The sequence below is a fragment of the Burkholderia sp. BCC1047 genome, from assembly GCF_902833155.1.
Classification (GTDB): domain Bacteria; phylum Pseudomonadota; class Gammaproteobacteria; order Burkholderiales; family Burkholderiaceae; genus Burkholderia; species Burkholderia sola.
Genome location: NZ_CADFEH010000014.1, coordinates 111,524 through 167,338, shown reverse-complemented (window position 1 = coordinate 167,338; position 55,815 = coordinate 111,524). Strand labels below are relative to the sequence as shown.

The following is a 55,815-nucleotide window of genomic DNA, read 5'->3' as shown; positions in this document are numbered from 1 at the left end:
GTCGCGCATGCGTACAAGGGCCAGCGCAAGATCCACTGGATGGAGATCTTCGCGGGCGAGAAGGCGACCAAGGTGTACGGTCCGGACGTGTGGCTGCCGGACGAAACGCTGCAGGTGCTGAAGGAATACGTGGTGTCGATCAAGGGGCCGCTCACGACCCCGGTCGGCGGCGGCATCCGTTCGCTGAACGTCGCGCTGCGCCAGGAGCTCGACCTGTACGTGTGCCTGCGCCCGGTCCAGTACTTCAAGGGCGTGCCGTCGCCGGTGCGCGAACCGCAGAAGATCGACATGGTGATCTTCCGCGAGAATTCGGAAGACATCTACGCGGGCATCGAATGGGCCGCGGGCTCCGAGCAGGCGAAGAAGGTGATCAAGTTCCTGCAGGACGAGATGGGCGTGAAGAAGATCCGCTTCCCGGAAACGTCCGGGATCGGCGTCAAGCCCGTGTCGACCGAAGGCACCGAGCGCCTCGTGCGCAAGGCGATCCAGTATGCGATCGACAACGATCGCAAGTCGGTCACGCTGGTGCACAAGGGCAACATCATGAAGTTCACGGAAGGCCTGTTCCGTGACGCCGGCTACGCGCTCGCGCAGAAGGAATTCGGCGGCGAGCTGATCGACGGCGGCCCGTGGATGCGCGTGAAGAACCCGAAGACGGGCAACGAGATCGTGATCAAGGATTCGATCGCCGACGCGTTCCTGCAGCAGATCCTGCTGCGCCCGGCCGAATACGACGTGATCGCGACGCTGAACCTGAACGGCGACTACATCTCCGACGCGCTGGCCGCGCAGGTCGGCGGCATCGGGATCGCGCCGGGCGCGAACCTGTCGGATTCGGTCGCGATGTTCGAGGCGACGCACGGCACGGCGCCGAAGTACGCAGGCAAGGATTACGTGAACCCGGGTTCCGAGATCCTGTCGGCGGAAATGATGCTGCGCCACCTCGGCTGGACGGAAGCAGCCGACACGATCATCGCCGCGATGGAGAAGTCGATCCTGCAGAAGCGCGTCACGTACGACTTCGCGCGCCTGATGGAAGGCGCGACGCAGGTGTCGTGCTCCGGCTTCGGCGAAGTGCTGATCGAGAACATGTAAGACCCCTTCCGGGGTGGGCCGGCAGGTTGCCGGCCGCCCCGGCGCTGACTGCCGGCGCCGGAGCGTTTCGTGGATGGCAGGTTTGTTGGCAGGGTGGCCCGGCATGCGGGCCGCGGCGCCGCGAAGCGGCCCGCAAGCCCTGCAAGGTAGAACATGACGGCCCTCGCAACACCACCGCCCGGCTGAGCCGGCGCGCCCCTTTCGCGATCGACCCGGTCGCTTCCCGCCGGTTACCGCCGGCGCTCCTCAGTCCCATCATCACGTAGCAATGCTTTGACCACCATGTCCACTTCGCCCAAGATCATCTACACCCTCACCGACGAAGCGCCGGCGCTCGCGACCTATTCGCTGCTGCCGATCGTCAAGGCCTTCACGCGTTCGTCCGGCGTCGCCGTCGAAACGCGCGACATCTCGCTCGCCGGCCGCATCATCGCGGCATTCGCAGACGTCCTGCCGTCGGAGCAGAAGGGTTCCGACGATCTGGCCGAGCTGGGTCAGCTCACGCTGAAGCCGGAAGCGAACATCATCAAGCTGCCGAACATCAGCGCATCGGTGCCGCAGCTGAAGGCCGCGATCGCCGAACTGCAGGCGCAGGGCTACGCGCTGCCGGCCTATCCGGAAGATCCGTCGACGGACGAAGAGAAGGCCGTCAAGGCGCGCTACGACAAGATCAAGGGCAGCGCGGTGAACCCGGTGCTGCGCGAAGGCAACTCCGACCGCCGCGCGCCGCTGTCGGTCAAGAACTACGCACGCAAGCATCCGCACAAGATGGGCGCGTGGAAGGCCACGTCGAAGGCCCACGTCGCGCACATGACCGAAGGCGACTTCTACGGCAGCGAGAAGTCGGCGCTGATCGCCGATGCCGGCAGCGTGAAGATCGAACTGACGACGACCGACGGCGCGAAGAAGGTGCTGAAGGAAAAGACGGCCGTGAAGGGCGGTGAAGTGATCGACGCGTCGGTGATGAGCCGCAACGCGCTGCGCCGCTTCATCGAAGCGCAGATCGCCGACGCGAAGGCGCAGGACGTGCTGTTCTCGGTGCACCTGAAGGCGACCATGATGAAGGTCTCGGACCCGATCCTGTTCGGTCACTTCGTGTCGGTGTTCTACCGCGACGCGCTCGCGAAGCACGCGGACGTGCTGGCGAAGGTCGGCTTCAACCCGAACAACGGGATCGGCGACCTGTACGCGCGCCTGAAGGATCTGCCGGCCGACACGCGCGAAGCGATCGAAGCCGACGTCAAGGCCGAGTACGCGGTGCGCCCGCGTCTCGCGATGGTCAACTCGGACAAGGGCATCACGAACCTGCACGTGCCGAGCGACGTGATCGTCGACGCATCGATGCCGGCGATGATCCGCGACTCGGGCGGCATGTGGGGCCCGGACGGCCAGCTGTACGACGCGAAGGCCGTGATTCCGGACCGCTGCTACGCGGGCGTGTACCAGGCCGTGATCGAGGACTGCAAGCAGCACGGCGCGTTCGATCCGGTCACGATGGGCAGCGTGCCGAACGTCGGCCTGATGGCGCAGGCGGCCGAGGAATACGGTTCGCACGACAAGACGTTCCAGATCCCGGCGGACGGCGTCGTGCGCGTCACCGACGAAGCCGGCAACGTGCTGCTCGAGCACGCGGTCGAGGCGGGCGACATCTGGCGCATGTGCCAGACGAAGGACGCACCGGTGCAGGACTGGGTCAAGCTCGCGGTCAACCGCGCCCGCGCGACCGGCGCGCCGGCCGTGTTCTGGCTCGATCCGGCGCGTGCGCACGACGCGCAGATCATCGCGAAGGTCGAACGCTACCTGAAGGATCACGACACGAACGGTCTCGACATCCGCATCATGACGCCGGAAGACGCGACCCGCTTCTCGCTCGAGCGCATCCGCGCGGGCAAGGACACGATCTCGGTCACCGGCAACGTGCTGCGCGACTACCTGACCGACCTGTTCCCGATCATGGAGCTCGGCACCAGCGCGAAGATGCTGTCGATCGTGCCGCTGATGGCCGGCGGCGGGATGTTCGAAACGGGTGCGGGCGGCTCCGCGCCGAAGCACGTGCAGCAGTTCGTCGAGGAAGGCTTCCTGCGCTGGGACTCGCTCGGCGAATTCCTCGCACTGGCGGCGTCGCTCGAACATCTCGGCAACGCGTACCAGAACCCGAAGGCGCTCGTGCTCGCGAAGACGCTCGACCAGGCGACCGGCAAGTTCCTGGACGAGAACAAGTCGCCGGCGCGCAAGGTCGGCGGCCTCGACAACCGCGGCAGCCACTTCTACCTGTGCCTGTACTGGGCGCAGGCGCTGGCCGAACAGGGCGACGACGCCGCGCTGAAGGCGCAGTTCGAAGGCGTCGCGAAGGCGTTGTCCGACAACGAAGCGCGCATCCTGGAAGAACTGGCGGCCGCGCAAGGCAAGCCGCAGGCGATCGGCGGCTACTACCGTCCGAACGTCGACCTGACGAGCCAGGCCATGCGCCCGAGCGCGACACTGAACGGCATCGTCGACGCGGTCGCCTGACGCCGGCCGCGCGATCGCGCGAGCCCGTGCACGTGCCGGCGCGGCGGAATCAACCGTTCGCCGCCCGGCACACAAGAAAAACGCCCCGGTCGCCCGGGGCGTTTGTCGTTGCAGGCGTGCCATTCAGACGTGAACGATTTCCCATTCGGCGATTTCGTCCGGCACTTCGAGCGTGGCCGTGTCCAGTTCGGAAAGCTGCGCGCAGTCGCCGCGGGAGATGCGGTCGGCCGCGACTTCCGGGCACGAGAACGCGCCGAGCGAGGCATTGCCGAACGTCGCTTCCCAGCCGCCGTTTGCCGGCAGGATGTAGAACGACCCGAGCGCTGAACCAAAGCGAAATCCCTTCATTTCCGTTCTCCCTTTCTGATCACGAGCGATTCTGTTGTGCCGCCTGCCGGCTCGGCCGGCTGTGGCCCGACTGGCTGCTTGCGCCGAGGTCCGTGTCGAACGTCGTGGCGAAGCGTCAGTGCATGGAACCAAGTCTACGTCCGCGACCCGCTCGGATGGTGCATGTAGAACGGCTTCTCAAAACAAAAATTCCCGTTTAAAAACAATTCGTTACTTTGACCGTTTTGTATTGCGGAACGATTTTCGGCATCGCGAAACGGGAAATTTGTGCCCTGCACCACGAATTTTTATAACGCAGTGACTTGTTCCGCATCGTGAAAAATTGACGGGTTTGCGGAGCGTCGATGCATCGAGCGGAATCGCGGCGGGCGGGCACGAAAGCGCTAAGGGACGGCAGATGCGCAGCGATGATTGCCGAAGCGCCGCTCGGCGATGCCATGCGTGGCGCCGCGGCCGGTGCGATCGCGATGCTCGCTGCGGCGTATCGCCGCCCGCCAAGTGACGGCGTTTTTCGATCCGGCCCTGCGGTTATGATGACGCGACCGCCGCGTCTGTCGCGCGCGCTGCATGAATAACGAGGATCGATTGATGAGACGGAGAACCTTCCTGTCGCGCGCCATCGGTGTCGCGACCGCGTCGCTGTTCGCGCGCGCTGCGTGGGCGCAGCATGCCGGCCATGCGGGCATGGCCGGCATGGATTCGATGGACGACATGCCGGGCATGTCGGGTATGTCAGGGATGTCGGCGCACGCGCAGCACGGCAAGTCCGCGCCGGCCGCGCTCGCCGCCGCCGACGGGCTGCCGGCCGGCGCGCCGCTCGCGACGTTGCGCACGCTGGTCAACGACAGTCGCGAGCCCGGCACGTTCCGGGCGACGCTGGTCGCTCAACCGGTGGCGCGACCGCTGCTGCACGGCGCGCGGCCGACGACGTTCTGGCAGTTCGGCGCGGGCACGCAAGGCCCCGTCGTCGGCCCGCTGATCGACGTGCGCGAGGGCGATACGGTCGAGATCCGGTTCGTGAACAAGCTGCCGCAGCCGTCGACGATCCACTGGCACGGCCTGCCCGTGCCGCCCGACCAGGACGGCAACCCGTCCGATCCGGTCGCGCCCGGCGCGTCGCGCGTGTATCGCTTCACGCTGCCGAAGGGCAGCGCCGGCACTTACTGGTACCACCCGCATCCGCACATGATGACGGCCGAGCAGGTATTCCGCGGGCTGGCCGGCCCGTTCGTCGTGCGCGCCGCGGACGATCCGCTGGCCGGCTGGCCCGAGCGCCATCTGTTCGTGTCGGACCTGAAGCTTGCACGCGACGGCACGATTGCGCCGAACGACCTGATGGACTGGATGAACGGCCGCGAAGGCCAATTCGTGCTGGTCAACGGCGCGCGCCGGCCGCGCATCGACGTCGCGGGCGACGAACGCTGGCGTGTCTGGAACGCGTGCAGCGCACGCTACCTGCGCATCGCGTTCGACGACGGCCGCGCGTTCGAGCACGCGGGCACCGACGGCGGCTTGTTCGACGCGCCGCGGCGCGTGACGTCGCTGCTGATTGCGCCGGGCGAGCGCGCGGAGCTGCTGGTCCGCGCCGGCGACCGTGCGTCGCGCGCGGTGCTGCAGGCGGCCGAGTACGACCGCCGCAAGATGGCGATGTCGCACGACGACGGTCACGGCAGCCTGCCGCCCGACCCGGCGCTGGCGCTGGCCGACGTCGCGTTCGCGCCCGCCGCGGCCCGCGCGCTGCCCGCCACGCTGCGCGCGGTGCGGCCGCTGGGCGAACCGGTCGCGCACAAGACGGTTGCGTTCGGCGAGGAAATGGACATGGACGCGATGATGAAGGGCGGCGCGCACGGCCGCCCGGCGGGCATGCGCTTCACGATCAACGGCGACACCTACGCGCCGCACCGCGCGACGCTGACGAGCCGCCGCGGCGACGTCGAGCGCTGGGAGATCCGCAATACGACGGACATGGATCACCCGTTCCATTTGCACGGCACGCAGTTCCAGGTGATCGAGCGGGCGTCGGGTGGTTCACGCACGAGCGAGCCGTTCCGCGCATGGCGCGATACGGTGAACGTGCGCAGCGGCGAAACCGTGTCGATTCTCGTCACGCAAGACATGCCGGGCGAGCGCATGTTTCACTGCCATATTCTCGAACACGAGGATCTCGGCATGATGGGCACGCTGAAGGTCGTGTAACTAAGCCGCGAATGTGTTTCACGCGCGGATTCGTTATCCGATCTGCATGCGCGACGAGACAATATGCGTTCAACGGTCGGGATTGAACGAAAAGGCCGGCCAATCGATTATCGACGGGCCGGCCTCAAAAAAAGAAACCCGGCGCAATGCGCCGGGTTTCTTCGTCAGATATCCGATGCCTTATACGGCCTGGATGTTCGACGCTTGCTTGCCCTTCGGCCCTTGGACGACGTCAAAGCTCACCTTCTGGCCTTCCTTCAGCGTCTTGAAGCCATTCATGGTGATAGCCGAGAAGTGCGCAAACAGATCCTCACCGCCCTCGTCGGGAGTGATGAAACCGAAGCCCTTCGCGTCGTTGAACCATTTAACGATACCAGTTGCCATTTCCTACTTCCCCTGTCACACAGTCGCTGCTACTTACCACGAGCACGCTCGAAAAGCTAAACGACCGGAAAATGCAGCCGTTCCCCCCTCACAAGCTCACCTCGGCCCCTTTCGTTTCGCCAACCGGCGAATTGAAAAAAGTGCCAGCTTGATTGTTGGCGCTCTTTATTGGAGTGTCAAGTGGAATTTTTAGACGTTTAGAGGGTCGTTGTAAAGAACCCATTTTCAGGGTTTTTCCGGCTTTGCTTGGTTGCATGCGGCCAAGCGCGAGGGCTTGAAAAGCCGCATAATCGGCTCATATACCAGGCTCGAGTGACACGCGTTCGAGTCGTCCCGGCTTGTGGGATACTGGATGCGGACACGACGTTCCGGTGCGATTCCCCCTGACGGTTCGTGTTCCGCGCCACGCGTGAAAGCCGGCACCGCAGCCGGCTTTCGTATGGCGCGAAGGCGATCGCGTGTTCCGGGATACCGGGGAGGGCGCCGGCCGGTCGGTCGGGTAATGGCAGGATTGCGGGCCTGTCCGAGTTGTTTAGAATGGGTGTATGGCGATTATCCCGGACAAGCAGGACAGTACCGTCCTGGAACGCAAGCAGCAGAAGCTGAAGCCGCCTTCGATGTACAAGGTGGTGCTGCTGAACGACGACTTCACCCCGATGGAGTTCGTCGTGATGGTGGTCCAGGAGTATTTCAAGAAGGATCGCGAGACGGCCACGCAGATCATGCTGAAGGTCCATCGCGAAGGACGAGGGGTATGTGGGGTCTATACGCGGGACATCGCGTCGACCAAGGTTGAGCAAGTCGTTACCCATGCGCGGCAGGCAGGGCATCCGCTGCAGTGCGTGATGGAGGAAGCATGATTGCCCAGGAATTGGAAGTCAGCCTGCACATGGCGTTCATGGAAGCACGCCAGGCGCGCCATGAGTTCATTACGGTCGAGCATCTGCTGCTGGCCCTGCTGGATAATCCGACGGCGGCCGAGGTGTTGCGCGCGTGCGCGGCAAACATCGAGGACCTGCGTCAGAACCTGCGCAATTTCATCCACGACAACACACCTACCGTCCCGGGTACCGACGATGTCGATACCCAGCCGACGCTCGGTTTCCAGCGCGTGATCCAGCGCGCGATCATGCACGTCCAGTCGACGTCGAACGGCAAGAAGGAAGTGACGGGCGCGAACGTGCTGGTCGCGATCTTCGGCGAGAAGGATTCGCACGCCGTGTACTACCTGCAGCAGCAGGGCGTCACGCGCCTCGACGTGGTGAACTTCATTTCGCACGGCATTGCGAAGACGAACAGCGGCGAAGCCGCGAAGTCGACCGACGCGAACGCGGAAAGCGAAGACGCGAACGCGCAGAAGGAAACGCCGCTCGCGCAGTTCACGCAGAACCTGAACCAGATGGCGAAGGACGGCCGCATCGATCCGCTGATCGGCCGCGAGCCCGAGGTCGAGCGCGTCGTGCAGGTGCTGTGCCGCCGCCGCAAGAACAATCCGCTGCTCGTCGGCGAAGCCGGCGTCGGCAAGACCGCGATCGCCGAAGGGCTCGCGTATCGGATCACGCGCGGCGAAGTGCCGGACATCCTCGCGAACGCCCAGGTGTACTCGCTCGACATGGGCGCGCTGCTGGCGGGCACCAAGTACCGCGGCGATTTCGAGCAGCGTCTGAAGACGGTGCTGAAGGAGCTCAAGGAGCGTCCGCACGCGATCCTGTTCATCGACGAAATCCATACGCTGATCGGCGCGGGCGCCGCGTCGGGCGGCACGCTCGATGCGTCGAACCTGCTGAAGCCGGCGTTGTCGTCGGGCACGCTCAAGTGCATCGGCGCAACCACGTTCACCGAGTATCGCGGCATCTTCGAGAAGGATGCGGCGCTGTCGCGGCGCTTCCAGAAGGTCGACGTGACGGAGCCGAGCGTCGAGCAGACGGTCGCGATCCTGCGCGGGCTGAAGTCGCGCTTCGAGGAGCACCACGGCGTCAAGTATTCGTCGGGCGCGCTGTCGGCCGCGGCCGAACTGTCGGCGCGCTTCATCACCGACCGTCATCTGCCGGACAAGGCGATCGACGTGATCGACGAGGCGGGCGCCGCGCAGCGCATCCTGCCGAAGTCGAAGCAGAAGAAGACGATCGGCAAGGGCGAGATCGAGGAAATCATCTCGAAGATCGCGCGCGTGCCGGCGCAAAGCGTGTCGCAGGACGATCGCAGCAAGCTGCAGACGCTCGACCGCGACCTGAAGAGCGTCGTGTTCGGCCAGGATCCGGCGATCGACGCACTCGCGGCGTCGATCAAGATGGCGCGCGCGGGCCTCGGCAAGATGGACAAGCCGATCGGCGCGTTCCTGTTTTCCGGCCCGACGGGTGTCGGCAAGACCGAAGTGGCGCGTCAGCTCGCGTTCACGCTCGGCATCGAGCTGATCCGCTTCGACATGTCGGAATACATGGAACGTCACGCGGTGAGCCGGCTGATCGGCGCACCGCCGGGCTACGTCGGGTTCGACCAGGGTGGCCTGCTGACCGAAGCCGTCACGAAGAAGCCGCATTGCGTGCTGCTGCTCGACGAAATCGAGAAGGCGCATCCGGACATCTTCAACGTGCTGCTGCAGGTGATGGACCACGGCACGCTGACGGACAACAACGGCCGCAAGGCGGATTTCCGCAACGTCATCATCATCATGACGACGAACGCGGGCGCCGAGTCGATGCAGAAGGCGACGATCGGCTTCACGACGCGCCGCGAAACCGGCGACGAGATGACCGACATCAAGCGCCTGTTCACGCCGGAGTTCCGCAACCGGCTGGATGCGATCATCAGCTTCCGCTCGCTCGATGAGGAAATCATCATGCGCGTGGTCGACAAGTTCCTGATCCAGCTCGAGGAACAGCTGCACGAGAAGAAGGTCGACGCGCTCTTCACCGACGCGTTGCGCAAGCATCTCGCGAAGCACGGCTTCGACCCGCTGATGGGCGCGCGGCCGATGCAGCGGCTGATCCAGGACACGATCCGGCGTGCGCTGGCCGACGAGCTGCTGTTCGGCAAGCTGCTCAACGGCGGTCATGTGACGGTCGACGTCGACGAAAACGACAAGGTGCAGTTGTCGTTCGACAAGCTGGCGAATCCGCCGCACAAGCCGAACGAAGAGACGGTCGAAGTCGAGTAAGCGATAATTCGTTGTTCATGCGAACGGCGCGGGAAGTTCTCCGCGCCGTTTCGTTTTATCCGGCGCCGGCGGCGCGATGGTGGGGCAGGGGAGTGGTAACGCAGTGACACGACAACAACGGTCGTTCGACGCTATCGTCGCGCGCGAACAAGGGTTGCGCCACGCGCTGACGTCCGGGCAGATGGCGATGATCGCGATCGGCGGCGCAATCGGCACGGGGCTGTTCCTCGGCAGCGGATTCGCGATCGGGCTCGCGGGCCCGAGCGTGCTGGTTTCGTATGCGATCGGTGCGCTGATTGCGCTGCTGCTGATGGGCGCGCTCGCGGAAATGACTGTCGCGCATCCGACGGCCGGCTCGTTCGGCGCCTATGCCGAGCATTACGTCGGCCCGCTCGCGGGTTTTCTCGTGCGCTATGCGTACTGGTTCGCGGTCGTGTTCGCGATCGGTACCGAGATCAGCGCGATCGCCGTGTTCATGAAGTACTGGTTCCCGGCCGTGCCCGGCTGGTATTGGGTGATCGGTTTCTCCGCGCTGCTGATCGCGGTGAACCTCGCGAGCGTCACGCTGTACGGGACCGTCGAATACGCGTTCTCGCTGCTGAAGATCGCGGCGATCGTCGTGTTCATCGTGCTCGGCGCGTTTCTCGTGTGGTCGGCGCCGGCCGCGTCAAGCATCGGTTTCGCGAACTACACCGCGCACGGCGGCTTCATGCCGAAGGGGCCGTGGGGCACCTGGATCGCGGTGATCGTCGCGATCTTCAGCTACATGAGCATCGAGGCCGTCGCGATCGCGGCCGGCGAGGCGCGCGATCCGCAGCACGCGGTCACGCGCGCGTTCCGCTCGACGGTGTTCCGGCTCGTGCTGTTCTACCTGCTGACGCTCGCGCTGATGCTCGCGATCGTGCCGTGGACGCAGGCCGGCACCGACGAAAGCCCGTTCGTGAAGGTGATGGCCGCGACGCACGTGCCGTATGCGGCGGGCGTGATCAACTTCGTGCTGTTGATCGCGGCGCTGTCGGCGATGAACAGCCAGCTCTACGTGACGACGCGGATGATGTTCAGCCTGTCGCGCGCGCAACTCGCGCCTGCGGTGTTCGGCCGGCTCGGCGCGAACGGCGTGCCGCGCGCCGCGCTGTGGATCTCGACGAGCGGCGTCGCGGTGGCGGCCGTGCTGGTCGCGCTCGCGCCCGATACCGCGTTCACGGTGATGATGGCGATCGCGATGTTCGGCGCGCTGTTCACGTGGCTGATGATCTTCGTCACGCATCTGCGGTTCCGTGCTCAGTATCGCGGCCCTGCGCTCGCGTTCCGGATGTGGGGGCATCCATTCGGCAGCCTGCTCGGCGCGGGGCTCGTCGCGGCGATCCTGCTGACGACCGCTTTCACGCGCGAATTCCGGATGACGATGGTGGTCGGCGTCGTGTTCGCCGTGCTGCTGACGCTTGCCTACGCGCTGCATTACCGGCACCAGCACGCGCGCTGACCGCGGCGTCGCGAACCCACGCCTGCGCGAATCACGCAACCGGGCTGCACGTGACGGCGCGCAAAAAGAAAAAGGGGCCGCGGCCCCTTTTTTTGTGCTGTGTGGCTCAGTGCCGGCCGGTGCTGCCGAACCCGCCTTGGCCGCGATCGCTCTCGGTGAACTCGTCGACGATGTTGAATTGCGCCTGCACGACCGGCACGATCACGAGCTGTGCGAGACGTTCGAACGGGTTCAGCACGAATTCGGTCTGGCCGCGGTTCCACGTCGACACCATCAACTGGCCCTGGTAGTCGGAGTCGATCAGGCCGACGAGGTTGCCGAGCACGATCCCGTGCTTGTGGCCGAGGCCCGAGCGCGGCAGGATCAGCGCCGCATAGCCGGGATCGGCGAGGTGGATCGCGAGGCCGGTCGGCACCAGCGTGGTTTCGCCCGGCTGCAGCGTGACCGGCGCGTCGAGGCATGCGCGCAGGTCGAGGCCGGCGCTGCCGGTGGTTGCGTAGGCGGGCAGGTAATCGCGCATGCGCGCGTCGAGAATCTTCAGGTCGAGTTTCATGCGGTCGTCGAATCGGTCGGGAAGGGCGCGGCGGCGTCTGCCGCCACGCAAGGGATCAGATCAGGCGGTTGTCCGGCAGGCGCTTCGCGATTTCCGCGACGAGCACATGCGCGAGTTCGTCTTTGGGCGCGCGCGGCAGGCGCGTGAGGCCGGCCGCTTCGAACAACACGACTTCGTTGTCGTCGCGCCCGAACGTCAGCGGGCCGAGGTTGCCGACGAGCAGCGGCACGTTCTTGCGCTTGCGCTTCTCGTCGCCATGCACGTCGAGGTCGCCGCTTTCGGCCGCGAAGCCGACGCAGAACGGCGCATCGGGCAGCGCCGCGACCGATGCGAGGATGTCGGGGTTCTCGACGAACGCGAGCGCCGGCATCTTGCGGTCGGCCGTCTTCTTCATCTTGTGCTCGGCCGGCTGGTCGACGCGCCAGTCGGCGACTGCGGCCACCGCGATGAAGATGTCGGCATCGTTCACGGCATGCATCACCGCGTCATACATCTGCTGCGCGGTCTGCACGTCCTGGCGGTACACGCCCCACGGCGTGTCGAGCGCGACCGGCCCGGCGACGAGATGCACGTCGGCGCCGGCCTGTTGCGCGGCGCGCGCGAGCGCGAAACCCATCTTGCCGCTGGAGCGGTTCGTCAGGCCGCGCACCGGGTCGAGCGGTTCGAACGTCGGCCCGGCCGTGATCAGCACGCGGCGGTGCGCGAGCACCTTCGGCGCGAAGTGCGCGACGATCGCTTCATAGATCGCCTCGGGCTCGAGCATGCGGCCGTCGCCGACTTCGCCGCAGGCCTGCGCGCCCGAATCCGGTCCGAGTACCGACACGCCGTCCGCGCGCAATTGCGCGGCGTTGCGTTGCGTGGCCGGGTTCTGCCACATCTGGCGGTTCATTGCGGGCACGACGAGCAGCGGACAGTCGCGCGCGACGCACAGCGTCGACAACAGATCGTCGGCGAACCCGTGCGCGAGCTTCGCGAGGAAATCCGTCGACGCGGGCGCGATCACGATCGCGTCGGCTTCGCGCGACAGGTCGATGTGCGCCATGTTGTTGTCGATGCGCGCGTCCCACTGGCTCGTATAGACGGGCCGGCCCGACAGCGCCTGCATCGTGACGGGCGTGATGAACTGGGTGGCCGCGTCGGTCATCGCGACCTGCACGGTCGCGCCGGCCTTCACGAGCAGCCGCGTGAGTTCGGCGATCTTGTAGCAGGCGATGCCGCCCGTCAGGCCGAGAACGAGGTGTTTTCCTGCGAGTTCTGCGTGTGCCAACTCAGGCCTCCTGGGGTCAAACGGAACGGCCGGCGCGAAGCCGGCCGTCGACACGGAGTATGCGCGCTCAGCGCGCGCCGCGCACGCGCCGCAGCTCGTCGTAGATCAGCAGCACCGCGCCGACCGTGATCGCGGAATCGGCGAGGTTGAACGCCGGGAAGTGCCACGCGCCGACGTGGAAATCGAGGAAGTCGATCACGTGGCCGTAGACGAGCCGGTCGATCACGTTGCCGAGCGCGCCGCCGAGGATCAGCGCGAGCGACACGCTGAACAGCCGCTGGTGGCCGTGGCGCTTCAGCAGGAAGCAGATCACGAGCGTCGCGCCGACGCCGAGCGCGGTGAACGCCCAGCGCTGCCAGCCGCTCGCGGTCGACAGGAAGCCGAACGCGGCGCCGCGGTTGTACACCAGCACGAGGTTGAAGAACGACGTCAGCGCATGCTGCGCGCCGTACGCGAACGTCTTGAGGATCGCGATCTTCGACAACTGGTCGAACAGGATCACGATCAGCGAAATGCCGAGCCAGGGCGCGAGCGCGCCGCTGGCCGGTTTCGACAGGGTCTTCGCCATAATTTAAGCAGCGCTCCGGATTTCGCCGTTTTCAAACAGGTTCGAGAAGCAGCGGCCGCACAGCGTCGGATGATCGGCGTGTGCGCCGACATCTTCACGGTAGTGCCAGCAGCGCTCGCACTTCTGGTACTTCGACGCGGCCACGTCGACGCTTTCCTGCGCTTCGTCGTCGACCTTCACGACGGTCGCCGCCGACGTGATCAGCACGAACTTGAGATCCTCGCCGAGGCTCGTCAGCGCGTCGTAGCGCGCGCCGCTCGCATGCACGGCCACTTCGGCCTGCAGCGACGAACCGATGCGGTTCGCGGTGCGCGCTTCCTCGAGCGCCTTCGTCACGTTGCCGCGCACGTCGCGCAGCAGCGCCCACTTGTCGATCAGCGCGGCCGAGCCGGCGACTTCCGGATACGCATAGTAGGTTTCCGTGAAGATCGTGTCGCTCGCCGGCTGGAACACCTTCCATGCTTCTTCCGCCGTGAACGACAGGAACGGCGCGAGCACGCGCAGCAGGCCGTGCGTCAGGTGATACAGCGCGGTCTGCGCGGAGCGGCGCGCGCGCGAATCGGCGGCGCTCGTGTACAGGCGATCCTTCAGCACGTCGAGGTAGAAGCCGCCGAGGTCTTCCGAGCAGTACGTCTGCAGCTTCGCGACGACCGGGTGGAATTCGTACTTCTCGTAGTGGCCGAGCAGTTCGGTCTGCAGTTGCTGCGAGAACGCGACCGCATAGCGGTCGATCTCGAGCCATTCGTCGACCGGCACCGCGTGCTGCGCGAAATCGAAATCCGACAGGTTCGCGAGCAGGAAGCGCAGCGTGTTGCGGATGCGGCGATAGCCTTCCGTTACGCGCTTCAGGATTTCCTCGGAGATCGCGAGCTCGCCCGAGTAGTCGGTCGATGCGATCCACAGGCGGATGATTTCCGCGCCGAGACGGTTCGCGACGTCATGCGGGTCGATGCCGTTGCCGAGCGACTTGCTCATCTTGCGGCCTTCGCCATCGACCGTGAAGCCGTGCGTGAGCAGGCCCTTGTACGGCGCGCGGCCGTCGATCATCGATGCCGTCAGGAGCGACGAGTGGAACCAGCCGCGATGCTGGTCCGAGCCTTCGAGGTACAGGTCGGCCGGGAACTGCAGCTGATCCTTGTGCGAGCCGCGCAGCACGTGCCAGTGCGTCGTGCCCGAATCGAACCACACGTCGAGCGTGTCGCGGTTCTTTTCGTACAGGTTCGCGTCGTCGCCGATCAGCTCGCGCGGGTCGAGCGATTGCCACGCCTCGATGCCCGACTGCTCGACGCGCTTCGCGACTTCCTCGAGCAGCTCGAGCGTGCGCGGGTGCAGCTCGCCGGTTTCCTTGTGCACGAAGAACGCCATCGGCACGCCCCACTGGCGCTGGCGCGACAGCGTCCAGTCGGGACGGTTCGCGATCATGCTGAACAGGCGCTGCTTGCCCCACGACGGGTAGAACGCGGTCGCGTCGACGCCTTCGAGCGCCGTCTCGCGCAGCGTCTTGCCGCCGTCGCGCGGCGTCACGTCCATGCCGGCGAACCACTGCGACGTCGCGCGGTAGATGATCGGCGTCTTGTGGCGCCAGCAGTGCATGTAGCTGTGCGTGTACTTCTCGCTGCGCAGCAGCGAGCCGGCCGCGTTCAGCGCGTCGACGATCTTCGGGTTCGCGTCCCAGATCGACAGGCCGCCGAACAGCGGCAGCGATTCGATATAGCGGCCGTCGCCCATCACCGGGTTGATGAAGTCGGAATCGGTCATCCCGTGCGCCTTGCACGACTGGAAGTCCTCGATACCGTACGCGGGCGACGAGTGCACGACGCCGGTACCCGTGTCGGTCGTCACGTAGTCGCCGAGATAGACGGGCGCGGTGCGCTGGTAGCCGGGGTGGGCCGACGCGAGCGGGTGGTGGAAGCGCAGGTTCGCGAGCTTCACGCCGGGCGCGGTCGCGACGACGCGGCCGGTCAGCTTGAAGTCGGCCATGCACGCTTCGACGCGCTCTTGCGCGATGATCAGCAGCCCGCGCTCGGTGTCGACCAGCGCGTAGACGATTTCCGGATGGAGGTTCAGCGCCTGGTTGGCGGGAATCGTCCACGGCGTGGTGGTCCAGATCACGATGCCGCCCTCGGCGCGCGGCAGCGCCGGCAGGCCGAACGCGTGCGCGGTCTTTTCCGGTTCCGCGAACGCGAACATCACGTCGATCGTCGGATCGGTGCGGTCCTTGTACTCGACTTCCGCTTCCGCGAGCGCCGAGCCGCAGTCGAAGCACCAGTTGACCGGCTTCAGCCCGCGGTACACGTAGCCCTTCTCGATGATCTTGCCGAGCGCGCGGATTTCTTCCGCCTCGTTCACGAAGTTCATCGTCTTGTACGGATTCGCCCAGTCGCCGAGCACGCCCAAGCGCTTGAAGCCGACCTTCTGCTTCTCGATCTGCTCGGTCGCGTACGCGCGCGCCTTGCTCATCACTTCGGCCGCCGGCAGCGACTTGCCGAACTGCTTCTCGATCTGGATCTCGATCGGCATCCCGTGGCAATCCCAGCCGGGCACGTACGGCGCGTCGAAGCCGGCCATGTTGCGCGACTTGACGACGATGTCCTTCAGGATCTTGTTGACCGCGTGGCCGAGATGGATGTCGCCGTTCGCATACGGCGGGCCGTCGTGCAGGATGAACTTCGGCCGGCCCTGGCTGGCCGCGCGGATCTTCTCGTAGATGCCGCGCTCCTCCCACTCCTTGACCCACTGCGGCTCGCGCTTGGGCAGGTCGCCGCGCATCGGGAACGGCGTGTCGAGCAGGTTGACCGGATACTTGGCCTGCGGTTTCGAATCGGCTTTCTTGTTGCTCATGATGGGATCGCTATCTAAATCGGGGACGCTCGGGCGTCGTGAATCGGGTAGGCGCGCGACAGGGCGGCGCGAGGGTGCGGCGCGCGGCGCCGCCGTCCGGATCAGCTAATTCGGTCGGTGGCCGACGTCGCGAAGCCCGTCGCGCGGCTGCCCGGCGCACGGTCGCGTTCGACGAAATAAGCGCGTGCATTCGCGACGTCCAGCGCGATCGCGCGCGACAGCGCCTCGAGATCGTCGAACTTCGCCTCGTCGCGCAGCTTCTTCAGGAATTCGACACGGATCAGCTTGCCGTACGCATCGCCGTGCCAGTCGAGCAGGTGGACTTCGAGCAGCACGCGGCCCGAATCGTCGACGGTCGGGCGCAGCCCGAGGCTTGCGACGCCGGGCAGCGGCTCGGGGCCGAGGCCGTGCACCTGCACGACGAAGATGCCCGCGAGCGCCGGCCGCTTGTGCGCGATCGGCAGGTTCAGCGTCGGGAAGCCGAGGTCGCGGCCGAGCTTGAGCCCGTGCGCGACGTGGCCGCTGATCGCGTAGCCGTGGCCGAGCGCTTGCGCGGCCGCGTCGAGATCGCCCGCGGCGAGCGCCGCGCGCACGCCGGAGCTGGAAATGCGCGTGCCGTCGCTGCCGGACACCGTGCCCATCTGCTCGACCTCGAAGCCGTGCAGCTCGCCGGCCGCCTTCAGCGTGTCGAAGGTGCCCGCGCGCTTCGCGCCGTAGCAGAAATCGTCACCGACCATCATCCAGCGCGCGTGCAGCCCGTTCACCAGCGTGCGCTCGACGAACGCCTGCGGCGACTGGCTCGCGAAGGTGTGGTTGAAGTGCTCGACGACGACGCGGTCGACCCCGTGGTCGCGCAATGCTTCCAGCTTGTCGCGCAGCATCGCGATGCGCGGCGGCGCGCCGGCCGGATTGAAGAATTCGCGCGGGTGCGGCTCGAACGTCATCACGCACACGGGCAGGCCGCGTGCGTCCGCTGCCGCGCGCACGCGCGCGAGCAGGGCCTGGTGCCCGCGATGGACACCGTCGAAGTTGCCGATCGTCAGCGCGCACGGGGCGCGGCTCTCGGCGTTGGGCAGGCCGCGGAAGACTTTCACGATAGCGGATGCAGCGTCGGGGGAATGGGCGGTGGGATGCCGCAAAGCAGAAGATTATAAACGTTCGGGCGGCCCGACGGCCGAGAAGGCGGGAAACGCGAGGGCGAATGGTAAAATTCGCGGATGAAAAAACTCGTGATCCTGATTTCCGGTCGCGGCAGCAACATGGAAGCCATCGTCCGCGCATGCGCGCAGGAACGCTGGCCGGCCGAGATTGCCGCCGTGATCGCCAACCGGCCCGATGCGGCCGGGCTGGCTTTTGCCGCGTCGCACGGGGTGGCGACGGCGGTGGTCGACCACCGGTCGTTCGACGGCCGCGACAGCTTCGACGCCGCGCTCGCCGCCGAGATCGACCGTTTCGCGCCCGATCTCGTCGTCCTCGCCGGCTTCATGCGCATCCTCACGCCCGCATTCGTCAGACGATACGAAGGCCGGCTGCTGAACATCCATCCGTCGCTGCTGCCGAGCTTCAAGGGCATCCACACGCATCAGCAGGCGCTGGATGCCGGCGTCGCGCTGCATGGCGCGAGCGTGCATTTCGTCATTCCCGAGCTCGACAGCGGCGCAATCGTCGCGCAGGGCGCGGTGCCCGTGCGGGCCGGCGACGACGCGGCCGCGCTCGCGCGGCGCGTGCTGACGGTCGAGCATGTGCTGTATCCGCGCGCGGTGCGCTGGTTCGTCGAGGGGCGTTTGCTCCTCGAGGACGGCCGTGCAGTGGTCGCGCCCGAAGAGGCGCGCTGGATTTTCGCGGATCAACCGCAAACCGAAACGAGTGAGGGCGTATGAAGCTGCACGGATTCCTGATTGGCCAGACCGAAACCCTGCTCGCCGAGGTGCTGAAGTTCGCCGGCCCCGCCGACGCGACGACGAGCCGGTTCTTCCGCGCGCACCCGAAGCTCGGGCATGCCGAGCGCGGCGTGATCGCCGAGGCCGTGTTCGCGGTGCTGCGCCGGAAGATGGAGTTTTCGCATCTGGCCGAGAGCGGCACCGGCACGCCCGCGCGGCGCCTGACGCTGCTCGGCCTGATGCAGACGATGGGGCGTAATGCGCTGAAGCCGTTCCTGTCCGACACCGAGTCCGCGTGGCTCGAGCACGTGTCGAAGATCGATCCGGCAAGCCTGCCCGTGCGCATTCGCACGAACCTGCCCGACTGGATTCACCAGGCGCTGTCGGCCCGTTTCGACGCCGACGAGCTTGCGCAGCTCGCCGCCGCGCTGAACTACCCGGCGCCGCTCGACCTGCGCGCCAACGCGCAGAAGGCGAGCCGCGACCAGGTGATCGAAGCGCTGCGCGTGAGCGGTATCGACGCGGGCGCGACGCCGTTCGCGCCGTTCGGCGTGCGCGTGGTCGGCAAGCCGGCGCTGACGCGCCTGAAGCTGTTCGAGGAAGGCGCGATCGAGGTGCAGGACGAAGGCAGCCAGCTGCTGTGCTCGCTGGTCGCGCCGCGGCGCGGCGAGATGGTCGTCGATTTCTGCGCGGGCGCGGGTGGCAAGACGCTCGCGCTCGGCGCGATGATGCGCTCGACCGGGCGCCTCTATGCGTTCGACATCTCGGAGAAGCGCCTCGCGAAGCTGAAGCCGCGCCTCGCGCGCAGCGGGCTGTCGAACGTGAACCCGGTGCTGATCGACAGCGAGCACGACGCGAAGATCAAGCGGCTCGCCGGCAAGATCGACCGCGTGCTGGTCGACGCGCCGTGCAGCGGCCTCGGCACGCTGCGCCGCAATCCGGACCTGAAGTGGCGCCAGACGCGCACCGCGATCGATGAGCTGACGCCGAAACAGGCATCGATCCTCGCGAGCGCCGCGCGGCTCGTGAAGAAGGGCGGCCGGCTCGTCTACGCGACCTGCAGCGTGCTCGACGCCGAGAACGAGCGCATCGTCGAGCAGTTCCTCGCCGATCACCCCGAGTTCGTGCTGGTGCCCGCGCAGCAGGTGCTGGCCGACCAGCGCATCGAGCTCGAGACGGGCGACTACCTGTCGCTGTGGCCGCACCGCCATGCGACCGACGGCTTCTTCGCCGCGGTGCTCGAACGCCGCGCCGCGCAGTAACGACCGGACGGACGATGGAGAATCTGCAGAGCCGCCTGCTGTCGCACCGGCTGGAATCGGTGATTCGCGATTTCCACCAGCCGGTGATGATCTGGCAGGCGGCGATCCTCGTCGGTGCGCTGTGTTTCGCATGGGTGGCCGCGCGTTTCGTGCACGGCCGGATCGATGCGCGGCGGCGGGCGGCCGGGCGCGCGCCCGGCGCGGGCGCGCAGAGCCTGAAGCGTGCGCTGTTTCCGCTGTTCGGCAGCGTGTTCGTCGGCGGCGCGCAGCTCGCGTTCGAGCCGTTCATGTCGACCTCGCTGCTGTCGCTCGCGCTCGTGCCGCTGTTCGGCATCGGGCTGATCTACGTGCTGTTCTTCTTCGCGCGGCGCGTGTTCGCACGCGACGGCCACACGCACGCGTGGCTGTCGATCGTCGAGAAGATCGTGTCGACCGTCGTGTGGGCCGCGATGGTGATGACGGTGCTCGGCATCCAGCGCGATGTGCTCGGTTGGCTCGACAGCGTGCAGTTCCGGGTCGCGACCGCGCACCTCACGCTGCTGTCGGTGATCTCCGGCGCGCTGTGGGTGTGCGTGACGCTGATGGTCGCGATGTGGCTCGGCTCGGTGCTCGAGGATCGCCTGTCGCGCGCGAGCACGCTCGACGCGAACCTGAAGGTCGTGCTGTCGCGGGTCGGCCGCGCGCTGCTCGTGTTCGCGGCGATCCTGATCGGGCTGTCGCTCGTCGGCATCGACGTGACGGTGCTCGGCGTATTCGGCGGCGCGGTCGGCGTCGGCCTCGGCTTCGGGCTGCAGAAGATCGCGAGCAACTACGTGTCGGGCTTCATCATCCTGCTCGACCGCTCGTTGCGGCTCGGCGATGCGATCAGCGTCGGCGGGCTGCAGGGCGTCGTCACGCAGATCCGCACGCGCTACACGGTCGTGCGCGGCCTCGACGGCAACGAGACGCTGATCCCGAACGAGAAGCTGATCACCGACGTGGTGCAGAACCAGTCGTCGTACCTGACGCGCGGCTATGCGAAGGTCGCGGTGCAGGTCGCGTACACGAGCGATGTCGAGCAGGCACTCGCGTTGCTCGCCGACGCGGCGAAGGACGTGCCGCGCGTGCTGGCCGAGCCGGCGCCGACCCCGTACCTCGTGAGTTTCGGCGCGGACGGGATCGATCTGGAGCTCGGCTTCTGGATCGAGGATTCGGCGAAAGGCACGTCGGGCGTGCGCTCGAGCGTGAACCGCAACATCTGGCGGCTGTTCGGCGAGCACGGAATCTCGATTCCGTTTCCGCAGCGCGAAGTGCGCGTGGTCGGGCTGCCGGACGGCTTTCCCGCGGCGGGCGCGGCGGCCGGGCGCGAGCCGGCGGCGGCCAACGGTGCGCTGGACGGGCACGCGCCGGCGGCGTAGCGGGCGCGGGCGGTCAATCGTACCGATTCCGCGGCCGAAACCGGATCGCGGGCCTTTCCGAGTCCGCACATGGACCGCGCGGATTGCGTCAGGGCAAGAAAATATTCATTTTTTACAAAGACTTGGAACGGTTGAAGTAAAATTCTGGTCTACACGCGGTATGCTTTCATTCTTCTGACGCCAGCGTGGCGTCGCTCTCATCACGGGTAACTGCCTTGTTGAATTCTGTGCTCGATTTTCTTTCCCACGGGCTCCTGCATTTTTCGTGGTGGCAAGTCGCGTTGTTCGCGCTCGCCGTCACGCACGTCACGATCATCGGCGTGACCGTCTACCTGCACCGCTGCCAGGCGCACCGCGCACTGGAGCTGCATCCGATCGCGAGCCACTTCTTCCGGTTCTGGCTGTGGATGACCACCGGCATGCTGACCGGCCAGTGGGCCGCGATTCACCGCAAGCACCACGCGAAGTGCGAGACCGAGGAAGATCCGCACAGCCCGCAGACGCGCGGCATCTGGAAGGTGTTCCTCGAAGGCGCCGAGCTGTACCGCGCGGAAGCGAAGAACGAAGAGACGATGCGCAAGTTCAGCCACGGCACGCCGAACGACTGGCTCGAGCGCAATGTGTACTCGAAGTACCCGATTCTCGGCATCAGCATGATGATGGTGATCGACGTCGCGCTGTTCGGCGTGCTCGGCCTGACCGTGTGGGCCGTGCAGATGGTCTGGATTCCGTTCTGGGCCGCTGGCGTCGTGAACGGTTTCGGTCACTTCTGGGGCTATCGCAACTTCAACTCGGCTGACGCGAGCACGAACCTGTTCCCGTGGGGCATCGTGATCGGCGGCGAGGAACTGCACAACAACCACCACACGTTCGCGACGTCGGCGAAGCTGTCGAACAAGTGGTACGAGTTCGACATCGGCTGGATGTACATCCGCATCATGTCGGCGTTCGGTCTCGCGAAGGTGAAGAAGGTCGCGCCGACGCCGCGCCTGAACAAGCCGAAGACGGTGCTCGATCAGGAAACGCTGCAGGCCGTGCTGTCGAACCGCTACGAAGTGATGGCGCGCTACGGCAAGGCCGTGAAGCGTGCGTACCGTCAGGAGCTCGCGCATCTGAAGGAACTCGGTTCGAGCGAGAAGTACCAGCTGATGCGCGGCGCGCGCAAGTGGTTCCACAAGGACGCCGACGGCCTCGACGAGCCGCAGAAGAAGCTGCTGCCGGAAATCTTCGCGAACAGCCAGAAGCTGCATACGTACTTCCAGCTGCGCCAGGATCTCGCCGCGATCTGGGATCGTTCGACCGCGTCGCGCGAACAGCTTCTCGCGCAATTGCAGGATTGGTGCCATCGCGCAGAACAAAGCGGCATCAAGGCGCTGCAGGAATTCGCGACACGCCTGCGTCGCTACGCCTGATTCGAAATCGATTAGAATCTCAGGACGTCACAAACCCCGCGTTGGCGGGGTTTTTTCATTTGGGCCGCCGGTTTTTGAAGGATCGGCGGCGCCGGGATTGGTATGAGGTTTGGGGCAGGAGATATGGAGATGCAATCGACGATCAAACCCGTCGAGTACGACCGGCCCGTCGCAGCAGGGACCGTGTGCGGCGTCGGACAGGCATGGGCCAAGGTGCCCGACGCGCCGTCCGCCGAGGAGCGCGCTGCGCTGAAGGCGTGCATCAAGGCGTTGCTCGCCCGTGAAAAGGCCGTGCTGGTCGCCCACTACTACGTGGATGCCGAACTGCAGGAGCTGGCCGACGAAACGGGCGGCTGCGTCGCCGATTCGCTCGAAATGGCCCGCTTCGGCCGCGATCACGACGCGCAGACGCTGGTCGTCGCCGGCGTGCGCTTCATGGGCGAAACCGCGAAGATCCTGAGCCCGAACAAGCGGATCCTGATGCCCGACCTCGACGCGACCTGTTCGCTCGACCTCGGCTGCCCGGTCGACGAATTCTCGGCGTTCTGCGATGCGCATCCGGACCGTACCGTCGTCGTCTACGCGAACACCAGCGCGGCCGTGAAGGCGCGCGCGGACTGGATGGTCACGTCGTCGATCGGCCTCGAGATCGTTGCCGACCTGCATGCGCGCGGCGAAAAGATCATCTGGGCGCCGGACCGCCACCTGGGCAGCTATATCCAGAAGAAAACCGGTGCCGACATGCTGCTGTGGCAGGGCTCGTGCCTCGTCCACGACGAGTTCAAGGGCATCGAGCTCGACCTGCTGCGCGCCGAATATCCGGACGCGAAGGTGCTCGTGCATCCCGAGTCGCCGGAAAACGTCGTGGCGCAGGCCGATGTCGTCGGTTCGACCACGCAACTGATCGACGCGGCCGTCAAGTTCGACGCGAAACGCTTCATCGTCGCGACCGATCTCGGCATCCTGCACAAGATGCAGCTTGCCGCGCCCGGCAAGACCTTCATCGCCGCGCCGACGGCCGGCAACAGCGCGACCTGCAAGAGCTGCGCGCACTGCCCGTGGATGGCGATGAACGGCCTCGCGAACCTCGCCGACGTGCTCGAACGCGGTCACAACGAGATCTTCGTCGATCCGGCGATCGGCGAGCGCGCGCGTTTGCCGATCGACCGGATGCTCGAATTCGCGGCTGCACACAAGAAGCGCGTGCAGGCGAGCGGCGACCTGCAGCGCGACCAGCAACTGTTCGCGAACGTGGGGCCCGCATGAGCAACGCCGTCTCCCCGCTGTTCGACGCCGTCCGCGCCCAATACGGCGCGGCATTCGACGAAGCGATCGCGCGCAACGTGGCCGATGCGATCGCCGAAGACGTCGGCCCCGGCGACCAGACAGGGCGCCTCGTGCCGGCCGGCGAGCGCCGCCGTGCGCGGATCATCGTGCGCGAGGAAGCCGTGCTGTGCGGCGTGCCGTGGTTCGAGGGCGTGATCGCCCGGATCGATCCGTCGATCGTCGTGCAATGGCGCTATCGCGAAGGCGACCGGATGACGCCGGATTCGACCGTGTGCGAACTCGAAGGGCCGGCGCGCGCGCTGCTGACGGCCGAGCGCAACGGGCTGAACTTCCTGCAGTTGCTGTCGGGTGTCGCGACCGCGACGCGCCGTTACGTCGATCGCGTCGAAGGCACGCGCGCGAAGATCCTCGACACGCGCAAGACGCTGCCGGGGCTGCGGCTCGCGCAGAAGTACGCGGTGCGCGTGGGCGGCGGCGAGAACCAGCGTCTCGCGCTGTACGACGGCATCCTGATCAAGGAGAACCACATCGCGGCGGCAGGCGGTGTCGGCGAGGCGCTCGATGCGGCGTTCGCGCTGGAGTCGGGCGTGCCGGTGCAGGTCGAAGTCGAGACGCTCGCGCAGCTCGACACGGCGCTCGCGCATCGCGCGCAGTCGGTGCTGCTCGACAACTTCACGCTCGACATGATGCGCGAAGCGGTGCGCGTGACGGCGGCCAGGGCCGTGCTCGAAGTGTCGGGCGGCGTCAATTTCGATACGGTGCGTGCGTTCGCGGAGACGGGCGTCGATCGTATCTCGATCGGCGCGCTGACGAAGGACGTGCGGGCGACCGACTATTCGATGCGGATCGTCGACTGACCGAACGGGGTTCGTCAGACAAAAAGCCGTTGGCGCGTACACGCCAACGGCTTTTTTTTGCGCCGCTACCGCCGCCGGGAAGGGCAGCGCGCCGCTCAGCGGCGCGAGCGCGGCGTGAGCACGCTCGGCAGCGCCTTCGGCAGCGTATGCGGCCAGTCGCGGCTGTAGTGCAGCCCGCGGCTTTCGCGACGCGAGTACGCGCTTTTCACGATCAGCGTGGCCACATCGACGAGGTTGCGCAGTTCGAGCAGATCGCGCGTCACGCGGAAATTCGCGTAGTACTCGTGGATCTCGTCGCGCAGCAGCGACAGCCGGTGCTTCGCGCGCTCGAGGCGCTTGTCGGTGCGCACGATGCCGACGTAGTTCCACATCAGGCGGCGCAGTTCGTCCCAGTTGTGTGCCACGACGACTTCCTCGTCCGCATCCGACACGCGGCTTTCGTCCCATGCGGGCAGTGCGGTGGGCGTTTGGGCGTCGAAGCCGGCCGCTTCGATCGCCTCGGCCGCCGCGCGGCCGATCACGAGGCATTCGAGCAGCGAGTTGCTCGCGAGCCGGTTCGCGCCGTGCAGCCCCGTGTACGACGTTTCGCCGACCGCATACAGGCCGGCGAGATCGGTGCGTCCCGCGAGATCGGTGACGACGCCGCCGCACGTATAGTGCGCGGCCGGCACGACGGGGATCGGTTGTTTCGCGATGTCGATGCCGAATTCGAGGCAGCGCGCATGAATCGTCGGGAAATGTTCGCGCAGGAACGCTTCCGGCTGATGGCTGATGTCGAGATACACGCAGTCGATCCCGCGCTTCTTGATCTCGAAGTCGATCGCGCGTGCGACGATGTCGCGCGGCGCGAGCTCGGCGCGCGGATCGTGCGCGGGCATGAAGCGCGTGCCGTCGGGCAGCTTCAGCAGGCCGCCTTCGCCGCGCACGGCTTCCGAAATCAGGAACGACTTCGCGTACGGATGGAACAGGCAGGTCGGGTGGAACTGGATGAATTCCATGTTCGACACGCGGCAGCCGGCCCGCCATGCCATCGCGATGCCGTCGCCGGTCGCGGTGTCGGGGTTCGTCGTGTACAGGTAGACCTTGCCGGCACCGCCGGTGGCGAGCACCGTATGCGGCGCCTCGATCGTGATCGTGCGGTCGTGGTCGACGTCGAGCGCATACAGGCCATGACAGCGGCGGCAGGGCAGGCCGAGCCGGTCCGACGTGATCAGGTCGATCGCGTGGTGGTTTTCGAAGAACGTGATGTTCGGATGCTGGCGCGCGCGCGCCGACAGCGTCGCGAGCACCGCATGGCCGGTCGCATCGGCCGCATGGATGATCCGGCGGTGACTGTGGCCGCCTTCGCGCGTCAGGTGAAAGCCGAGTTCGGCCGCGTCGTCCTTCGTGAACGGCACGCCTTGCGAGATCAGCCATTCGATGGCTTCGCGGCCGTGCTCGACGATGTAGCGCGTCGCGCCTTCATCGCACAGCCCGCCACCGGCGACCAACGTGTCGTCGACGTGGTTCTCGATGCTGTCCGCCGAGTCGAGGACTGCCGCGATGCCGCCCTGCGCGTGATCGCTTGCCCCCTCCATCATCGAACGTTTCGCGATCAGCGCGACACGTCGCGTGCTGGCCAGGTTGAGTGCGACCGACAGCCCTGCCAGGCCGCTGCCGACGATCGCCACGTCGAATTTCATGCTGCATCTCCATCGTTACGCTTTTTGATCCTGCGTTCCGTCGGTCGTCGCCGCGGAAAGGAGAGAGCATACCGCGTCGGGCCCGAGCGCGTGCATGCAAAACTGCGCGCCAAAACAAAAAGCCCCGCAGGTGCGGGGCTTTTCGGTCGCCGTCAGGCTGGCAGAAACCGGAGATTACTTGATCTTGGTTTCTTTGTATTCCACATGCTTGCGGACGACGGGATCGAACTTCTTGATCGCCATCTTTTCCGGCATGTTGCGCTTGTTCTTCGTGGTCGTGTAGAAGTGACCCGTACCAGCGGTCGACTCAAGCTTGATCTTGTCGCGGGCGCCTTTTGCCATGATTCTGCTCCTTGGGCTTAGGCTTCGCCGCGTGCGCGCAGGTCAGCGAGCACGGAATCGATGCCGTTCTTGTCGATCAGGCGCAGACCGGCGTTCGAGACGCGCAGACGCACCCAGCGGTTTTCGCTCTCAACCCAGAACCGGCGGTTTTGCAGGTTCGGGAGGAAGCGGCGCTTCGTCTTGTTGTTGGCGTGGGAAACGTTGTTGCCGCTCATCGGCGCTTTCCCAGTTACTTGGCATACGCGTGCCATGAGAGCACTCCTAATACGCTAAATTCGGGGTTCGATCGCCGGTGAAGGTTCCATCGCACCGCCACGTGATCCATGGCTGCACTCAGAACGCCGTAGCCCTTACAGACAAGGCCCTTCGATGGCTAGAACTGGTTGGAAAAAAGACAGACGGCGATTCTAGCAGAAAAAGTTCAGAAAAATCAAACCTAATTTCGCTTCGCCGTTGCGGCGCCCTGGGGAAGGGCCGCCGCGCCACAGTCTACAGCCAACCGGCCCGCGCGAACGAAAAAGTATCGCTGACGCCGACGACGACGTGATCGAGCAGCCGCACGTCGACGAGCTCGAGCGCGTCTTTCAGCACGCGGGTCAGGCGGCGGTCTTCCGCGCTCGGCTGCACCGCGCCCGACGGATGGTTGTGCGCGACGATCAGCGCCGCGGCGTTCTGTTTCATCGCCTGGCGCACGATCTCGCGCGGGTAGACGGCCATGCGCGTGAGCGAGCCGCGCGCGATTTCCTCGATGTCGATCATGCGGTTGCGGGCGTCCAGGTAGACCGCGACGAACACTTCGTGCGGGAGCGTGCCGATCTTCATGCGCAGGCAATCCTCGACGGCGCCGGGCGAATCGATCTGCATGCCGTCCCGGGCCTTTTCCTCCAGCATGCGCCGGGCGATCTCGGTGACCGCGACCAGCCGCGCGGAGCGCGCGGGGCCGATGCCGGGGTGCGCCTCGAAATCGTCGGCGCCCGCTTCGAGCAATCCGCGCAGCGACTTGTATTGATCGATCAGTTCGCGGGCGATGACGAAGACGTCGTGACCGGGCTTGCCGGTGCCGAGCAGCAGCGCGATCAGCTCGTCGTCGGTCAGCGCGGCCGGCCCGCGCTCCAGCAGTCGTTCGCGCGGCCGCTCGGGCCGCCAGTCGGCCGGGCGGCGCTTGCGCCGGTTGATCGGGATGACGCGGGCCGGCGAATCGGCCGGCGCGTCGGCGGTGTCGCGGCATTCGGCCGACGGCAGGATGAGGCAGGGTGACGGCATGGTCTGAACTCCATTGGCGGCGGGCGGCATGCGCGACGTCGTCGCACTTTCCGCCTTGCACGCTCAGGTGACTTACAATATTGGCTTTGCGCCGGGCCATTCGGCCGTAGCGGGCGCCGACCGAACGAGTAATTCATGAGCCTCATCGATCTATCCGAAGTGAAGCCCGGTTCCCACGTCACGTTGCATTACCGGCTCGCACTGGCCGACGGCGCCGACATCGTCAACACCTTCTCGGACAAGCCGGCCACGCTGTTGCTGGGCGCGGGGCAACTGGCGCCGTCGCTGGAACAGATTCTGCTCGGGCTCCGGGTCGGCGACCACTCGACTTTTCAGCTAGCGCCCGAGCAGGGGTTCGGTCCCCGCAATCCCGACATGCTCCAGCGCGTGACGCTGTCGACGCTGCGCGAGAACGGGATGGTCGGCGACGACTTCACGCCGGGCGAACTCATCGAGTTCAACGCACCGGATGGCGGTCGCTACGCGGGGGTGCTGAAGGAAGTCGGCGAGACCTCCGCGCTGTTCGACTTCAATCATCCGCTCGCGGGCCAGGCGCTCACGTTCGAAGTGAAAATCATCGGAATCCTGTAATCATGAGTACCACCGATACGCTGTCCGGGCAGACCGTCGCCGCCGACGCCGAAATCCTGCTGGCCCAGCCGCGCGGTTTCTGCGCGGGCGTCGACCGCGCGATCGAGATCGTCGAGCGCGCCATCGCGATGCACGGCGCGCCGATCTACGTGCGTCACGAAATCGTCCACAACAAGTACGTGGTCGAGGATCTGAAGAAGAAGGGCGCGATCTTCGTCGAGGAGCTCGAGGAAGTGCCGGCCGGCAATACCGTGATCTTCAGTGCGCACGGTGTGTCGAAAGCCGTGCGCGACGAGGCCGACGTGCGCGGCCTGCGCATTTACGACGCAACCTGCCCGCTCGTCACGAAGGTGCACGTCGAAGTGGCGAAGATGCGCCAGGATGGCGTCGACATCGTCATGATCGGGCACAAGGGCCATCCGGAAGTCGAAGGCACGATGGGCCAGGTCGAGCGCGGCATGCACCTCGTCGAAAGCGTCGAGGACGTACAGAAGCTCGAGCTCGCCGATCCCGAACGCATCGCGCTCGTCACGCAGACGACGCTGTCCGTCGACGACGCGGCCGAGATCATCGGCGCGCTGAAGGCGAAATATCCGAAGATCCGCGAGCCGAAGAAGCAGGACATCTGCTACGCGACGCAGAACCGCCAGGACGCGGTGAAGTTCATGGCGCCGCAATGCGATGTCGTGATCGTGGTCGGCAGCCCGAACAGCTCGAACTCGAGCCGGCTGCGCGAAGTGGCCGAAAAGCGCGGCGTGGCCGCGTACATGGTCGATGCACCGGACCAGATCGATCCGGCGTGGGTCGCCGGCAAGCGCCGCATCGGCGTGACGGCCGGCGCGTCGGCGCCCGAGGTGCTCGCCCAGGCCGTGATCGCGCGGCTGCGCGAACTCGGCGTGCGCAACGTCCGCGCACTCGACGGCATCGAGGAAAACGTGTCGTTTCCGCTGCCGCGCGGGTTGAACCTGCCGCCCGCCGCCTGATTGCCGCATCGCACCCCGCGGAACACCGAAGCGCGCCTTCCCGGCGCGCTTTTTTTGTGCCTCGAAATTCATATCGCAACCATTATTCCCAGCGATGGTGCAACCCGGTTGCTCCCGGCGCGCGCAATCGTGTCTCAAAATTGGTTGCAATGCAGGAAAACCCCATCGAATCAGGAATATTGGCGGCCTATAAATGGAGTTACAATGCGCCCGTTTTCAAGCCGGAATGGCTTTGAAACGGGTTTTGGCAAGGCGCGGGAGACCATTCAATGCATGTGAAGTTGGCTTACGCCGTGTCCGTCGCCGCACCGGTTGCAATGCTTGCCGGGTGCAGCAAAAAGAGCGACGACGGGGCGGGCAGGAAGGCTGCGGGGTTCGCGGCACCATCGGCCAGCGGCGTGCGCGCCGCCGGAACCGGACGGGCGGCGCCATCGGCGCGCCGTATCGTGCAACAGGGCAGGGACAAGGAAAACGGGGCACGTTTGACGATCGAGGACATCAACGCGCTTGGACCGGCGACCGGTCCGGCAGCGGGCATGCCGGCTGCATCGCGGCAAGCCGCCGGTCGACGGAAGCCGGACGATCGCGGCGTTGCCGGCAGCGTGCCGACGCCTCTGTTCCCCCTTCAATTCGATTCGACGAAACAGCGCGCCGCCGCGACCGACCGTGTCGTGGCGCGCCGTCTGGTTCGTACGATGGATTCCGATGCAGTCCTGACGAACGTCGGGCGCGGCCGTCGCAACGCCTTGTCGGGCGACGCGGCGCGGAATCCGATCCGTCCTGGCGCGATGCTTGCATGGCACCGGACGGGCCAAGGCACGGATGCCGGGAAACCGGACGACGGCCGTCTCGGCATGCTGCCCCACGACTTCAAGGAGGCCACGAACACCGTCCTCGATGTCGTGACGATTTAGCGACGGGACTCATGACGGCACCGGAACAGTGCGGTGCCGTTTTTGTATCCGCTCCGGCGGCAGGTCCGGCCGTACAGGCCGGGCGGCGCGCGCCGGGACGATCCACCCTTACCGGTATCGACTAGTACCCGCAGTGTCGCCGAGAAGGCGCGATTCCTCGCTTACCCGCGGGGCGCAACGTCCTCCGGCAGCATGGGCCAAGGAGCTTTAAATGGATATTTTCGTCCAGCAGGTTCTCAACGGGCTGGTGCTCGGCAGTGTGTACGCCATCATCGCGTTGGGATACACGATGGTGTACGGCATTCTCGGCATCATCAACTTCGCGCACGGCGACGTGCTGATGATCGGCGCGATGGTCGCGCTGTCGGCCATCACCGTGCTGCAGAACCACTTTCCCGGACTGGGCAACGTCGCGACGCTGACGATCGGCCTGGGCATCGCCGCGGTCGTCTGTGCGTTCGTCGGCTTCACGATCGAGCGCGTCGCGTACCGGCCGCTGCGCCGCGCGCCGCGCCTCGCGCCGCTGATCACCGCGATCGGCGTGTCGATCCTGCTGCAGACGGCTGCGATGATCATCTGGTCGCGCAACCCGCTGCCGTTCCCGCAATTGCTGCCGACCGACCCGATCAACGTGATCAAGGCCACCGACACGACGCCCGGCGCCGTGATCTCGGTCACCGAAATCGTGATCATCGCGGTCGCGTTCCTCGTGATGGGCGGCCTGCTGCTGCTCGTGCACAAGACCAAGCTCGGCCGCGCGATGCGCGCGATCGCCGAAAGCCCGAATACGGCGAGCCTGATGGGCGTGAACCCGAACTTCGTGATCTCCGCGACGTTCATGATCGGCTCCGCGCTCGCCGCGCTGGCCGGCGTGATGATCGCGTCCGAATACGGCAACGTGCACTTCTACATGGGCTTCATCCCCGGCATGAAGGCGTTCACGGCCGCGGTGCTCGGCGGGATCGGCAACCTCGGCGGCGCGATGGTCGGCGGCGTGCTGCTCGGCCTGATCGAGCAGCTCGGGGCCGGCTACATCGGCAACCTCACGGGCGGCGTATTCGGCAGTAACTACCAGGACGTGTTCGCCTTCGTCGTGCTGATCATCGTGCTGGTGTTCCGTCCGTCCGGCCTGCTGGGCGAACGGGTCGCGGACCGCGCGTAACGGAAGGGGAGCAAACAACATGACATCCATTCAACCGATCGAATCGTCGACGTCGCTCGTCGAAGAGCGCAACACCGCCAAGACCGTCGTCATCGGCCTCCTCACTGCGGTCCTCGTGATCGCCGCGCCGATCGTGATCGGCTCGGCCGGCGGCAACTACTGGGTCCGCGTGCTCGACTTCGCGATGCTGTACGTGATGCTCGCGCTGGGCCTGAACGTGGTGGTCGGCTTCGCCGGCCTGCTCGACCTCGGCTACATCGCGTTCTACGCGGTGGGCGCGTACACGGCGGCGCTCCTGAGCTCGCCGCACCTGACCTCGCAGTTCGAGTGGATCGCGGCGCTCGCGCCGAACGGGCTGCACGTGCCGTTCCTGCTGATCGTGCCGATCGCGATGGCGCTCGCGGCGACCTTCGGGATCCTGCTCGGCGCGCCGACGCTGCGCCTGCGCGGCGACTACCTGGCGATCGTCACGCTCGGCTTCGGTGAAATCGTCCGGATCTTCATGAACAACCTCGACCGTCCGGTGAACATCACCAACGGCCCGAAGGGGATCACGGGCATCGATCCGGTGCACGTCGGCGGCTTCAACCTGTCGCAGACGCATACGCTGTTCGGCTTCCAGCTGCCGTCGGTGTACATGTACTACTACCTGTTCGTGCTCTGCTCGCTGCTGGTGATCTGGGTGTGTACGCGTCTGCAGCACTCGCGTATCGGCCGCGCGTGGGCCGCGATCCGCGAAGACGAGATCGCCGCGAAGGCGATGGGCATCAACACCCGTAACGTGAAGCTGCTCGCGTTCGCGATGGGCGCGTCGTTCGGCGGCCTGTCGGGCTCGATGTTCGGCGCGTTCCAGGGCTTCGTGTCGCCCGAGTCGTTCACGTTCTGGGAATCGATCGTCGTGCTCGCCTGCGTGGTGCTCGGCGGCATGGGCCACATCCCGGGCGTGATCCTGGGCGCGGTGCTGCTCGCGATCTTCCCCGAATTCCTGCGCTCGACGATGAGCCCGCTGCAGCACGCGCTGTTCGGTCATGACATCGTCGATACGGAAGTGATCCGTCAGGCGCTGTACGGCCTCGCGATGGTGATCATCATGCTGTATCGCTCGGAAGGCCTGTGGCCCGCGCCGAAGCATGAGGACAAGATCGCGAAACTGGCGAAGCGCAACAGCAAGAAGCCGGTGCGCGCGTAACCTACGGACAAGGGGATAAACACATGAGCGACAAGCAAATCCGACTGTCCGTCTCGGGCGTGAACAAGCGCTTCGGCGGGCTGCAGGCGCTGTCCGACGTCGGCCTGCAGATCAAGGAAGGCGAGATCTACGGGCTGATCGGCCCGAACGGCGCCGGCAAGACCACGTTCTTCAACGTGATCACGGGCCTTTACACGCCGGACTCCGGCGACTTCAAGCTGGACGGCACGAACTACACGCCGACGGCCGTGCACCAGGTGGCCAAGGCCGGCATCGCGCGTACGTTCCAGAATATCCGCCTGTTCGGCGGGATGACGGCGCTCGAGAACGTGATGGTGGGCCGTCACGTGCGCACCAAGCACGGGCTGCTCGGCGCGGTGTTCCAGACGCCGGCCGAACGCCAGGAAGAGCGCGAGATCAAGGAACGCGCGATCGAGTTGCTCGACTACGTCGGCGTGCTGCAGTACGCCGACTACACGTCGCGCAACCTGTCGTACGGTCACCAGCGCCGGCTGGAAATCGCCCGTGCATTGGCGACCGACCCGAAGCTGCTCGCGCTCGACGAGCCGGCAGCCGGGATGAACGCGACCGAGAAGGTCGAACTCACGCGCCTGCTCGACAAGATCCGCTCGGACGGCCGCACGATCCTGCTGATCGAGCACGACGTGAAGCTCGTGATGGGGCTGTGCAACCGGATGACGGTGCTCGATTACGGCAAGGTGATCGCCGAGGGTCTGCCGCAGGACGTGCAGAAGAATCCGAAGGTGATTGAGGCATATCTCGGCGCAGGGGTGCACTGATGGCAGCGGCAATGTTGAAAATCAAGGGCTTGCAGGTCAACTACGGCGGCATCCAGGCCGTCAAGGGCGTTGACATGGAAGTCCGCCAGGGCGAGCTCGTGACGCTGATCGGCGCGAACGGCGCCGGCAAGACCACGACGATGAAAGCGATCACCGGCCTGAAGCCGTATTCGGCCGGCGACATCGAATACGACGGCAAGTCGATCAAGGGCGTGCCGTCGCACGAGCTGCTCAAGCGCGGCCTCGCGATGGTGCCGGAAGGCCGCGGGATCTTCGCGCGGATGTCGATCATCGAGAACATGCAGATGGGCGCGTACCTGCGCAACGACAACGACCAGATCAAGAAGGACGTCGACCGGATGTTCGGCTTCTTCCCGCGCCTGAAGGAACGGGCGACGCAGCTCGCGGGCACGCTGTCGGGCGGCGAGCAGCAGATGCTGGCGATGTCGCGCGCGATTCTGAGCAAGCCGAAGCTGCTGCTGCTCGACGAGCCGTCGATGGGCCTGTCGCCGATCATGGTCGAGAAGATCTTCGAAGTGGTGCGCGAGATCTCGAAGGAAGGCATCACGGTGCTGCTGGTCGAGCAGAACGCACGCCTCGCGCTGCAGGCAGCCGACCGCGGCTACGTGATGGATTCGGGCACGGTCACGATGGAAGGCGACGCGAAGCAGATGCTCGACGATCCGAAGGTGCGCGCCGCGTATCTGGGCGAGTAAGCGATCGAACGAACGAGTCCGGTTGCGCGCGTCGCACCCGGGCTGTCGAAAGCCGTTACGGGAAACCGTGACGGCTTTTTTTCGTATGGGGCGATTCGCGTCGAACTCCGCGCGCGCAGGCGACTCCATTCGACTATTGGATCGTGCATGCGGCTGGCGCGCCGACTGCCCGCAGCCCGCAGCCCGCAGCCCGCAACCCGACACACGGGCCGCGTAGCATCGATTACCCATCGGCACACGGAGAACGCGCATGAGTCTGGACTACGGTTTCGTGAAGGCGAAGGTGAAGTCGGTCGCGAAGCTGAAGGGTTCGCCGCACGGCAGCGAGATCCAGTATCACGTTCACCTGACGCTGGCGCTGCCGGCAGGCGACTGGGACGTCGCGATCAACGTCGGTACCAACGACGCGGACGACCTGCTGAACTACAAGCTCGTCTACGATTTCCATCATCCGCTCACGCAGACGCTCGTCGCCGCGGCCGAAGGCTACACGGACCTGACCGGGCACACGGCGTTGCCCGCGCTCGACTACCTGCGCAGCGACATCCTGAACGACACGGGCGCGTGGCGCGCGAGTGCGGTGATGGACGGCACCGAGCATCCGGAGCCGATCCCGTCGCTGCTGCGGCTCGTGAACGCCGCGCAGTCGCAGGGGCTCGACGTCGTCGTGTTCGGCCGCACCTATGCGCAAGGCAACGGGATCCACGACGCGCACATGAACCAGGGCTCGACGGGCCCGAACTACCTGCATCGCGCGGGCGACGACCACAACGACCACAACGACGTGTGGCAGGACGGCGCGCTGCTCGTGCGCGTGAGCGACACGCAGTGGGCCGCGTATTTCGCGGCGTTCGAGCAGCAGGCCGTGCCGACCGATGCGCTCGGCAATCCGCTGCCGGGCGCGGGGCCCATCACGCGCTGAGCCGCGCGGCGGCCGGCGGCGGTTTTACGCGACCGGCAGCGTCTTGCCGAACGAGATGCGTTCCTCGACGCGATAGCCGAGCGCCGCGTAGAAGCGGCATGCATCGTCGTTGCCGGGCAGCACCTGCAGGTTGATCTTCATGCAGCCGCGCGCGGCGAGCGCGCGTTCCGCATGCGCGATCAGCGCGCGGCCGACGCCGAGCCGGCGCGCGTCGTTCGCGACGCCGAACGAGTAGAGCCAGCCGCGATGTCCGTCGAAACCGGCCATCAGCGTGCCGACGACGCGCGCGCCGCTGATCGCGACGAAGAACAGTTCCGGCTGCGTCGCGAGCTTCAGCTCGATCGATCGCAGCGGATCGCGGTGCGGCGGCGCACCGGCCTCGTCGTACTGCGGGAACGCGTCGCGCCATACCGCGAGCACGGCATCGGTGTCGGCGCGTTCGAACGGGCGGATCGCGACAGCATCGGCGGCGGCATCCATCGCGGCGGTCTCCTTACAGCGTGTCGAGGATCGACCGCAGCATCGCCATCATCTGGTCGATTTCCTCGGTCGTCACGTTCAGCGCGGGCATGAAGCGCAGCAGGTTTGGCCGGGCGGCGTTCAGCAGCAGGCCGTCCGGCTGCATGTCGCGCGCCTTCTCGACGATCTGCGGGCCGATGTCCTTGCCGAGCAGCAGCGCGCGCAGCAGGCCTTCGCCGCGTTCGCCCTCGAAGCCGCGTTCCTCCGACAGCTCGAGCAGCTTGCGCTTCAGATACTCGCTGCGCGCACGCACCCCTTCGAGGAAGCCGGGTGCGACGAGCTGCGAGATCACCGAATAGCCGACCGCCGTCATCAGCGGGTTGCCGTTGTACGTGCCGCCCTGGTCGCCGGCCTCGAACACCGCGACGTCGGCCTTCGACAGCAGCGCGCCGAGCGGTGCGCCGCCACCGATGCCCTTCGCGAGCGTCATCACGTCCGGCTCGATGCCGGACAGCTCGTACGCGAACAGCGTGCCCGCGCGGCCGCAACCGCTCTGCACTTCGTCGACGATCAGCAGCAGGTTGTGCTGCTTCGTCAGCGCGCGCAGCGCCTGCATGAATTCACGCGTGGCCGGGATCACGCCGCCTTCGCCCTGGATCGGCTCGAGCATCACGGCGACGGTCTTGTCGGTGATCAGCTTCTCGACCGACTCGATGTTGTTCAGCTCGGCCTTCGGGAAGCCCGGCACCTGCGGCGCGTAGATCGTGTCCCAGCCCGGCTTGCCGCTGGCCGACATCGTCGCGAGCGTGCGGCCGTGGAAGCTGTGGTCGAACGTGATGATCTCGTACGCGCCGTTCCTGAACTTGCGGCCCCACTTGCGCGCGAGCTTGATCGCGCCTTCGTTCGCCTCGGCGCCGCTGTTCGTGAAGAACACCTTGTCGAACACGCTGTGCTGCGTGAGCAGGCCCGCGAGCTTCGCCATCGGCTCGTTGTAGAACGCCGGCGACGGATTCAGCAGCTTGTCGGCCTGCGTCTTCAGCGCTTCGACGATGCCGTCGTTGCAGTGGCCGAGGCTGTTGACGGCCCAGCCCTGGATGAAGTCCAGATAGCGCTTGCCCGTGTGATCGTAGAGCCACGAACCCTTGCCGTGCGTAAACACGATGTCGGGGCGGTTCGTGATGTACATCAGCGAGTCGATCGGATAATCGTTCAGGGGCATGGCAGCAGACTCCAGCGGGCGTTGAAAGGGAAACGGGCAATAAAAAAGCCACGGAAGGCCGTGGCTGGTGGGTCGAACAGCTTGTGCGTAACCGGTGAAGCGGAGGAGGGTTACGCGCGAGTCCGTGACGAGCCGGCGGCATCCGGGCGGAGCGGCGAGCGGCGACGTCGGAGAGCGGACAGGAAGCGGTTCATGTGCGCAAGCATAAGGCATCCCGCGCCCCACTGTAAACCGCCGCGATGCCACGGATGTGACACGGCGGCGCGCAGCGGGGCGCGGGCGCGCCCGGCGCTCAGACCGGATGCGCGAGGTCGGCGGCGCTCGTGAACGAGTCCGCGTAGAACTCGTCGGCCGGCAGCGCATGGTGCTGCGTGAAGTCGCGCTGCGCGGATTCGACCATCACCGGTGCGCCGCACGCATAGACCTGGTGGCCGGACAGATCGGGCAGGTCCTCGATCACCGCGCGATGGACGAAGCCCGTGCGGCCCGTCCACCGGTCGGCGTCGTCCGGCTCGGAGAGCACCGGCACGTACTTGAAGTTCGGGATCTCGCGCGCCCATTGCTCGGCGAGTTCGGCGAGATAGATGTCCTTCTTGCGGCGCGCGCCCCAGTAGAGCGTCATCGGACGCGTGATGCCCGAGTGCTTCACGTGCTCGATGATCGCCTTGATCGGCGCGAAGCCGGTGCCCGACGCGAGCAGCACGATCGGCTTGTCGGAATCCTCGCGCAGGAAGAACGTGCCGAGCGGGCCTTCGAAGCGCAGGATGTCGCGCTCCTTCATCGCGCCGAACACGTGGTCGGTGAACTTGCCGCCCGGCATGTGGCGGATGTGCAGCTCGATCGGGCCTTCCTCGTGCGGCGCGTTCGCCATCGAGTAGCTACGGCGCGAGCCGTCCTTCAGGATGAATTCGACGTACTGGCCCGCGAGGTACTGCAGGCGTTCGTTGGCCGGCAACTGCAGCTTCACGACCATCACGTCGTCCGCCTTGCGTTCGAGCGCGGCGATCCGGCACGGCAGCTTCTTCACCTGCACGCCGTCGACGCCGGCGATTTCCCGCACGTCGATCTCGAGATCGCATTGCGCCTTCGAGCAGCACAGCAGCGCGAGGCCGCGCGTGCGTTCGTCGTTGGACAGCGCCGACGCGGCGTGCGGGCCCTGTTCGATCTGGCCCGACACGATCTGGCCCTTGCAGGAGCCGCACGCGCCGTTCTTGCAGCCGTACGGCAGATGGACGTTCTGGCGCAGCGCGGCCGCCAGCACGGTTTCGTCCGACTCGACCTGGAATTGCCGGCCGCTTTGCTTGAGAGTGACGTTGAATGCCATAGAACCAAACTAGAACAAAATGGGGGGACCGTGCATGTCGCGCACGGCAGCTACAATGCAAAACCGTTGCGCGTCGCGCAACGGCGGCTACTGATCTCGCAACCAACATGATCGCGACACGAATCCTGCGCCGGCCGCGCGTACTGATCGTCGGCTGCGGCGACGTCGGCATGCGCTGCGTCGCGCAATGGCGTGACGCGCGCCCCGACCTGCGCATCCTCGCGCTGACGAGCCACCCGGCTCGCCGCAGCGAACTGCGCGCCGCGGGCGCGACACCGATCGTCGGCGACCTCGATCGCCGGGCGACGCTCGGCCGCCTCGCGGGCCTTGCCCGCACGATCCTGCATCTCGCGCCGCCGCCATCCGACGGCCGCGACGACCGGCGCACGCGTGCGCTGATCGCCGCAACGTCCATGCCCGCGCGTCGGCCGGCGGTACCGCCGGCACCGGCGGTCGGCCGGCTCCGAACGCTGCGCAGCGCGGCGCGACAGGCCGGCGCGCCCGTTCGGGCAGCGCGTATTGTACCCGAGGGGCTTCGCGCGCCGACGCTGGTCTACGCCAGCACGACGGGCGTCTACGGCGACTGCGGCGGCGCGCGCATCGACGAAACGCACCCGCTGCGCCCCGCTAACCCGCGTGCGTTCAGGCGCGTGTCGGCCGAGCGCCAACTGCGTGCGGCGACGGTGCGCGGCGTGCTGTCCGCGCGCATCGTGCGCATTCCCGGCATCTATGCGGCGAATCGCCTGCCGGTCGCGCGGCTCGAGCGCGGCACGCCGGCGCTTGAGCCGGCCGACGACGTGTACACGAACCACATCCACGCGGACGATCTCGCGGCGATCCTGCGCCGTGCGGCCGAGCGCGGCAAGCCGGCGCGCGCCGTGCACGCATCGGACGATACCGAACTGCGGATGGGAGAGTATTTCGACCGGGTCGCGCAGGTGCTCGGCCTGCCGAAGCCGCCGCGCGTCAGCCGCGCGGACGCGGAGCGCGTGCTCGAGCCGACGCTGCTGTCGTTCATGCGCGAGTCGCGGCGCCTGTCCAACGCACGGCTCAAGGCCGAATTGTGCGTGACGTTGCGCTATCCGACCGTAGACGATTTCCTTCAAACGCTCGCGCCGGGCGGTACGTCAGGTGAGCGCCGGTAACGCCTCGATCAGCAGGAAGCACAGCAGTGCACCGATCAGCGCGCCGATCAGATTCGGATGATATTTGTGCTTCAGATGCATCGCGGCCAGCAGGCCGCCGATCACGATGACGCCGATGACCGCGAACGCGATCATCACCGACGACAGTTCGAAAGAATGGTTGATGTTCATGATGTCTCCCCCTGCATCGCCGCTCTTGCAGCTTGTGATTTCAGTATAGCGGGGGAACCTGCGGCCGAGAGGCCGCGAGACACCGAACGGTCGTGCGGATTTTCCCTTACAGGGTTTGGACGGGATTGCGCAGCATGGAAAGGTCGGCTTCGTCGAGCCACCGCCATGCGCCCGGCGCGAGATCGGCCGGCAGCGTGAACCCGCCGATGCTTTCGCGGTGCAGCAATTCGACGCGGTTGCTCGCCGCCGCGACCATCCGCTTGACCTGGTGGTACTTGCCTTCGAGCACCGTCAGCGCGAGCGTGTGCGGGGCGCGGGCGTCGGCGGCGACGGCCGCGATCGGCTTCGGCTCGCCATGCAGCTGCACGCCGGTGCGCAGCGCGTGCAGTTGCGCATCGTCGAGCGGGTGGCGCACGGTCGCGACGTACGTCTTCGGCACCTTGCGCTTCGGCGACGTGTACGCGTGCACGAACTGGCCGTCGTCGGACAGCAGCAACAGGCCGGTCGTGTCCTGGTCGAGCCGGCCGACGCACTGCACGCCGCGCGCGACGAGCGGCGCGGGCAACAGGCTGAACACGCTCGCATGGTGCTGCGGATCGCGCGAGCATTCGTAGCCGGCCGGCTTGTTGAGCGCGAGATACGCGCGTGCGTGGAACGGCCAGGCCGTATCGTCGACCGTGAACACGAGGCCGTCGGTATCGAAGGGGGCGTCCGGGTAGGGCGCGACGGCGCCCGCGACGGCGACGCGGCCCGCTTCGATCAGGCCGCGGCACTGGCGGCGCGAGCCGAAGCCCTGGGTGTAGAGAATGCTTTCGAGATCCATAGCGCGCGCATTCTATCAAGCGCCGGCGCAGGGACGGCATGAACGCGCCTGCGCTGGTAAGCTGCCGGAACTGCGCCGCGCGCGGCGCCCGTTCATTGTTCACGGACAGTCCATGCGTTTCGATTCATTCCCGTTCGGCCGCCATGCGGCCGCCGTCATCGTCGCCGCGACCGTTTCGTCGGCCGCGTTCGCGCACGCGCATCTCGCGAAGAGCGACCCGGCGGCGGGCGCCGCGCTGGCCACCGCACCGGCCGCCGTCACGATCGACTTCACCGAGCCGCTGGAGCCCGCATTCAGCTCGATCGTCGTCGTCGACGGCGATGGCAAGACGGTGTCGAACGACCGCGCGCGCATCGACGCGTCGAACCGCAAGCGGATGACGGTGCCGCTCGCGGCGCTCGGCACGGGCGCGTACGCGGTGAAGTGGGTGGCCGTCGCGACCGACGGGCATCGCACGCAGGGCGCGTACGGCTTCAGCGTGAAGTGACGCAACGGCGGCGGCCGGCCCGTGCCGGGGTTGCCGCTCGCCTTCATCCGACAGGGAGGGCCCCGCATGAATCCGACGACGCTCGACGCACTCGCCGATTTTCCCCGTCAGCTCGAAGCGCATTTCGCGGCCGTGCCCGACGGCTATGCGCGCTGGACACCCGACGACTGGGCCGGCATGCCGAGCGAGCATTTCTCGCCGCTCGGGCAGCTCTGCCACGTGCGCGACATCGAGATCGACGGCTATCACGTGCGGCTGCGTCGCATGCTCGACGAAGATCACCCGCTGCTCGTGTCGATCGATGGCGACGCGCTCGCGATCGAACGGCGCTACGACGACGCGTATGGGTCCGACGTGCTCGCGGCGATTCGCGACGCGCGGCGCGAGACGTTGGCGCTGCTGTCGCGCGTCACGCCCGAACAGTTCGAGCGTACCGGCGAGTTCGACGGCTACGGTTCGCTGACCGTGCGCGGGCTCGTCCACTACCTGTGCAGCCACGACCAGCAGCATCTGGCCGGCATGCAGTGGCTGCTCGGCAAGATCGACGCGGCGCTGTACGCGCGCTGAGCCGGCCGGCGGCCGCGCCGCAATCGGTCGCAGAATCCGGCGCCGCCGTCGGTGCGGCAGATCACCTTGCGCAGCTTCGATTGGATCGGTTTTCTGGATAATCCATCCAGCGTCTACCGGCTGATCGGCGGGGCGCGTATGCCTACACTCCTAGCTTCGTTCAACGAAAAAAGGAGTCAACCGTGGCAACTCATACGCTCGCAGACAAGGTCGTCCTGATCGCAGGCGGCGCAAAGAATCTCGGCGGCCTGATCGCCCGGGACCTGGCGGGCCACGGCGCGAAGGCGGTGGCGATTCACTACAACAGCGCGGCGTCGCAGGCGCAGGCCGAGGAGACGGCCGCCGCGGTGCGCGCGGCCGGTGCGCAAGCCGCCACGTTCCAGGCGGACCTGACGACGGCCGCCGCGGTCGAGAAGCTGTTCGACGACGCGAAGCAGCGCTTCGGCAAGATCGACATCGCGATCAACACGGTCGGCAAGGTGCTGAAGAAGCCGTTCACGGAGATCAGCGAGGCCGAGTACGACGAGATGTTCGCGGTCAACAGCAAGTCGGCGTTCTTCTTCATCAAGGAAGCCGGGCGGCATCTCGAGGATCACGGCAAGCTCGTCACGCTCGTGACGTCGCTGCTCGGCGCGTTCACGCCGTTCTACGCGGCGTACGAAGGGTCGAAGGCGCCAGTCGAGCATTTCACGCGCGCGGCGTCGAAGGAGTACGGCGCACGCGGGATCTCGGTGACGGCCGTCGGGCCGGGCCCGATGGACACGCCGTTCTTCTATCCGGCCGAAGGCGCCGATGCGGTCGCGTATCACAAGACGGCCGCCGCGCTGTCGCCGTTCAGCAAGACGGGGCTCACCGACATCGAGGACGTCGTGCCGTTCATCCGCCATCTCGTGACCGACGGCTGGTGGATCACGGGCCAGACGATCCTGATCAACGGCGGCTACACGACCAAGTAACCGGGCCGCTTGCGGCCGCGCGGCGCCCCGCACTGGCGCGTTTGCGTGGACAATGGACGGGCGCGCAGCCACGAGGCCGCGCGCCCGTTTTCTCTTGTCGCCGAAGCCGGCCGCGCTGCGTGGCGGCCGGCGCCGACCGTCGTTCGAACCCGGGTTTCCCGCCGATGGACAAGCTGGATCAGGTCAGGATCTTTCTGCAGGTGGCCGAGATGGGCAGCTTCATCAAGGCCGCGCATGCGCTCGACGTGCCGCGCGCGACCGTGTCGGCGGCCGTCCAGCAGCTCGAGACGGCGCTCGGCACGCGGCTGCTGCATCGCACGACGCGCCAGGTTCAACTGACCGCCGACGGCGCGCTGCTGCTCGAACGCGGCCGGCGGCTGCTCGCGGAGGCCGACGAACTCGACCGCCTGTTCCGGCGCCGCGACCGCGACGTGGTCGGGCGGCTGAACGTCGACGTGCCGAGCCGGATCGCGCGCCGCGTCGTGGCGCCCGCGCTGCCGTCGCTGTTTCGCCGCCACCCGAAGCTGCAACTGTCGCTGGGCTCCACCGACCGCGCGATCGACCTCGTGCAGGAAGGCGTCGATTGCGCGATCCGCGTCGGGCGGCTCGCGGACAGCAGCCTCGTCGTGCGGCCGCTCGGGCAGTTCACGCTGATCAACTGCGCGAGCCCCGACTACCTGCGCGAATGCGGTGTGCCCGAGCATCCGGATGCGCTCGCGCACGGGCACTGGGCGATCGGCTATGCGTCGCCGACGACGGGGCGCGAACTCGGCTGGGAATATTGCGCGGACGGGCAGCGGCACATGCTGACGCTGCCGAGCCGCGTGATCGTCAACAACGCCGAAACCTACATCGCCAGCTGCGTCGCGGGAATGGGGCTGATCCAGATTCCGCGCTTCGACGTCGAGCATTTGCTGGCAAGCGGCGCACTCGTCGACGTGATGCCCGGCCACCGCGCCGCGCCGATGGACGTGTCGGCCGTGTATCCGCACCGCCGGCATCGCTCGAGGCGGCTCAACGCGTTCATCGAGTGGTTCGGCGCGTTGATGGCGGACGCATTGAACGACGCGGACGCGAGCGGCAGCGGCGACTGAAAGCGGCATCGTGCCGGTATCCGCGGCCGTCCGCCGATCACCGACTCGTGACGCCGCTCGATCGGCGCCGGCGCGAGACGGCGGCCCGTGCGGCGAGCGCGCCGCGCGTGCTCAGTCGGCGAACTGCCGCGTGCGCCCGGTGGCCCGCACCGCGTCGATCAGTGCGGCGCCGACGCCGGCGCGTTTCGACGCGAATGCGTAAAAGCGGGCGGCCGGCAGCGCCGGCAGGCCGTCGTGCGGCCCGCACGCGCGCAGGCCGTCGCGCAACTGGCTGCGCGCGAGCGCCGTGACCGCGAAGCCGGCGAGCGCGGCCGACATGCAGCCCGCCATGCTCGCGCTTTCGAACAGCACGCGAAACGGCCGCAGCGCCGCCGCGAGCGCGGACACCGCGGCTTCCCGATACACGCACGGTTCCGGAAACAGCGCGAGCGGCACGCGTTCCTCGGCGTCGAGCACCGTATCGGCCGCGAAGGCCCACACGAGCGGCTCCTCCCACAGCAGTTCGCCCGGCGTGTCGACCTGTCGGCACTGCTTGCCGAACACGACGTCGAGCCGGCCCAGCGATTGCTCCCGCAGCAGCGACGCGGTGATACCGACCTTCAGTTCGATCGACGTGCGCGGATGGCTGTCGCGGAACGTGCGCAGCACCTGCGGCAGCCACGTGCCCGCGAAATCCTCCGACGCGCCGATCCGCAGCGGCCCGTGCGCCGGCGCGCCGCGCAGCCGGGCGCGCACCTCGCGCTCCATGTCGACGATGTTGCGCGCGTACGCGTACAGCGTGTCGCCGGCCGGCGTCAGCGCGATCCGGCGGGTCGTGCGCGCCAGCAGCACGGTGCCGGCCGTCTGTTCGAGCCGCTTAATGTGGCCGCTGACGGCGGACGGCGTCAGCGCGAGGCGTTCCGCGGCCGGCGCGAACCCGCGGCTGTCGACGACTTCGAGAAAGGTGCGCAGCAGCGCGATGTCGAGCGCGGTCGACGCGGGATCGGTCGGCGGTTCCATGGATCGATTCAACGCGATATTCGAAGAGTGAATCATGATACTCCGCGAATCGTGATGAAAGGCCGACCTACCATCGTATGTTCAAGCCGACTGTATGGAGTACACGATGACGACCTATACGCATGCGACGACCGCGTCGCTCGACGTTGCCTATCTCGAATGGAACCCGCGCGGCGAGCGCGTGGCCGTGCTGCTGCACGGCTGGCCGGACAGCCCGGTCGGCTGGGCGGCGGTGGCCGCGGCGCTGGCCGCACGCGGCTACCGCGTGCTCGCGCCCGCGTTGCGCGGCTTCGCGCCGACGCGCTTTCGCGACGCATCGGTGCCGCGCAGCGGCCAGCTCGCGGCGCTCGGGCGCGACCTGCTCGAATTCGTCGACGTGCTCGGTATCGAGCGGCCCGTGCTGGTCGGGCACGACTGGGGCGCCCGCGCGGCCGCGAACGCGTGCGGGTTGCACGACGGTGTCGCGTCACAGCTCGTGATGCTGTCGGTCGGGTACGGCACCAACGATCCCGCCCAGCCGCTGTCGCTGCAGCAGGCGCGCAACTACTGGTATCACTGGTTCATGGCGACGCCGCGCGGCGAGCAGGCGCTGCGCGACGACCGCCGCGCGTTCGCGCGCCTGATGTGGGATACGTGGTCGCCGCCGGGCTGGTATCGCGACAGCGATTTCGACGCGGCGGCCGTTGCGTTCGACGGGCCCGACTGGATCGACGTCGTGCTGCATTCGTACCGGCAGCGCTGGGGCTTCGCGCCGGGCGTGCCGGCCTATGCCGACGACGACGCGCGGCTGAACCCGGCGCCCGTGCTGGCGGTGCCGACGCTCGTGCTGCATGGCGGCGCGGACACCTGCAACCATCCCGACAGCTCGGCCGGGCGGGAGCGGTTCTTCGCCGGGCGCTACGAGCGGCAGGTGCTCGACGGAATCGGGCACTTCCCGCAGCGCGAATCCGCGGCGGCGGTCGCGGACGCGATTCTCCGGTTCTGCGAGCGGGATTGACGCGCGCCGGCCGGCCCGGCGCGCGAAGGATCAGCCGTCGATGCGCGGCGCGAGCAGGTCGCCGAGGCCGATGTTCCTGAACATCTCGCGGCGGATGCGATCGCCGACGCGGAACACTTCCTCGGCGCCGTCCTGCGACGGGTCGACGAACACGCGGTACGGGCGCTTGCCGGCCGGCGCCGCGACGAGTTCGGCAATCGCCGTGGCGACGGCGCCCGCGTCGGCGTCCGCCGGTTCGAGCGCGGCGAGGCCCTTCAACGCCTGCTCGGCGACGCCCGCATACGGCCCGCTGTCGTAAGCGGCCTGCACGGCGGTATCGGCCGGCTTGCCCGCATGGAGGAAGTGATTCGTGCCCCGCGTGAACGCGCCCGGCACGACGATCGACGTTTCGATGCCCCAGCGCGCGAGTTCGGCCGCGTAGGACACCGCGAGCGAGTCCATCGCGGCTTTCGCGGCGAAGTAGGGCGCGAGGAACGGCGGCGTGCCGCCGCGCGCCGACGAGGACGACACCCACACGAGCAGGCCGCGGCCCTGGCGGCGCAGGTGCGGCAGCGCCGCGCGGTTCACGCGCTGGGTCGACACGACGTTGACGTCGTAGAGCTGCGCAAGCTGCTCGGGCGTGAACGCTTCGGCCGGCCCGAACACCATGTGGCCGGCGTTGTGGACGACGACGTCCAGACGGCCGTTGTCGGCGATCACGCGATCGATGGCGGCGCCGACCGATGCGTCGTCGCCGACGTCGAGTTCGACGCTGCGCAGGTCGACGCCGTGTTGTTGCGCATAGGCGGCGATGGCGGCGACGCGCGGCGCATTGCGCCCGGTGCTCTCGCGCATCGATGCGTAGACCGTGTGACCGGCGCGGGCGAGCGCCTGGGCCGTCAGCAAGCCGAAGCCGCTGGACGCGCCGGTGACGAGGACGACTTGGTTCATGAGCATTCTCCTGGCGGAAAGATGAGGCGGCGGCGAGCGGTCCGTCAGCACATGCCGCCGTTGGCGCGCAGGATCTGGCCGTTGATCCACGCGCCGTCCGGGCCGGCGAGGAACGCGACGACGCGCGCGATGTCGTCGGGCTGGCCGAGCCGCTCGAGCGGATTCAGCTTCGCGAGCCGATCGATGAGTTCGGGGCTCTTGCCCTGCAGGAACAACTCGGTCGCGACCGGTCCCGGCGCGACGGCGTTCACGCGGACGCCGCGTCCGCGCATTTCCTGCGCGAGCACCTGCGTGAGGCTTTCGACCGCCGCCTTGCTGGCGACGTACACGCCGTAAGTCGGCATGCGCATGCCGATCACGCTGGTCGACAGGTTGATGATGCGTCCGCCGTCGCGCACCTGCCTGGCTGCTTCGCGGCAGACGTTGAACGTGCCTTTCACGTTGATCGCGAACGTTTCGTCGAACAGCGCGTCGTCGCAGTCGGCGATGGTCGACAGCTTCATCACGCCCGCGGAATTGACCACCACATCCAGACCGCCGAATGCGTCGCGGGTGGCGTCGAACAGCGCGGCCACGGCCGCTGGATCGGCGACGTTCGCCTGCACCGCGACCGCATGGCCGCCGTCGGCGACGATCGCGTCGACCACTTCGCGGGCCGGGCCGGCGCTGCCGGCATAGTTGACGACGACCCGGAAGCCGTCCCGGGCGAGCTGGCGTGCGATTTCCGCGCCGATGCCGCGCGACGAACCCGTGACAAGGGCGACCTGTTCCGATGTGCTCATGTCCTGCTCCTGATGAAGGTTGAATGCCGTTCGATCCGGCGACAGGACTTACTGTAGGCTTCCTCGATCAATAAAAATAATGAATAATCATCAGTCAATGAATGACTGAAAGTATGTCTCATGGGTTTCGACAGCAGATTGCTCAGCGGTATCGGCGTGCTCTCGGCGGTGATCGAGGCCGGTACCTTCGCGCGGGCGGGCGAGGCGATGGGGCTGACTCAACCGGCGGTGAGCCGCGCCGTCGCCCGGTTGGAAGAGCGGGTCGGCATCCGGATCTTCAACCGGACGGCGCGCGCGATCACGTTGACCGACGAAGGGCGACGCTTTTACGAGGCGGTCGCGCCGCTGCTGGCCGGCATCGAGGAGGCGGCGCTCGACGCCGGCCAGTCGAAGGCGCGCGTGAGGGGGCGGCTGCGGGTCAACGTGGACGGCACGTTCGGCCACTACGTGCTGGCGCCGCGGATGGCGGAATTTCTCGACCGCTTTCCCGACCTGTCGGTCGAAATCAGCGTGCGGGACCGGATGGGCGACCTCGTCGCCGACGGCTTTGACGTGGCCGTGCGCTTCGGCATCCCGGAGCCGTCGTCATATCGCGCGCGGCTGCTGCTCGAGACGCGCGTGCTGACCTGCGCGTCGGCGGCCTACGTCGCGCGTCATGGCGAACCGCGGCACCCTCGGGATCTCGCGGACGCTCACCGGTGCGTGCTGATCCGCGATCCGGTGACGGGGCGGCCGTACGGATGGGAGTTTCATCGCGGCAAGGAAGTCGTGCCGGTCGACGCCGCCGGCAGGCTGACGGTCAACGATACGGGCGGACTGCTCGGCGCGTGCCTGGGCGGTGTCGGCATTGCGCAATTGCTCGAGCTCTATGCGCGGGACGTGCTGGCCGACGGGCGGTTGGTGCAGTTGTTGCCCGAGTGGGCGGACGAGACGTTCCCGCTTTATGCGTATCACCACGCGTCGAATCTCGTTTCGGCGAAGGTGAGGGTGTTTCTGGATTTCGTCCGCGAGTTGATGGCCTGAGCGTACCGGGCGGCAGGCCGCCGTCGATCACTGGGTGCGGTGCGGAACGCGCGCCATAAACAAAAAACCCGCGAAGCGGCGAGCTTGCGCGGGTTTCGACAAAGGCAGCGCATGACGCTGCGAAAGACTGGTGCCCAGGGCCGGAATCGAACCGGCACGCCTTGCGGCGGGGGATTTTGAGTCCCCTGCGTCTACCAATTTCACCACCTGGGCTTGATCCTGGCCGCGCATACGGTGGTGCGCGGCGAAACGCGGATTATGGCGGAAAACGGAGCACCGGGCAAGCAGCCCGGTGCCCGGCATGCAAGTCACTGGCTCAGATAGACGAACCGGCCCTGTTTCACGATCCCCATCACGCTCGCGCGCTGGTCGAGCCCCACGTGATCCTTGTCGCTCGTATTGACGACGCCGTTCGGCACGACCAGCTCGTGCGCGCGTTCGAGTTCGCGCCGCAGCGCCGTGCGGAAGGCCGGCGTGCCGGGCTGCGCAGTCTTCAGCGCGCGGCCGACCGCATCGGCGAGGCGCGGATACACGCCCGCCGCATCGCCCGCGAACTGCGTGACCGTGCCGGCGCCGTACTTGGTCTCGTACGCATCGACGAACGCGAGCGCGGCCTGACGGGCCGGGTGGTCGGCCGGCAACGTGCGCGCGACGACGACCGGCTGAGTCGGGAACAGCGTCCCGTCGACGTCCTTGCCGCCGAGCTTGATGAATTCCGGCGTCGCGATCCCGTGCGTCTGGTAGATCGCGCCCTTGTAGCCGCGCTCGATCAGCGTGCGCTGCGGCAGCACGGTCGGCGTGCCCGCGCCGGCGATCAGGATCGCGTCGGGCTTCGCCGCGATCAGCTTCAGCGCCTGACCCGTGACGCTCGCGTCGGTGCGGTTGAAGCGCTCGGTCGCGATCACGCGGATCTTGCGCAGGTCCGCGAAGCGCGTGAATTCGTTGAGCCAGCTGTCGCCATAGCTGTCCGCGAAGCCGATGAAACCGACCGTCTTCACGCCGTGGTTGGCCATGTAGCGCGTCATCACGTCGGCCATCGCGCGGTCGCTTTGCGCCATCTTGAACGCCCAGGTTCGCGCGCCTTCCTGCGGCTCGACGATCGAGCCCGAGCCGACCAGCGTGATCATCGGCGTCTGCGCGGCGGCCACCGCGTCGAGCGCCGCGAGCGCGGCCGGCGTGATGTTCGGGCCGACCACGACGTCGACGTGATCCTCGTCGACCAGCTTGCGGATGTTGCGCACCGCGGCGCCCGGATCGGACGCGTCGTCGAGCACCGTGACCTGCACGGGCTGCCCGGCGATCGTCTTCGGCCACATCAGGATCGCGTTCTTGCTCGTGATGCCGATCGCGGCGGCCGGGCCGGTCGACGACAGGTCGACGCCGACCTTCAGGTCGGCATGCGCGGCCGCGCAGGCCAGTACGAGGGCGGCGCCGGCGGCGCGGCGCAACAGGGTGGGACGTCGCAACAGGGTGGGACGTCGCAGCAGGGCGGGAAGCATCATGCGGGAATCTCCATCTCCGTCGGGCAACGAAAAGGGGCGCAATGTGCGCCCCTGCGTTCATACCTGTCCGTCAAAGCTCGTACGATTCGGCTTCGCCCTTGAGCGCCTGTTCGATCAGCTTGCGGTTCAGCGTCGGCGACAGCAGTTCGACGAGCGTATACACATAGCTGCGCAGGTAGGCGCCCTGCTTGAGCGCGACGCGCGTCACGTTGCTGCCGAACAGGTGGCCGACCGGGATCAGCCGCAGGCCGCGATCGCGCTCGGGATTGAACGCGATGTCGGCCATGATGCCGACGCCGAGGCCGAGTTCGACATAGGTCTTGATCACGTCGGCGTCGATCGCCTCGAGCACGATGTCCGGCGACAGCCCGCGCAGCGCGAACGCATGATTGATCTTCTTGCGGCCCGCGAACGCGTCGTCGTACGTGATCAGCGGGTATTGGGCGAGATCGTCCAGCGTGACCGGCTTGCGCTCGAGCAGCGGATGGTCGGCCGGCACGACGGCCGCGTGATGCCACTGGAAGCACGGCAGCGACACGAGCTCCTTGTAGTCGGAGATCGCCTCGGTCGCGATCGCGAGATCGGCCTGGTCGTGGATCACCATCTCGGCCACTTGCGTCGGGCTGCCTTGCAGGATCGACAGGTGCACCTTCGGGAAGCGCTTCTTGAACTCGGCGATCGCGGCCGGCAGCGAGTAGCGGGCCTGCGTGTGGGTCGCCGCGATGGTCAGGTTGCCCTGGTCCTGCGCCGCATAATCTTTTCCGACCCTTTTCAGGCTTTCCACTTCCTGGAGAATCCGCTCGACCGACGCGAGGATGATCCGGCCCGGCTCGGTGAGGGAGCGCACACGCTTGCCGTGCCGCGTGAAGATCTCGACGCCCAGCTCGTCCTCGAGCTCGATGATCGCCTTCGACACCCCCGGTTGCGACGTGTAGAGCGCCTTGGCGGCCTCGGTGAGGTTGAAATTCTGCCGGACGGCCTCGCGCACGAAGCGAAATTGGTGCAGGTTCATTTATAACCCTTCCGCATATCAACAGAATTTTTTAGTCGTTTGAAATATAAGGCGAGTTTATTACGATTCACCGGAGTTTTTCAAATATGGATATCTGTTTTCGTCATTAGCAATCCAGCCGGCCTCGGTTGGCGGCGATGACGACGGAACGGAGATTCGGGCGCGACGTGGCTAGGACGTCGCGCGGTCACCACGAAAACCCTGGGGTCCCCGAATGTATCAGTACGACCAATACGACCAGACGATCGTCGACGAGCGAGTCGCGCAGTACCGCGACCAGGTGCGCCGCCGGCTGTCGGGCGAGTTGAGCGAAGACGAATTCCGTCCGCTGCGTCTGCAGAACGGCCTGTACATGCAGCGCCACGCGTACATGCACCGCATCGCGATTCCGTACGGCAACCTGCGCAGCGACCAGCTCCGGATGCTGGCCCGCATCGCCCGCGAACACGACCGCGGCTACGGTCACTTCTCGACGCGCTCGAACATCCAGTTCAACTGGATCGAGCTCGAAGACACGCCCGAGATCCTCGCGAAGCTCGCGTCGGTGCAGATGCACGGGATCCAGACGTCGGGCAACTGCATCCGCAACATCACGGCCGACCAGTTCGCCGGCGTCGCGCAGGACGAAGAGATCGATCCGCGCCCGTGGGCCGAGGTCCTGCGCCAGTGGTCGACGTTCCATCCCGAATTCGCGTGGCTGCCGCGCAAGTTCAAGATCGCGGTGTCGGGCTCGAAGCACGACCGCGCGGCCGTGCAGATCCACGACCTCGGCGTGTACCTGAAGAAGAACGCGCAGGGCGAGGTGGTCGCGAGCATCCTCGCGGGCGGCGGCCTCGGCCGCACGCCGATCATCGGTGCGGTGATCAAGGAAGACCTGCCGTGGCAGCACCTGCTCACGTACTGCGAAGCCGTGCTGCGCGTGTACAACCGCTACGGCCGCCGCGACAACCTGTACAAGGCGCGGATCAAGATCCTCGTGAAGGCGCTGTCGCCGGCGAAGTTCGCGCAGCAGGTCGAGGAAGAGTGGCAGCACCTGAAGGACGGCCCGTCGACGCTCACGCAGGCCGAAATCGACCGCGTGTCGCAATACTTCAAGCCGCCCGTCTACGAAAAGCTGCCCGACACCGACGCATCGTTCGAACAGCATCTGCTCGAGAACAAGGCGTTCGCGCGCTGGGTCGAGCGTAACGTCGCGCCGCACAAGGTGCCGGGCTATGCGGCCGTCACGCTGTCGCTGAAGGATCACCGCGTGGCCCCGGGCGACGCGACCGACGCGCAGATGGACTTGGTGGCCGACTGGGCCGACGCGTACTCGCTGGGCGAGCTGCGCGTGTCGCACGAGCAGAACCTGATTCTCGCGAACGTGAAGAAGCGCGACCTGTTCGCGCTGTGGGAAAAGGCGAAGGCGGCCGGTTTCGCGACGCCGAACGTGGGCCTGTTGACCGACATCATCGCGTGCCCGGGCGGCGACTTCTGCTCGCTCGCGAATGCGAAGTCGATCCCGATCGCGCTGGCGATCCAGCAGCGTTTCGACGATCTCGACTACGTGTACGACCTCGGCGAACTGTCGCTGAACATTTCCGGTTGCATGAACTCGTGCGGTCACCACCACGTCGGCAACATCGGCATCCTCGGCGTCGACAAGGACGGCGCCGAGTGGTACCAGGTGTCGCTCGGCGGTGAGCAGGGCACGGGCCGCAACGGCGCGCGCCTCGGCCGCGTGATCGGGCCGTCGTTCTCGGCGGAAGAAGTGCCCGACGTGATCGCGAAGCTGATCGATACGTTCGTCGAGGCACGCATCGACGGCGAGCGCTTCGTCGACACGTACGACCGCATCGGCATCGCACCGTTCAAGGAGCGCGTGTATGCGGCGCGCCAGGCAGTGAACGCGTAACCAACCGGGTAGAGGGAATTTGCAGATGGCTTCGATTATCAAGAACCGCGCAGTGATCGACGACGCATGGCAGGTCGTGCGCGCGGCGGAAGACGGTGCGCTGCCCGCGGTCGACGCCTTGCCGGCCGGCAAGGTGCTCGTGCCGTTCGCGTGGTGGCAGGCCGAGCGCGCGGCGCTCGTCGCCGCGAAGACGAAGGACGAGCTCGGCGTGTGGCTCGCGCCGGACAGCGAGCCGGCCGATCTCGTGGCCGACTTCGGCGCGATTTCGCTGATCGCCGTGGATTTCCCGCGCTTCGCGGACGGCCGCGGCTACAGCATCGCGCGCCTGTTGCGCGAGCGCCATGGCTGGACCGGCGAGTTGCGCGCGATCGGCGACGTGCTGCGCGACCAGCTGCTGTACATGTCGCGTTGCGGCTTCGACGCATTCGCGGTGCGTGCCGACAAGGACATCCACGACGCGCTGAATGCGTTCACGGAATTCACGCAGCGTTACCAGGGCGCGTTCGACGAGCCGGCGCCGCTGTTCCGCCGCCGCGAGGCGGCGGTCGACACGAAGGTGAGCGCATGAGCACCGTCACCGCGCTGACGCCGGAGCTTGCCGCGAAGGTCGAGCGCCTCGACGCGCTGCTCGCGCAGATCGGCGAGCGTCACGACAAGGTGAAATTCGCGAGCAGCCTCGCCGCGGAAGACATGCTGCTCACGCACGCGATCCTGTCGAAGGGCGTGTCGATCGGCATATTCTCGCTGAACACGGGCCGCCTGCACGCGGAAACGCTCGGCATGATCGACCGCGTGCGCGAGCGCTACGGTTACGAGATCGAGCAGTTCCACCCGCGGCAGGACGCGGTCGACCAGTATGTGGCCGAGCACGGCCTGAACGCGTTCTACGAGAGCGTCGAGCTGCGCAAGTCGTGCTGCCACATCCGCAAGGTCGAGCCGCTGAACCGCGCGCTGGCCGACGTCGGCGCGTGGGTCACGGGCCAGCGCCGCGAGCAGTCGGTCACGCGTGCGGAGCTGCACGAGGAAGAACAGGACGAAGCGCGCGGGATCGCGAAGTACAACCCGCTCGCCGACTGGACGGAAGCCGACGTGTGGACGTACCTCAAGGCGTTCGACGTGCCGGTCAACCCGCTGCATGCGCGCGGCTACCCGAGCATCGGCTGCGAGCCGTGCACGCGCGCGATCCGTCCGGGCGAGGACAGCCGCGCGGGCCGCTGGTGGTGGGAGTCGCGCGACACGAAGGAATGCGGGCTGCACATCACGACGATCACGCCGATTCCCGCGAACGCCGAAGCCGGCGCCGCGCACTGAAGACCGACAAGAAACTGAATATTGCGCCGCCTGCGACAGCGGGCGGCACGAACCCAGAAGAGAAGGACTGAAATCATGAGCACGACGCTCGAGCAATCCGCCTTTGCCCCGCCCACCGGCGACAGCAGCCGCATGGGCCACCTCGACTGGCTCGAAGCCGAGTCGATCCACATCCTGCGCGAACTCGTTGCCGAATGCAGCAAGCCGGCGCTGCTGTTCTCGGGCGGCAAGGATTCGGTCGTCGTGCTGCATCTGGCGCTGAAGGCCTTCGGCCTCGGCGCGAACCGCAAGACGTCGCTGCCGTTCCCGCTCGTGCACATCGACACGGGCCACAACTACGAGGAAGTGATCGACTTCCGCGATCGCCGTGCGCAAGAGCTCGGCGCCGAGCTGGTGGTCGGCCACGTCGAGGATTCGATCAAGCGCGGCACGGTCGTGCTGCGCCGCGAAACCGATTCGCGCAATGCCGCGCAGGCCGTCACGCTGCTGGAAACGATCGAGCAGCATGGTTACACGGCGCTGATCGGCGGCGCGCGCCGCGACGAAGAGAAGGCACGTGCGAAGGAACGCATCTTCTCGTTCCGCGACGAATTCGGCCAGTGGGACCCGAAGGCGCAGCGCCCGGAACTGTGGAGCCTGTACAACGCCCGCCTGCACAAGGGCGAGCACCTGCGCGTGTTCCCGATCTCGAACTGGACCGAGCTCGACGTGTGGCAGTACATCGCGCGCGAGAACCTCGAACTGCCGTCGATCTACTACGCGCACCAGCGCGAGATCGTGCGCCGCAACGGGCTGCTCGTGCCGGTCACGCCGCTCACGCCGATGCGTGACGGCGAGACGAGCGAGCTCGCGCAGGTGCGCTTCCGCACGGTCGGCGACATCAGCTGCACGTGCCCGGTCGAGAGCGACGCGGACGACGTCGAGAAGATCATCGCCGAGACGGCGGTGACCGAGATCACCGAGCGCGGCGCGACCCGGATGGACGACCAGGCATCCGAAGCCGCGATGGAACAGCGCAAGAAGCAAGGTTATTTCTGAAGCACACGAGGACATTCACATCATGAGCATCATCGAGAACACCGAAGACCTCGGCGTGTTGCGTTTCATCACCGCAGGCAGCGTCGACGACGGCAAGAGCACGCTGATCGGCCGCCTGCTGTACGACAGCAAGGCCGTGCTGTCCGACCAGCTGTCCGCGCTGTCGCGCGCGAAGAACAAGCGCACGGTCGGCGACGAGCTCGATCTCGCGCTGCTGACGGACGGCCTCGAAGCCGAGCGCGAGCAGGGCATCACGATCGACGTCGCGTACCGCTACTTCGCGACCGCGAAGCGCAAGTTCATCATCGCCGACACGCCGGGCCACGAGCAGTACACGCGCAACATGGTGACGGGCGCGTCGACCGCGCACGCGGCGATCGTGCTGATCGACGCGACGCGCATCACGGTCGAGAACGGCGTCGTGCAACTGCTGCCGCAGACCAAGCGCCACAGCGCGATCGTCAAGCTGCTCGGCCTGCAGCACGTGATCGTCGCGATCAACAAGATGGACCTCGTCGACTATAGCGAAGCACGCTTCAACGAGATCCGCGACGCGTACGTCGCGCTCGCGAAGCAGCTCGGCCTGACCGACGTGCGCTTCGTGCCGGTGTCGGCGCTGAAGGGCGACAACATCGTCGGCGCGAGCGAGCGCATGCCGTGGTACGCGGGCGAGCCGCTGCTCGACGTGCTCGAGTCGCTGCCGGTCGAGACGCAGGCGCATGACGCGCTGCGCTTCCCGGTGCAGTGGGTCGCGCGCCAGGACGGCAGCTCGGCCGACGATTTCCGCGGCTACATGGGCCGGATCGAGTCGGGCGAAGTGAAGGTCGGCGACGCGATCGTCGTGCTGCCGTCGAACCGCACCGCGACCGTTGCCGAGATCGTCGCGCCGGTGCCGGGCGGCACCGCGTCGGTCGCGCACGCGTTCGCGGGCCAGACGGTGACGATCCGTCTCGAAGAGGACGTCGACGTGTCGCGCGGCGACATGTTCGTCACGACGGCCGAGCCGGTCGAGCCGGCCAA

53 protein-coding genes and 1 tRNA gene (2 of these 54 only partly in view) are annotated in these 55,815 nt (G+C 66.8%); 32 read left to right on the top strand and 22 right to left on the bottom strand.

Annotation, left to right across the window (positions count from 1 at the left end):
* Both icd and HWX55_RS16905 read left to right on the top strand, forming a co-directional pair.
* Window positions 1–1,095: the 3' portion of an NADP-dependent isocitrate dehydrogenase gene (gene icd, locus HWX55_RS16910; protein ID WP_039368210.1), read on the top strand. The gene continues 162 nt to the left of window position 1, outside the view; 1,095 of the gene's 1,257 nt are visible here — the last part of the coding sequence; its start codon lies beyond the left edge, outside the window; its stop codon occupies window positions 1,093–1,095.
* A gap of 282 nt (window positions 1,096–1,377) precedes the next feature.
* Complete coding sequence (locus HWX55_RS16905; protein WP_175976547.1) at window positions 1,378–3,606, top strand: NADP-dependent isocitrate dehydrogenase; 2,229 nt, start codon at window positions 1,378–1,380, stop codon at window positions 3,604–3,606.
* A gap of 123 nt (window positions 3,607–3,729) precedes the next feature.
* On the opposite strand, the gene HWX55_RS16900 is transcribed toward HWX55_RS16905, so the two are convergent.
* On the bottom strand, window positions 3,730–3,954 hold the full coding sequence (locus HWX55_RS16900) for a hypothetical protein (RefSeq protein ID WP_126362980.1): 225 nt from the start codon (window positions 3,952–3,954) through the stop codon (window positions 3,730–3,732).
* Between the two features lie 588 nt (window positions 3,955–4,542).
* Between HWX55_RS16900 and HWX55_RS16895 the strand changes: the two genes are divergently transcribed.
* A complete protein-coding gene (locus tag HWX55_RS16895; RefSeq protein WP_175976546.1) occupies window positions 4,543–6,150 on the top strand; it encodes a multicopper oxidase family protein in 1,608 nt (535 codons plus the stop codon).
* Between the two features lie 180 nt (window positions 6,151–6,330).
* On the opposite strand, the gene HWX55_RS16890 is transcribed toward HWX55_RS16895, so the two are convergent.
* Window positions 6,331–6,534, bottom strand: coding sequence for a cold-shock protein (locus HWX55_RS16890; protein WP_006488945.1), 204 nt, complete (start codon window positions 6,532–6,534; stop codon window positions 6,331–6,333).
* A gap of 545 nt (window positions 6,535–7,079) precedes the next feature.
* On the opposite strand from HWX55_RS16890, the gene clpS reads away from it, so the two are divergent.
* From clpS to HWX55_RS16875, 3 genes are all read left to right on the top strand, one after another.
* Entirely contained in the window at window positions 7,080–7,394 is a 315-nt protein-coding gene (clpS, locus tag HWX55_RS16885) for an ATP-dependent Clp protease adapter ClpS (protein ID WP_006398529.1), read from the top strand.
* The gene (clpA, locus tag HWX55_RS16880; protein WP_050017548.1) at window positions 7,391–9,691 is read left to right on the top strand and encodes an ATP-dependent Clp protease ATP-binding subunit ClpA; all 2,301 of its coding nucleotides are present in this window, start codon (window positions 7,391–7,393) and stop codon (window positions 9,689–9,691) included. The genes clpS and clpA overlap by 4 nt, the downstream gene beginning before the upstream one ends.
* A gap of 103 nt (window positions 9,692–9,794) precedes the next feature.
* Entirely contained in the window at window positions 9,795–11,174 is a 1,380-nt protein-coding gene (locus HWX55_RS16875; RefSeq protein ID WP_175976545.1) for an amino acid permease, read from the top strand.
* 106 nt (window positions 11,175–11,280) lie between these two features.
* On the opposite strand, the gene dut is transcribed toward HWX55_RS16875, so the two are convergent.
* The 5 genes from dut to HWX55_RS16850 form a co-directional block, all read right to left on the bottom strand.
* A complete protein-coding gene (dut, locus tag HWX55_RS16870; protein WP_175976544.1) occupies window positions 11,281–11,727 on the bottom strand; it encodes a dUTP diphosphatase in 447 nt (148 codons plus the stop codon).
* 55 nt (window positions 11,728–11,782) lie between these two features.
* Window positions 11,783–12,994, bottom strand: a complete 1,212-nt coding sequence (gene coaBC / locus HWX55_RS16865; protein ID WP_175976543.1) for a bifunctional phosphopantothenoylcysteine decarboxylase/phosphopantothenate--cysteine ligase CoaBC — start codon at window positions 12,992–12,994, stop codon at window positions 11,783–11,785.
* Between the two features lie 67 nt (window positions 12,995–13,061).
* Entirely contained in the window at window positions 13,062–13,562 is a 501-nt protein-coding gene (gene lspA / locus HWX55_RS16860; protein WP_050017544.1) for a signal peptidase II, read from the bottom strand.
* Between the two features lie 3 nt (window positions 13,563–13,565).
* The gene (ileS, locus tag HWX55_RS16855) at window positions 13,566–16,403 is read right to left on the bottom strand and encodes an isoleucine--tRNA ligase (RefSeq protein WP_175976542.1); all 2,838 of its coding nucleotides are present in this window, start codon (window positions 16,401–16,403) and stop codon (window positions 13,566–13,568) included.
* A 101-nt stretch (window positions 16,404–16,504) separates the two neighbouring features.
* Window positions 16,505–17,497, bottom strand: coding sequence for a bifunctional riboflavin kinase/FAD synthetase (locus tag HWX55_RS16850; protein ID WP_050017542.1), 993 nt, complete (start codon window positions 17,495–17,497; stop codon window positions 16,505–16,507).
* A 123-nt stretch (window positions 17,498–17,620) separates the two neighbouring features.
* On the opposite strand from HWX55_RS16850, the gene purN reads away from it, so the two are divergent.
* From purN to nadC, 6 genes are all read left to right on the top strand, one after another.
* On the top strand, window positions 17,621–18,283 hold the full coding sequence (gene purN, locus HWX55_RS16845) for a phosphoribosylglycinamide formyltransferase (protein WP_175976541.1): 663 nt from the start codon (window positions 17,621–17,623) through the stop codon (window positions 18,281–18,283).
* Complete coding sequence (locus HWX55_RS16840) at window positions 18,280–19,545, top strand: RsmB/NOP family class I SAM-dependent RNA methyltransferase (RefSeq protein ID WP_050017541.1); 1,266 nt, start codon at window positions 18,280–18,282, stop codon at window positions 19,543–19,545. The genes purN and HWX55_RS16840 overlap by 4 nt, the downstream gene beginning before the upstream one ends.
* Before the next feature lie 14 nt (window positions 19,546–19,559).
* Complete coding sequence (locus tag HWX55_RS16835) at window positions 19,560–20,942, top strand: mechanosensitive ion channel domain-containing protein (RefSeq protein ID WP_175976540.1); 1,383 nt, start codon at window positions 19,560–19,562, stop codon at window positions 20,940–20,942.
* 215 nt (window positions 20,943–21,157) lie between these two features.
* A complete protein-coding gene (locus HWX55_RS16830; RefSeq protein WP_089488751.1) occupies window positions 21,158–22,354 on the top strand; it encodes an acyl-CoA desaturase in 1,197 nt (398 codons plus the stop codon).
* Between the two features lie 129 nt (window positions 22,355–22,483).
* Window positions 22,484–23,620 carry a quinolinate synthase NadA gene (nadA, locus tag HWX55_RS16825; protein ID WP_175976539.1) on the top strand — a complete coding sequence of 379 codons (1,137 nt, stop codon included), beginning with the start codon at window positions 22,484–22,486 and terminating at the stop codon, window positions 23,618–23,620.
* Window positions 23,617–24,498 carry a carboxylating nicotinate-nucleotide diphosphorylase gene (gene nadC, locus HWX55_RS16820; protein WP_050017538.1) on the top strand — a complete coding sequence of 294 codons (882 nt, stop codon included), beginning with the start codon at window positions 23,617–23,619 and terminating at the stop codon, window positions 24,496–24,498. Before nadA ends, nadC begins: the two co-directional genes overlap by 4 nt.
* Before the next feature lie 95 nt (window positions 24,499–24,593).
* Here the strand turns inward: nadC and nadB are convergent, their stop codons facing one another.
* From nadB to radC, 4 genes are all read right to left on the bottom strand, one after another.
* Window positions 24,594–26,180: an L-aspartate oxidase gene (nadB, locus tag HWX55_RS16815; RefSeq protein WP_175976538.1), complete on the bottom strand. Its 1,587-nt coding sequence runs from the start codon at window positions 26,178–26,180 to the stop codon at window positions 24,594–24,596.
* Between the two features lie 174 nt (window positions 26,181–26,354).
* Window positions 26,355–26,522: a 50S ribosomal protein L33 gene (gene rpmG / locus HWX55_RS16810; RefSeq protein WP_006478046.1), complete on the bottom strand. Its 168-nt coding sequence runs from the start codon at window positions 26,520–26,522 to the stop codon at window positions 26,355–26,357.
* Between the two features lie 17 nt (window positions 26,523–26,539).
* Window positions 26,540–26,773: a 50S ribosomal protein L28 gene (gene rpmB / locus HWX55_RS16805; protein WP_004186391.1), complete on the bottom strand. Its 234-nt coding sequence runs from the start codon at window positions 26,771–26,773 to the stop codon at window positions 26,540–26,542.
* 238 nt (window positions 26,774–27,011) lie between these two features.
* On the bottom strand, window positions 27,012–27,785 hold the full coding sequence (radC, locus tag HWX55_RS16800) for a DNA repair protein RadC (protein ID WP_050017535.1): 774 nt from the start codon (window positions 27,783–27,785) through the stop codon (window positions 27,012–27,014).
* 135 nt (window positions 27,786–27,920) lie between these two features.
* On the opposite strand from radC, the gene HWX55_RS16795 reads away from it, so the two are divergent.
* The 8 genes from HWX55_RS16795 to HWX55_RS16760 all read left to right on the top strand — a co-directional run bounded on the left by HWX55_RS16795 (window position 27,921) and on the right by HWX55_RS16760 (window position 35,062).
* Window positions 27,921–28,376 carry a peptidylprolyl isomerase gene (locus HWX55_RS16795; protein WP_034186308.1) on the top strand — a complete coding sequence of 152 codons (456 nt, stop codon included), beginning with the start codon at window positions 27,921–27,923 and terminating at the stop codon, window positions 28,374–28,376.
* A 2-nt stretch (window positions 28,377–28,378) separates the two neighbouring features.
* The gene (ispH, locus tag HWX55_RS16790) at window positions 28,379–29,359 is read left to right on the top strand and encodes a 4-hydroxy-3-methylbut-2-enyl diphosphate reductase (RefSeq protein WP_006488968.1); all 981 of its coding nucleotides are present in this window, start codon (window positions 28,379–28,381) and stop codon (window positions 29,357–29,359) included.
* Window positions 29,360–29,628: 269 nt separating this feature from the next.
* Window positions 29,629–30,273: an amino acid-binding protein gene (locus tag HWX55_RS16785; protein ID WP_175976537.1), complete on the top strand. Its 645-nt coding sequence runs from the start codon at window positions 29,629–29,631 to the stop codon at window positions 30,271–30,273.
* Between the two features lie 211 nt (window positions 30,274–30,484).
* The gene (locus HWX55_RS16780) at window positions 30,485–31,435 is read left to right on the top strand and encodes a branched-chain amino acid ABC transporter permease (RefSeq protein ID WP_021160758.1); all 951 of its coding nucleotides are present in this window, start codon (window positions 30,485–30,487) and stop codon (window positions 31,433–31,435) included.
* 19 nt (window positions 31,436–31,454) lie between these two features.
* A complete protein-coding gene (locus tag HWX55_RS16775; RefSeq protein WP_006488940.1) occupies window positions 31,455–32,624 on the top strand; it encodes an ABC transporter ATP-binding protein in 1,170 nt (389 codons plus the stop codon).
* 23 nt (window positions 32,625–32,647) lie between these two features.
* Window positions 32,648–33,424, top strand: coding sequence for an ABC transporter ATP-binding protein (locus HWX55_RS16770; RefSeq protein WP_050017531.1), 777 nt, complete (start codon window positions 32,648–32,650; stop codon window positions 33,422–33,424).
* Window positions 33,424–34,140 carry an ABC transporter ATP-binding protein gene (locus tag HWX55_RS16765; RefSeq protein WP_050017530.1) on the top strand — a complete coding sequence of 239 codons (717 nt, stop codon included), beginning with the start codon at window positions 33,424–33,426 and terminating at the stop codon, window positions 34,138–34,140. The genes HWX55_RS16770 and HWX55_RS16765 overlap by 1 nt, the downstream gene beginning before the upstream one ends.
* A gap of 250 nt (window positions 34,141–34,390) precedes the next feature.
* Window positions 34,391–35,062 carry a DUF2278 family protein gene (locus HWX55_RS16760; RefSeq protein ID WP_175976536.1) on the top strand — a complete coding sequence of 224 codons (672 nt, stop codon included), beginning with the start codon at window positions 34,391–34,393 and terminating at the stop codon, window positions 35,060–35,062.
* A 24-nt stretch (window positions 35,063–35,086) separates the two neighbouring features.
* On the opposite strand, the gene HWX55_RS16755 is transcribed toward HWX55_RS16760, so the two are convergent.
* The 3 genes from HWX55_RS16755 to HWX55_RS16745 form a co-directional block, all read right to left on the bottom strand.
* Window positions 35,087–35,542: a GNAT family acetyltransferase gene (locus HWX55_RS16755; protein WP_175976535.1), complete on the bottom strand. Its 456-nt coding sequence runs from the start codon at window positions 35,540–35,542 to the stop codon at window positions 35,087–35,089.
* Between the two features lie 13 nt (window positions 35,543–35,555).
* Window positions 35,556–36,740, bottom strand: a complete 1,185-nt coding sequence (locus tag HWX55_RS16750) for an acetylornithine transaminase (protein ID WP_175886135.1) — start codon at window positions 36,738–36,740, stop codon at window positions 35,556–35,558.
* 292 nt (window positions 36,741–37,032) lie between these two features.
* Complete coding sequence (locus HWX55_RS16745; protein WP_050017525.1) at window positions 37,033–38,064, bottom strand: CDP-6-deoxy-delta-3,4-glucoseen reductase; 1,032 nt, start codon at window positions 38,062–38,064, stop codon at window positions 37,033–37,035.
* Between the two features lie 107 nt (window positions 38,065–38,171).
* Between HWX55_RS16745 and HWX55_RS16740 the strand changes: the two genes are divergently transcribed.
* Window positions 38,172–39,209: an NAD-dependent epimerase/dehydratase family protein gene (locus tag HWX55_RS16740; RefSeq protein ID WP_175976534.1), complete on the top strand. Its 1,038-nt coding sequence runs from the start codon at window positions 38,172–38,174 to the stop codon at window positions 39,207–39,209.
* Here HWX55_RS16740 and HWX55_RS16735 read toward each other — a convergent pair.
* Both HWX55_RS16735 and HWX55_RS16730 read right to left on the bottom strand, forming a co-directional pair.
* Window positions 39,192–39,380, bottom strand: coding sequence for a hypothetical protein (locus tag HWX55_RS16735; RefSeq protein WP_050017523.1), 189 nt, complete (start codon window positions 39,378–39,380; stop codon window positions 39,192–39,194). The two genes, HWX55_RS16740 and HWX55_RS16735, sit on opposite strands and share 18 nt — an antisense overlap.
* Before the next feature lie 106 nt (window positions 39,381–39,486).
* Complete coding sequence (locus HWX55_RS16730) at window positions 39,487–40,203, bottom strand: 16S rRNA pseudouridine(516) synthase (RefSeq protein WP_175976533.1); 717 nt, start codon at window positions 40,201–40,203, stop codon at window positions 39,487–39,489.
* A 112-nt stretch (window positions 40,204–40,315) separates the two neighbouring features.
* On the opposite strand from HWX55_RS16730, the gene copC reads away from it, so the two are divergent.
* The 4 genes from copC (at window position 40,316) to HWX55_RS16710 (ending at window position 43,307) form a co-directional block, all read left to right on the top strand.
* Window positions 40,316–40,690 carry a copper homeostasis periplasmic binding protein CopC gene (gene copC, locus HWX55_RS16725; protein ID WP_175976532.1) on the top strand — a complete coding sequence of 125 codons (375 nt, stop codon included), beginning with the start codon at window positions 40,316–40,318 and terminating at the stop codon, window positions 40,688–40,690.
* A 66-nt stretch (window positions 40,691–40,756) separates the two neighbouring features.
* The gene (locus HWX55_RS16720) at window positions 40,757–41,257 is read left to right on the top strand and encodes a DinB family protein (RefSeq protein WP_175976531.1); all 501 of its coding nucleotides are present in this window, start codon (window positions 40,757–40,759) and stop codon (window positions 41,255–41,257) included.
* Window positions 41,258–41,439: 182 nt separating this feature from the next.
* Window positions 41,440–42,213 (top strand): SDR family oxidoreductase, encoded by a 774-nt coding sequence (locus tag HWX55_RS16715; RefSeq protein WP_027785181.1) that lies wholly within the window; start codon window positions 41,440–41,442, stop codon window positions 42,211–42,213.
* 164 nt (window positions 42,214–42,377) lie between these two features.
* A complete protein-coding gene (locus HWX55_RS16710; RefSeq protein ID WP_175976530.1) occupies window positions 42,378–43,307 on the top strand; it encodes a LysR family transcriptional regulator in 930 nt (309 codons plus the stop codon).
* A gap of 111 nt (window positions 43,308–43,418) precedes the next feature.
* On the opposite strand, the gene HWX55_RS16705 is transcribed toward HWX55_RS16710, so the two are convergent.
* Window positions 43,419–44,306 (bottom strand): LysR substrate-binding domain-containing protein, encoded by an 888-nt coding sequence (locus tag HWX55_RS16705; protein ID WP_175976529.1) that lies wholly within the window; start codon window positions 44,304–44,306, stop codon window positions 43,419–43,421.
* Window positions 44,307–44,412: 106 nt separating this feature from the next.
* On the opposite strand from HWX55_RS16705, the gene HWX55_RS16700 reads away from it, so the two are divergent.
* Entirely contained in the window at window positions 44,413–45,303 is an 891-nt protein-coding gene (locus HWX55_RS16700; protein ID WP_175976528.1) for an alpha/beta hydrolase, read from the top strand.
* Between the two features lie 30 nt (window positions 45,304–45,333).
* Here the strand turns inward: HWX55_RS16700 and HWX55_RS16695 are convergent, their stop codons facing one another.
* Both HWX55_RS16695 and HWX55_RS16690 read right to left on the bottom strand, forming a co-directional pair.
* The gene (locus tag HWX55_RS16695) at window positions 45,334–46,233 is read right to left on the bottom strand and encodes an SDR family oxidoreductase (RefSeq protein ID WP_175976527.1); all 900 of its coding nucleotides are present in this window, start codon (window positions 46,231–46,233) and stop codon (window positions 45,334–45,336) included.
* Between the two features lie 44 nt (window positions 46,234–46,277).
* Window positions 46,278–47,015 carry an SDR family oxidoreductase gene (locus HWX55_RS16690; RefSeq protein ID WP_175976526.1) on the bottom strand — a complete coding sequence of 246 codons (738 nt, stop codon included), beginning with the start codon at window positions 47,013–47,015 and terminating at the stop codon, window positions 46,278–46,280.
* Between the two features lie 120 nt (window positions 47,016–47,135).
* Here HWX55_RS16690 and HWX55_RS16685 point away from each other — a divergent pair, with 120 nt between their 5' ends.
* Window positions 47,136–48,038 (top strand): LysR family transcriptional regulator, encoded by a 903-nt coding sequence (locus HWX55_RS16685; protein WP_175976525.1) that lies wholly within the window; start codon window positions 47,136–47,138, stop codon window positions 48,036–48,038.
* A gap of 128 nt (window positions 48,039–48,166) precedes the next feature.
* On the opposite strand, the gene HWX55_RS16680 is transcribed toward HWX55_RS16685, so the two are convergent.
* The 3 genes from HWX55_RS16680 to HWX55_RS16670 form a co-directional block, all read right to left on the bottom strand.
* Window positions 48,167–48,251, bottom strand: a tRNA-Leu gene (locus HWX55_RS16680).
* Window positions 48,252–48,346: 95 nt separating this feature from the next.
* Window positions 48,347–49,504, bottom strand: a complete 1,158-nt coding sequence (locus HWX55_RS16675; RefSeq protein WP_175976552.1) for an ABC transporter substrate-binding protein — start codon at window positions 49,502–49,504, stop codon at window positions 48,347–48,349.
* 106 nt (window positions 49,505–49,610) lie between these two features.
* Window positions 49,611–50,552 carry a CysB family HTH-type transcriptional regulator gene (locus tag HWX55_RS16670; protein ID WP_006478072.1) on the bottom strand — a complete coding sequence of 314 codons (942 nt, stop codon included), beginning with the start codon at window positions 50,550–50,552 and terminating at the stop codon, window positions 49,611–49,613.
* 214 nt (window positions 50,553–50,766) lie between these two features.
* Between HWX55_RS16670 and HWX55_RS16665 the strand changes: the two genes are divergently transcribed.
* The 5 genes from HWX55_RS16665 to HWX55_RS16645 form a co-directional block, all read left to right on the top strand.
* A complete protein-coding gene (locus HWX55_RS16665) occupies window positions 50,767–52,446 on the top strand; it encodes a nitrite/sulfite reductase (RefSeq protein WP_124593591.1) in 1,680 nt (559 codons plus the stop codon).
* A gap of 25 nt (window positions 52,447–52,471) precedes the next feature.
* Window positions 52,472–53,014: a DUF934 domain-containing protein gene (locus HWX55_RS16660; protein WP_050012079.1), complete on the top strand. Its 543-nt coding sequence runs from the start codon at window positions 52,472–52,474 to the stop codon at window positions 53,012–53,014.
* Entirely contained in the window at window positions 53,011–53,757 is a 747-nt protein-coding gene (locus tag HWX55_RS16655) for a phosphoadenylyl-sulfate reductase (protein ID WP_050012078.1), read from the top strand. Before HWX55_RS16660 ends, HWX55_RS16655 begins: the two co-directional genes overlap by 4 nt.
* Before the next feature lie 75 nt (window positions 53,758–53,832).
* Window positions 53,833–54,795 (top strand): sulfate adenylyltransferase subunit CysD, encoded by a 963-nt coding sequence (gene cysD, locus HWX55_RS16650; protein WP_124554761.1) that lies wholly within the window; start codon window positions 53,833–53,835, stop codon window positions 54,793–54,795.
* Window positions 54,796–54,817: 22 nt separating this feature from the next.
* A protein-coding gene (locus HWX55_RS16645) for a sulfate adenylyltransferase subunit 1 (RefSeq protein WP_175976524.1) crosses the window boundary here: on the top strand, window positions 54,818–55,815 show its 5' portion. 319 nt of this gene lie beyond the right edge of the window; the window shows 998 of its 1,317 coding nt (coding positions 1–998); the start codon lies at window positions 54,818–54,820; the stop codon falls past the right edge of the window.

What these genes read in the sequence shown, in the direction of transcription:
- HWX55_RS16720 (WP_175976531.1), top strand. Translation starts at nt 40,757, where the DNA reads ATGAATCCGACGACGCTCGACGCACTCGCCGATTTTCCCCGTCAGCTC.
- HWX55_RS16670 (WP_006478072.1), bottom strand. Translation starts at nt 50,552, where the DNA reads ATGAACCTGCACCAATTTCGCTTCGTGCGCGAGGCCGTCCGGCAGAAT.
- radC (WP_050017535.1), bottom strand. Translation starts at nt 27,785, where the DNA reads ATGCCGTCACCCTGCCTCATCCTGCCGTCGGCCGAATGCCGCGACACC.
- HWX55_RS16660 (WP_050012079.1), top strand. Translation starts at nt 52,472, where the DNA reads ATGGCTTCGATTATCAAGAACCGCGCAGTGATCGACGACGCATGGCAG.
- HWX55_RS16735 (WP_050017523.1), bottom strand. Translation starts at nt 39,380, where the DNA reads ATGAACATCAACCATTCTTTCGAACTGTCGTCGGTGATGATCGCGTTC.
- HWX55_RS16695 (WP_175976527.1), bottom strand. Translation starts at nt 46,233, where the DNA reads ATGAACCAAGTCGTCCTCGTCACCGGCGCGTCCAGCGGCTTCGGCTTG.
- purN (WP_175976541.1), top strand. Translation starts at nt 17,621, where the DNA reads ATGAAAAAACTCGTGATCCTGATTTCCGGTCGCGGCAGCAACATGGAA.
- HWX55_RS16665 (WP_124593591.1), top strand. Translation starts at nt 50,767, where the DNA reads ATGTATCAGTACGACCAATACGACCAGACGATCGTCGACGAGCGAGTC.
- HWX55_RS16730 (WP_175976533.1), bottom strand. Translation starts at nt 40,203, where the DNA reads ATGGATCTCGAAAGCATTCTCTACACCCAGGGCTTCGGCTCGCGCCGC.
- HWX55_RS16900 (WP_126362980.1), bottom strand. Translation starts at nt 3,954, where the DNA reads ATGAAGGGATTTCGCTTTGGTTCAGCGCTCGGGTCGTTCTACATCCTG.
- clpA (WP_050017548.1), top strand. Translation starts at nt 7,391, where the DNA reads ATGATTGCCCAGGAATTGGAAGTCAGCCTGCACATGGCGTTCATGGAA.
- HWX55_RS16895 (WP_175976546.1), top strand. Translation starts at nt 4,543, where the DNA reads ATGAGACGGAGAACCTTCCTGTCGCGCGCCATCGGTGTCGCGACCGCG.
- HWX55_RS16690 (WP_175976526.1), bottom strand. Translation starts at nt 47,015, where the DNA reads ATGAGCACATCGGAACAGGTCGCCCTTGTCACGGGTTCGTCGCGCGGC.
- dut (WP_175976544.1), bottom strand. Translation starts at nt 11,727, where the DNA reads ATGAAACTCGACCTGAAGATTCTCGACGCGCGCATGCGCGATTACCTG.
- nadB (WP_175976538.1), bottom strand. Translation starts at nt 26,180, where the DNA reads ATGAAATTCGACGTGGCGATCGTCGGCAGCGGCCTGGCAGGGCTGTCG.
- HWX55_RS16840 (WP_050017541.1), top strand. Translation starts at nt 18,280, where the DNA reads ATGAAGCTGCACGGATTCCTGATTGGCCAGACCGAAACCCTGCTCGCC.
- HWX55_RS16890 (WP_006488945.1), bottom strand. Translation starts at nt 6,534, where the DNA reads ATGGCAACTGGTATCGTTAAATGGTTCAACGACGCGAAGGGCTTCGGT.
- rpmB (WP_004186391.1), bottom strand. Translation starts at nt 26,773, where the DNA reads ATGGCACGCGTATGCCAAGTAACTGGGAAAGCGCCGATGAGCGGCAAC.
- HWX55_RS16905 (WP_175976547.1), top strand. Translation starts at nt 1,378, where the DNA reads ATGTCCACTTCGCCCAAGATCATCTACACCCTCACCGACGAAGCGCCG.
- HWX55_RS16775 (WP_006488940.1), top strand. Translation starts at nt 31,455, where the DNA reads ATGACATCCATTCAACCGATCGAATCGTCGACGTCGCTCGTCGAAGAG.
- clpS (WP_006398529.1), top strand. Translation starts at nt 7,080, where the DNA reads ATGGCGATTATCCCGGACAAGCAGGACAGTACCGTCCTGGAACGCAAG.
- ispH (WP_006488968.1), top strand. Translation starts at nt 28,379, where the DNA reads ATGAGTACCACCGATACGCTGTCCGGGCAGACCGTCGCCGCCGACGCC.
- HWX55_RS16755 (WP_175976535.1), bottom strand. Translation starts at nt 35,542, where the DNA reads ATGGATGCCGCCGCCGATGCTGTCGCGATCCGCCCGTTCGAACGCGCC.
- HWX55_RS16745 (WP_050017525.1), bottom strand. Translation starts at nt 38,064, where the DNA reads ATGGCATTCAACGTCACTCTCAAGCAAAGCGGCCGGCAATTCCAGGTC.
- HWX55_RS16710 (WP_175976530.1), top strand. Translation starts at nt 42,378, where the DNA reads ATGGACAAGCTGGATCAGGTCAGGATCTTTCTGCAGGTGGCCGAGATG.
- HWX55_RS16705 (WP_175976529.1), bottom strand. Translation starts at nt 44,306, where the DNA reads ATGGAACCGCCGACCGATCCCGCGTCGACCGCGCTCGACATCGCGCTG.
- cysD (WP_124554761.1), top strand. Translation starts at nt 53,833, where the DNA reads ATGAGCACGACGCTCGAGCAATCCGCCTTTGCCCCGCCCACCGGCGAC.
- HWX55_RS16780 (WP_021160758.1), top strand. Translation starts at nt 30,485, where the DNA reads ATGGATATTTTCGTCCAGCAGGTTCTCAACGGGCTGGTGCTCGGCAGT.
- lspA (WP_050017544.1), bottom strand. Translation starts at nt 13,562, where the DNA reads ATGGCGAAGACCCTGTCGAAACCGGCCAGCGGCGCGCTCGCGCCCTGG.
- HWX55_RS16685 (WP_175976525.1), top strand. Translation starts at nt 47,136, where the DNA reads ATGGGTTTCGACAGCAGATTGCTCAGCGGTATCGGCGTGCTCTCGGCG.
- HWX55_RS16760 (WP_175976536.1), top strand. Translation starts at nt 34,391, where the DNA reads ATGAGTCTGGACTACGGTTTCGTGAAGGCGAAGGTGAAGTCGGTCGCG.
- HWX55_RS16770 (WP_050017531.1), top strand. Translation starts at nt 32,648, where the DNA reads ATGAGCGACAAGCAAATCCGACTGTCCGTCTCGGGCGTGAACAAGCGC.
- nadC (WP_050017538.1), top strand. Translation starts at nt 23,617, where the DNA reads ATGAGCAACGCCGTCTCCCCGCTGTTCGACGCCGTCCGCGCCCAATAC.
- HWX55_RS16835 (WP_175976540.1), top strand. Translation starts at nt 19,560, where the DNA reads ATGGAGAATCTGCAGAGCCGCCTGCTGTCGCACCGGCTGGAATCGGTG.
- HWX55_RS16785 (WP_175976537.1), top strand. Translation starts at nt 29,629, where the DNA reads ATGCATGTGAAGTTGGCTTACGCCGTGTCCGTCGCCGCACCGGTTGCA.
- copC (WP_175976532.1), top strand. Translation starts at nt 40,316, where the DNA reads ATGCGTTTCGATTCATTCCCGTTCGGCCGCCATGCGGCCGCCGTCATC.
- HWX55_RS16750 (WP_175886135.1), bottom strand. Translation starts at nt 36,740, where the DNA reads ATGCCCCTGAACGATTATCCGATCGACTCGCTGATGTACATCACGAAC.
- HWX55_RS16795 (WP_034186308.1), top strand. Translation starts at nt 27,921, where the DNA reads ATGAGCCTCATCGATCTATCCGAAGTGAAGCCCGGTTCCCACGTCACG.
- ileS (WP_175976542.1), bottom strand. Translation starts at nt 16,403, where the DNA reads ATGAGCAACAAGAAAGCCGATTCGAAACCGCAGGCCAAGTATCCGGTC.
- rpmG (WP_006478046.1), bottom strand. Translation starts at nt 26,522, where the DNA reads ATGGCAAAAGGCGCCCGCGACAAGATCAAGCTTGAGTCGACCGCTGGT.
- HWX55_RS16740 (WP_175976534.1), top strand. Translation starts at nt 38,172, where the DNA reads ATGATCGCGACACGAATCCTGCGCCGGCCGCGCGTACTGATCGTCGGC.
- nadA (WP_175976539.1), top strand. Translation starts at nt 22,484, where the DNA reads ATGCAATCGACGATCAAACCCGTCGAGTACGACCGGCCCGTCGCAGCA.
- HWX55_RS16765 (WP_050017530.1), top strand. Translation starts at nt 33,424, where the DNA reads ATGGCAGCGGCAATGTTGAAAATCAAGGGCTTGCAGGTCAACTACGGC.
- HWX55_RS16700 (WP_175976528.1), top strand. Translation starts at nt 44,413, where the DNA reads ATGACGACCTATACGCATGCGACGACCGCGTCGCTCGACGTTGCCTAT.
- HWX55_RS16655 (WP_050012078.1), top strand. Translation starts at nt 53,011, where the DNA reads ATGAGCACCGTCACCGCGCTGACGCCGGAGCTTGCCGCGAAGGTCGAG.